The sequence below is a fragment of the Bradyrhizobium sp. KZN70725 genome, assembly GCF_055264925.1.
Map to the genome: position 1 here is coordinate 57,672 of NZ_JBUYWT010000003.1, position 57,671 is coordinate 115,342.

Annotated in this window: 40 protein-coding genes, 1 tRNA gene and 9 pseudogenes; 16 read left to right on the forward strand and 34 right to left on the reverse strand. The window is 60.9% G+C overall.

Annotation, left to right across the window (positions count from 1 at the left end; genetic code table 11):
- Positions 1–754 precede the first annotated feature (754 nt).
- Both gmd and fcl read left to right on the forward strand, forming a co-directional pair.
- The gene (gene gmd, locus ACZBJS_RS03835) at positions 755–1,840 is read left to right on the forward strand and encodes a GDP-mannose 4,6-dehydratase (protein WP_463438410.1); all 1,086 of its coding nucleotides are present in this window, start codon (positions 755–757) and stop codon (positions 1,838–1,840) included.
- Positions 1,821–2,831, forward strand: coding sequence for a GDP-L-fucose synthase (fcl, locus tag ACZBJS_RS03840; RefSeq protein ID WP_463438411.1), 1,011 nt, complete (start codon positions 1,821–1,823; stop codon positions 2,829–2,831). The genes gmd and fcl overlap by 20 nt, the downstream gene beginning before the upstream one ends.
- 276 nt (positions 2,832–3,107) lie before the next feature.
- Here fcl and ACZBJS_RS03845 read toward each other — a convergent pair whose 3' ends face one another.
- The 3 genes from ACZBJS_RS03845 to ACZBJS_RS03855 form a co-directional block, all read right to left on the reverse strand.
- Positions 3,108–4,247, reverse strand: a complete 1,140-nt coding sequence (locus ACZBJS_RS03845) for an MFS transporter (protein WP_463438457.1) — start codon at positions 4,245–4,247, stop codon at positions 3,108–3,110.
- A 779-nt stretch (positions 4,248–5,026) separates the two neighbouring features.
- Positions 5,027–5,971: a sulfite exporter TauE/SafE family protein gene (locus ACZBJS_RS03850; protein WP_463438412.1), complete on the reverse strand. Its 945-nt coding sequence runs from the start codon at positions 5,969–5,971 to the stop codon at positions 5,027–5,029.
- Positions 5,972–6,785: 814 nt separating this feature from the next.
- The gene (locus tag ACZBJS_RS03855; RefSeq protein WP_463438413.1) at positions 6,786–9,890 is read right to left on the reverse strand and encodes an efflux RND transporter permease subunit; all 3,105 of its coding nucleotides are present in this window, start codon (positions 9,888–9,890) and stop codon (positions 6,786–6,788) included.
- 796 nt (positions 9,891–10,686) lie between these two features.
- On the opposite strand from ACZBJS_RS03855, the gene ACZBJS_RS03860 reads away from it, so the two are divergent.
- Positions 10,687–10,762: transfer RNA gene (locus ACZBJS_RS03860), tRNA-Ile, on the forward strand.
- Between the two features lie 1,244 nt (positions 10,763–12,006).
- Here ACZBJS_RS03860 and ACZBJS_RS03865 read toward each other — a convergent pair.
- The 8 genes from ACZBJS_RS03865 to sfnG form a co-directional block, all read right to left on the reverse strand.
- Positions 12,007–12,792 (reverse strand): class I SAM-dependent methyltransferase, encoded by a 786-nt coding sequence (locus ACZBJS_RS03865; RefSeq protein ID WP_463438414.1) that lies wholly within the window; start codon positions 12,790–12,792, stop codon positions 12,007–12,009.
- A 2,475-nt stretch (positions 12,793–15,267) separates the two neighbouring features.
- The gene (locus ACZBJS_RS03870; protein ID WP_463438415.1) at positions 15,268–16,464 is read right to left on the reverse strand and encodes an acyl-CoA dehydrogenase family protein; all 1,197 of its coding nucleotides are present in this window, start codon (positions 16,462–16,464) and stop codon (positions 15,268–15,270) included.
- 22 nt (positions 16,465–16,486) lie between these two features.
- Positions 16,487–17,275, reverse strand: coding sequence for an ABC transporter ATP-binding protein (locus tag ACZBJS_RS03875; protein ID WP_463438416.1), 789 nt, complete (start codon positions 17,273–17,275; stop codon positions 16,487–16,489).
- A 60-nt stretch (positions 17,276–17,335) separates the two neighbouring features.
- Positions 17,336–18,667: an ABC transporter substrate-binding protein gene (locus ACZBJS_RS03880; protein ID WP_229160719.1), complete on the reverse strand. Its 1,332-nt coding sequence runs from the start codon at positions 18,665–18,667 to the stop codon at positions 17,336–17,338.
- Between the two features lie 27 nt (positions 18,668–18,694).
- Positions 18,695–19,738 (reverse strand): branched-chain amino acid ABC transporter permease, encoded by a 1,044-nt coding sequence (locus tag ACZBJS_RS03885; RefSeq protein WP_463438417.1) that lies wholly within the window; start codon positions 19,736–19,738, stop codon positions 18,695–18,697.
- 3 nt (positions 19,739–19,741) lie between these two features.
- Entirely contained in the window at positions 19,742–20,632 is an 891-nt protein-coding gene (locus ACZBJS_RS03890; protein ID WP_463438418.1) for a branched-chain amino acid ABC transporter permease, read from the reverse strand.
- Positions 20,632–21,540, reverse strand: coding sequence for an ABC transporter ATP-binding protein (locus ACZBJS_RS03895; protein WP_463438419.1), 909 nt, complete (start codon positions 21,538–21,540; stop codon positions 20,632–20,634). The genes ACZBJS_RS03890 and ACZBJS_RS03895 overlap by 1 nt, the downstream gene beginning before the upstream one ends.
- Before the next feature lie 25 nt (positions 21,541–21,565).
- Positions 21,566–22,666 carry a dimethylsulfone monooxygenase SfnG gene (gene sfnG, locus ACZBJS_RS03900; RefSeq protein ID WP_463438420.1) on the reverse strand — a complete coding sequence of 367 codons (1,101 nt, stop codon included), beginning with the start codon at positions 22,664–22,666 and terminating at the stop codon, positions 21,566–21,568.
- An 825-nt stretch (positions 22,667–23,491) separates the two neighbouring features.
- On the opposite strand from sfnG, the gene hisN reads away from it, so the two are divergent.
- The 3 genes and pseudogenes from hisN to ACZBJS_RS03915 all read left to right on the forward strand — a co-directional run.
- Positions 23,492–24,283: a histidinol-phosphatase gene (gene hisN / locus ACZBJS_RS03905; RefSeq protein ID WP_229160701.1), complete on the forward strand. Its 792-nt coding sequence runs from the start codon at positions 23,492–23,494 to the stop codon at positions 24,281–24,283.
- Between the two features lie 144 nt (positions 24,284–24,427).
- Positions 24,428–24,667, forward strand: a complete 240-nt coding sequence (locus tag ACZBJS_RS03910; RefSeq protein WP_463438421.1) for a DeoR family transcriptional regulator — start codon at positions 24,428–24,430, stop codon at positions 24,665–24,667.
- Positions 24,668–24,686: 19 nt separating this feature from the next.
- Positions 24,687–24,821: pseudogene (locus ACZBJS_RS03915) on the forward strand (DeoR/GlpR family DNA-binding transcription regulator); the annotation flags it as partial.
- A gap of 388 nt (positions 24,822–25,209) precedes the next feature.
- Here the strand turns inward: ACZBJS_RS03915 and ACZBJS_RS03920 are convergent.
- From ACZBJS_RS03920 to ACZBJS_RS03960, 9 genes and pseudogenes are all read right to left on the reverse strand, one after another.
- Positions 25,210–25,490 (reverse strand): annotated as a pseudogene (locus ACZBJS_RS03920) (IS5/IS1182 family transposase); the annotation flags it as partial.
- Positions 25,491–25,673: 183 nt separating this feature from the next.
- Positions 25,674–26,561, reverse strand: coding sequence for a terpene synthase family protein (locus ACZBJS_RS03925; RefSeq protein ID WP_229160699.1), 888 nt, complete (start codon positions 26,559–26,561; stop codon positions 25,674–25,676).
- Positions 26,558–28,108: a hypothetical protein gene (locus ACZBJS_RS03930; RefSeq protein WP_463438422.1), complete on the reverse strand. Its 1,551-nt coding sequence runs from the start codon at positions 28,106–28,108 to the stop codon at positions 26,558–26,560. The genes ACZBJS_RS03925 and ACZBJS_RS03930 overlap by 4 nt, the downstream gene beginning before the upstream one ends.
- Positions 28,109–28,376: 268 nt before the next feature.
- Entirely contained in the window at positions 28,377–29,375 is a 999-nt protein-coding gene (locus ACZBJS_RS03935) for a polyprenyl synthetase family protein (RefSeq protein WP_463438458.1), read from the reverse strand.
- A gap of 132 nt (positions 29,376–29,507) precedes the next feature.
- Positions 29,508–30,851, reverse strand: coding sequence for a cytochrome P450 (locus tag ACZBJS_RS03940; RefSeq protein WP_463438423.1), 1,344 nt, complete (start codon positions 30,849–30,851; stop codon positions 29,508–29,510).
- The gene (locus ACZBJS_RS03945) at positions 30,851–31,696 is read right to left on the reverse strand and encodes an SDR family oxidoreductase (protein ID WP_463438459.1); all 846 of its coding nucleotides are present in this window, start codon (positions 31,694–31,696) and stop codon (positions 30,851–30,853) included. Before ACZBJS_RS03945 ends, ACZBJS_RS03940 begins: the two co-directional genes overlap by 1 nt.
- A complete protein-coding gene (locus ACZBJS_RS03950) occupies positions 31,683–31,991 on the reverse strand; it encodes a ferredoxin (protein ID WP_229163076.1) in 309 nt (102 codons plus the stop codon). The genes ACZBJS_RS03945 and ACZBJS_RS03950 overlap by 14 nt, the downstream gene beginning before the upstream one ends.
- A gap of 1 nt (position 31,992) precedes the next feature.
- The gene (locus tag ACZBJS_RS03955) at positions 31,993–33,282 is read right to left on the reverse strand and encodes a cytochrome P450 (protein ID WP_463438424.1); all 1,290 of its coding nucleotides are present in this window, start codon (positions 33,280–33,282) and stop codon (positions 31,993–31,995) included.
- A gap of 94 nt (positions 33,283–33,376) precedes the next feature.
- Positions 33,377–34,579, reverse strand: a complete 1,203-nt coding sequence (locus ACZBJS_RS03960) for a cytochrome P450 (protein WP_463438425.1) — start codon at positions 34,577–34,579, stop codon at positions 33,377–33,379.
- Between the two features lie 721 nt (positions 34,580–35,300).
- Between ACZBJS_RS03960 and ACZBJS_RS03965 the strand changes: the two are divergent.
- Positions 35,301–35,414: pseudogene (locus ACZBJS_RS03965) on the forward strand (phospholipase effector Tle1 domain-containing protein); the annotation flags it as partial.
- A 340-nt stretch (positions 35,415–35,754) separates the two neighbouring features.
- A complete protein-coding gene (locus ACZBJS_RS03970) occupies positions 35,755–36,063 on the forward strand; it encodes a hypothetical protein (protein ID WP_463438426.1) in 309 nt (102 codons plus the stop codon).
- On the opposite strand, the pseudogene ACZBJS_RS03975 reads toward ACZBJS_RS03970, so the two are convergent.
- Positions 36,052–36,240, reverse strand: a pseudogene (locus ACZBJS_RS03975) (DUF3606 domain-containing protein). The gene ACZBJS_RS03970 and the pseudogene ACZBJS_RS03975 overlap by 12 nt on opposite strands.
- Positions 36,241–36,372: 132 nt before the next feature.
- On the opposite strand from ACZBJS_RS03975, the pseudogene ACZBJS_RS03980 reads away from it, so the two are divergent.
- Positions 36,373–36,536, forward strand: a pseudogene (locus ACZBJS_RS03980) (non-homologous end-joining DNA ligase); the annotation flags it as partial.
- A gap of 219 nt (positions 36,537–36,755) precedes the next feature.
- Here the strand turns inward: ACZBJS_RS03980 and ACZBJS_RS03985 are convergent.
- The 3 genes from ACZBJS_RS03985 to ACZBJS_RS03995 form a co-directional block, all read right to left on the reverse strand.
- Complete coding sequence (locus tag ACZBJS_RS03985; RefSeq protein ID WP_229162587.1) at positions 36,756–36,938, reverse strand: hypothetical protein; 183 nt, start codon at positions 36,936–36,938, stop codon at positions 36,756–36,758.
- A 153-nt stretch (positions 36,939–37,091) separates the two neighbouring features.
- The gene (locus ACZBJS_RS03990; RefSeq protein WP_463438427.1) at positions 37,092–39,011 is read right to left on the reverse strand and encodes a methyl-accepting chemotaxis protein; all 1,920 of its coding nucleotides are present in this window, start codon (positions 39,009–39,011) and stop codon (positions 37,092–37,094) included.
- 1,055 nt (positions 39,012–40,066) lie between these two features.
- The gene (locus tag ACZBJS_RS03995; protein WP_463438428.1) at positions 40,067–41,296 is read right to left on the reverse strand and encodes a Fic family protein; all 1,230 of its coding nucleotides are present in this window, start codon (positions 41,294–41,296) and stop codon (positions 40,067–40,069) included.
- A 771-nt stretch (positions 41,297–42,067) separates the two neighbouring features.
- On the opposite strand from ACZBJS_RS03995, the pseudogene ACZBJS_RS04000 reads away from it, so the two are divergent.
- The 4 genes and pseudogenes from ACZBJS_RS04000 to ACZBJS_RS04015 form a co-directional block, all read left to right on the forward strand.
- A pseudogene (locus ACZBJS_RS04000) lies at positions 42,068–42,673 on the forward strand (transposase); the annotation flags it as partial.
- Between the two features lie 840 nt (positions 42,674–43,513).
- The gene (locus ACZBJS_RS04005; RefSeq protein WP_463438429.1) at positions 43,514–43,702 is read left to right on the forward strand and encodes a hypothetical protein; all 189 of its coding nucleotides are present in this window, start codon (positions 43,514–43,516) and stop codon (positions 43,700–43,702) included.
- Entirely contained in the window at positions 43,699–44,082 is a 384-nt protein-coding gene (locus ACZBJS_RS04010; RefSeq protein WP_463438430.1) for a hypothetical protein, read from the forward strand. The genes ACZBJS_RS04005 and ACZBJS_RS04010 overlap by 4 nt, the downstream gene beginning before the upstream one ends.
- Before the next feature lie 2 nt (positions 44,083–44,084).
- The gene (locus ACZBJS_RS04015) at positions 44,085–44,987 is read left to right on the forward strand and encodes an alpha/beta fold hydrolase (RefSeq protein ID WP_463438431.1); all 903 of its coding nucleotides are present in this window, start codon (positions 44,085–44,087) and stop codon (positions 44,985–44,987) included.
- Here the strand turns inward: ACZBJS_RS04015 and ACZBJS_RS04020 are convergent.
- Positions 44,917–45,117: a hypothetical protein gene (locus ACZBJS_RS04020; protein ID WP_463438432.1), complete on the reverse strand. Its 201-nt coding sequence runs from the start codon at positions 45,115–45,117 to the stop codon at positions 44,917–44,919. The genes ACZBJS_RS04015 and ACZBJS_RS04020 overlap by 71 nt on opposite strands.
- A gap of 11 nt (positions 45,118–45,128) precedes the next feature.
- The gene (locus ACZBJS_RS04025; protein WP_463438460.1) at positions 45,129–46,100 is read right to left on the reverse strand and encodes a CobW family GTP-binding protein; all 972 of its coding nucleotides are present in this window, start codon (positions 46,098–46,100) and stop codon (positions 45,129–45,131) included.
- Positions 46,101–46,453: 353 nt separating this feature from the next.
- Between ACZBJS_RS04025 and ACZBJS_RS04030 the strand changes: the two are divergent.
- Positions 46,454–47,356 (forward strand): annotated as a pseudogene (locus ACZBJS_RS04030) (metal ABC transporter substrate-binding protein).
- Between the two features lie 121 nt (positions 47,357–47,477).
- The gene (locus ACZBJS_RS04035) at positions 47,478–48,449 is read left to right on the forward strand and encodes a hypothetical protein (RefSeq protein ID WP_463438433.1); all 972 of its coding nucleotides are present in this window, start codon (positions 47,478–47,480) and stop codon (positions 48,447–48,449) included.
- Between the two features lie 56 nt (positions 48,450–48,505).
- On the opposite strand, the pseudogene ACZBJS_RS04040 reads toward ACZBJS_RS04035, so the two are convergent.
- Positions 48,506–48,883, reverse strand: a pseudogene (locus ACZBJS_RS04040) (DUF3363 domain-containing protein); the annotation flags it as partial.
- Positions 48,884–49,535: 652 nt separating this feature from the next.
- Here ACZBJS_RS04040 and ACZBJS_RS04045 point away from each other — a divergent pair.
- Positions 49,536–49,882, forward strand: a pseudogene (locus tag ACZBJS_RS04045) (hypothetical protein); the annotation flags it as partial.
- Positions 49,883–49,898: 16 nt separating this feature from the next.
- Here the strand turns inward: ACZBJS_RS04045 and ACZBJS_RS04050 are convergent.
- From ACZBJS_RS04050 to amoC, 7 genes are all read right to left on the reverse strand, one after another.
- Positions 49,899–50,411 carry a copper chaperone PCu(A)C gene (locus ACZBJS_RS04050; RefSeq protein WP_463438434.1) on the reverse strand — a complete coding sequence of 171 codons (513 nt, stop codon included), beginning with the start codon at positions 50,409–50,411 and terminating at the stop codon, positions 49,899–49,901.
- Positions 50,412–50,843: 432 nt separating this feature from the next.
- Positions 50,844–52,778: a CopD family protein gene (locus tag ACZBJS_RS04055; RefSeq protein ID WP_463438435.1), complete on the reverse strand. Its 1,935-nt coding sequence runs from the start codon at positions 52,776–52,778 to the stop codon at positions 50,844–50,846.
- On the reverse strand, positions 52,778–53,137 hold the full coding sequence (locus ACZBJS_RS04060; RefSeq protein ID WP_229160433.1) for a copper resistance CopC family protein: 360 nt from the start codon (positions 53,135–53,137) through the stop codon (positions 52,778–52,780). Before ACZBJS_RS04060 ends, ACZBJS_RS04055 begins: the two co-directional genes overlap by 1 nt.
- Positions 53,134–53,718, reverse strand: coding sequence for a hypothetical protein (locus tag ACZBJS_RS04065; protein WP_229160434.1), 585 nt, complete (start codon positions 53,716–53,718; stop codon positions 53,134–53,136). Before ACZBJS_RS04065 ends, ACZBJS_RS04060 begins: the two co-directional genes overlap by 4 nt.
- 77 nt (positions 53,719–53,795) lie before the next feature.
- Positions 53,796–55,043 carry a bacterial ammonia monooxygenase, subunit AmoB gene (gene amoB / locus ACZBJS_RS04070; RefSeq protein WP_463438461.1) on the reverse strand — a complete coding sequence of 416 codons (1,248 nt, stop codon included), beginning with the start codon at positions 55,041–55,043 and terminating at the stop codon, positions 53,796–53,798.
- 25 nt (positions 55,044–55,068) lie between these two features.
- Positions 55,069–55,890 carry a methane monooxygenase/ammonia monooxygenase subunit A gene (locus ACZBJS_RS04075; protein ID WP_463438436.1) on the reverse strand — a complete coding sequence of 274 codons (822 nt, stop codon included), beginning with the start codon at positions 55,888–55,890 and terminating at the stop codon, positions 55,069–55,071.
- Between the two features lie 157 nt (positions 55,891–56,047).
- Positions 56,048–56,791, reverse strand: a complete 744-nt coding sequence (gene amoC, locus ACZBJS_RS04080; RefSeq protein ID WP_463438437.1) for a bacterial ammonia monooxygenase, subunit AmoC — start codon at positions 56,789–56,791, stop codon at positions 56,048–56,050.
- Positions 56,792–57,671: the final 880 nt, after the last annotated feature.

Consider the following 57,671-nt stretch of genomic DNA (forward strand, 5'->3'; position numbering starts at 1 on the left):
TCCTGCTCTCGCATTCACGCAACCGTTCTAGGGTTTGTCGCGCTGGTCTAATAGGCTCATCAGCCTCTGACGGTTTCCAGCTATGTTGGCCGGGATGAGACTAATTGATTGCCACCGAAGCTCCATTGTACGAACGTAAGCTTTCGATATCGAACTTGTTCGAAGAACTATACCAACGTTTGCTGCATTCTCACATTTCGTGCTCGCGTCGACCATCCGCTGCTTACGAGAGCGGGCCGTCAGAAGAAGAGCGATGATCATCGACGATGATCCTGCCGCCCAGACTATGGGTTCCGTTCAGAAGAAGGATCGGGGCATTTTTGTAGGGCTAATGTTGTTGATGCGCAGGCTTCGCCGTGCTCTGGCTTACGTGCCAGAGTTCAGACGAATACATCGACTACCGCGGCTTCAGCAAGTCACCTCTTGCGCCATGGCCACACCGAGCGAATGCACGCACCCAATGAAAGATGGAGAACACGGACTTTCGGCCTCTCTCATTGACGTATGCACATAACGGGGTTCGCCATCTGTGATGGTTCGTTGGTTTTCATTTTGAAGCTCGATGGGTATTCCCCCTCCAACACGATATAAATCAATGTATATAGTGTGCATTTCTGCACGATGTGTATGACTAGATCTAACGATCGGCTTCCTCTGATTGCGGGTGAAGTGCGCCGGCGGATTTCTCGAGAAGCCCGTTTCGCAAAGGACGATTCGAAGGGAAGCTTTCTTTCCAGCGCAGCTAAGAGAGACCATGGCGGCTCAGGATTCGAAGCGGCGCGTTGCGCTGATCACCGGCATCACCGGGCAGGACGGTGCGTATCTCGCCGAATACCTGCTTGGGCTCGGCTATACCGTGCACGGGATCAAGCGCCGCTCGTCCTCGTTCAACACCGCGCGCGTCGACCATCTCTACCAGGATCCGCATGCCGGCAACGTGCCATTCCTGATGCACTATGGCGACATGACGGATTCGACCAATCTGATCCGCCTGATGCAGCAGATCCGGCCGACCGAGATCTACAACCTCGCGGCCCAGAGCCACGTCCAGGTCAGCTTCGAGAGCCCGGAATACACCGCCAATGCGGACGCGATCGGCGTGCTGCGCCTCTTGGAGGGGATTCGTATCCTCGGCATGGAGAAGGAGACGCGGTTCTACCAGGCCTCGACCTCGGAGCTCTACGGGCTCGTGCAGGAGGTGCCGCAGAAGGAGACCACGCCGTTCTATCCGCGCTCGCCCTATGGCGTCGCCAAGCTCTACGGCTACTGGATCACGGTGAACTACCGTGAGGCCTATGGCATGTTCGCCAGCAACGGCATCCTGTTCAACCATGAGAGCCCGATCCGCGGCGAGACCTTCGTCACGCGCAAGATCACCCGCGCCGTTGCGCGCATCGAGGTCGGGCTGGAGAACAAGCTCTATCTCGGCAATCTCGACGCCAAACGCGACTGGGGCCACGCTAGCGACTATGTCGAGGGCATGCACAGGATCCTGCAGGTGGACGAGCCCGGCGACTTCGTGCTCGCGACCGGCGAGACGCGTTCGGTCCGCGAGTTCGTCGAGTTGGCGTTTGCCGAGGTCGGCCGCAGCATCGAATGGCGCGGCAAGGGCGTCGAGGAGGTCGGGATCGACAAGGCGTCCGGCAGCACCCTGGTGCAGATCGACCCGACCTATTTCCGGCCGACCGAGGTCGATCTTCTGATCGGTGATGCCAGCAAGGCACGCGCCAAGCTCGGCTGGGCGCCGAAGACGCCGTTCGCGCAGCTGGTGAAGGAAATGGTCGCCAGCGATCTCGTCGAGGCCAGGCAGGACGCGGCCAATGGCAAGCACGGCGTTTGAACTGAAGGACAAGACGGTTTTCGTTGCCGGCCATCGCGGCATGGTCGGCTCGGCGCTGATGCGCCGGTTGGCGCGCGAACAGGCTAATCTGCTGACGGTGTCGCGCAGCGAGGTCGACCTGCGCGACCAGGCCGCGGTCAACGCCTGGTTTGCCGCGAAGCGGCCGCAGGCCGTGTTCCTCGCCGCCGCCAAGGTCGGCGGCATCGTCGCCAACAACACGCTGCGGGCCGAGTTCCTCTACGACAATCTGGCGATCTCGACCAATGTGATCCAGGCGGCGCACGCCAATGGTTGCGAGAAGCTGATGTTCTTCGGCTCGTCCTGCATCTATCCGCGCCTGGCGCCGCAGCCGCTGCGCGAGGATTCGATGCTGACCGGCCCGCTGGAGCCGACCAACGAGCCCTATGCCATCGCCAAGATCGCCGGCATCAAGATGGCCGAGGCCTATCGCAGACAGTACGGCGCCGATTTCATCAGCGTGATGCCCACCAATCTCTACGGCCCCGGCGACAACTATCACCCCGAATACAGCCACGTCGTCGCCGCGCTGATCCGCCGCTTCCACGAGGCCAAGGTTTCGGGCGCCGGCAACGTCGCGGTGTGGGGCACCGGCACGCCGCGCCGCGAATTCCTCTATGTCGACGATCTCGCCGACGCCTGCGTCCATCTGATGAAGACCTATTCCTCGCCAGAACTGGTCAATATCGGCGCCGGCGAGGACATCACCATCGCAGACTTCGCACTCATGGTCGCGGCCGCCATCGGCTTTCGCGGCGAGATCAGCTTCGACACCTCGCGCCCGGACGGCACGCCGCGCAAGTTGCTCGACGTCAGCCGACTGGGCAGGCTCGGCTGGCGCGCCCATACCTCACTGCAGGAGGGCATTCAGTTGGCGTATCGGGCGTATCTCGCCGACAGCAGATGGACGGCCAGGGTAGCCGCGTGTCCCGACAAGCGGGCGCAGGGCCGATCCCAGAATACTCGGCGGTGAATGTCCCAACATAGCCGGGCTAACCGCTCACGCACATTATCAACTTCGCCGCGCAGTCAACCCAGTTCGTTAACAACGACGCTCGGTGGGACGCCCAACGCCGAGTGATCCGGTGTGTCAAAGCCGCGGCTCAGCCAGCCGACTTGCAGGGACAGAGGCATGATCGACGTGCTGTTCCACAGCCATCAAGTTGCGAGCTATCGACGCTCGGCACGAACGCCGCCTTGCGACCGGTCATTAGCTCGACGCGCGTCGCTATTCCCTCTGAGCCGACGCTTAGAGGGACTCTGCCATCACCATCCGCGCCGACAGCGTCGCGATGCACATGAGCACGCCTAACATCGCGAACGCCAACGGCAAGCCGACCATGTGTGCGACCAGCCCGATGCTGGCGGGACCGACCAGTATACCTGCATACCCGGCTGTGGTGATGACTGCAATCGCAACGCCTACGGGCATCACTCTCTGTTTGCCGGCGCGTCGACACAGTACGGGTACAACATTTGAAACACCCAATCCAATAAGCACGAACCCCGCCATGGCAATCAACGCAATCGGCGCGGCCACCACGGCCAAGAAGCCGGTCAAGATTGGCACGGTCCCGAGCATCAATGTGGTACGGTCGCCGAGCCGAGCTACCATGGCATCTCCGCTGAGACGGCCTGCGGCCATCGCAATTGAGAAGAGCATACAACCAAGGCCGCCGTGCGCCTCTGCGAGGAGGCCTTGCCCAACGAGAAGCAAAGCGCTCCAATCAAGCATTGCACCTTCGACGAGAAAGGTGATAGCCGCGAGTACGGCTACCAGCAACACACTGCGATTGGGCAAGACAAACAACGGCTCCTGCGGTCTCAAACCCATGGCGAGCAGCCGCGGCCAAGCTGACATAATCGCGATCATCATTAAGGCCGAACAGACCAACGTCGAGATAAGCGGGCCACGCTGCAGCGAAAGGACCGAGGTCACCGCGGCAGAGCCGGTGAATTCGCCAATGCTGTACTGGGCGTGGAAGCCGGACATCAATGGACGTCCAGTGGCGCGCTCCAATTCAATCGCATGAATATTCATGGCTACGTCGATCGAACCAAGTGAAACACCGAAAGCAAACAACATGGCACCGAGGCTGAGAGGTGTGCCGGCAACTGCAAGCCACGGCAGGATGAGCGAGATGCCAAGCCCACCCGCGATGATGATGGGCTTGCTGCCGTAGCGCGCATTCGACACACTGGTCAAAAGCATAGCGATGACGGACCCCGCTCCGAGACAGAGTAGCAGAAGACCGAGCACGCGGTTATCCACCCCGAGCCGCTCCTTCGCGAGCGGCACCAAAGGCGCCCAGGCCGCGAGGCCGAAGCCGGCCACAAAAAATGCGAGCCGCGTCCCGAGCAGGCCCGCAGACCGATTGGCAGATGGTATCACAGGCACTCCTGAGAGAACGGCTCGTGAGCGCGGCGCTCCTCATCCCGTGCGCAACGCCTGCAAGCGGCCCAAAGCTCGATGATGACGGCCTCAAGTCGACAATCTTCATCTCTGCAAATGCTATGCCGTCGCAAAACGGGCTCAAGTCCTGGCGAGCGAACGTCAAATGAGAGTAATTGTCGATCACCATCCGGCGTGTCGCGCAATCTTTCTGGGATAAACTAGCCCTACGAGTGACAATCGTCTTTGCTGGTACCCGACGGAGCGCAAAGCTCAAGGATCCTTGTCGGAAAACATACAAAGCCCAGCGCCCTTCCATGCACTGACTCACCTCGAAGACGGCTGTCAGTTTTTATGACATCACTTTTCAGCCAATCCGGAAGCTCTCATCATAAGCAATGACACTGCGTTGCAAGATCAATACAACGCGCATCATCAGAGCGCGCTTCCAGATCAACACCTAGCTTTATTCGGCACTGTCGCGGAGGCGGTCTTTCAAGGTTAGTGTGCACTGACGAAGATCACCACCATTTCGAGTCGAACGGCGAGAACATCAGCCTCCAAATGTTCTGGGCTTTCCTCTGATATTGGATATCTGGCTCGTGCGCTGGGTTGTCTTTGGAGCAATCAGCTGGATGTCCATGTCGTTCTCGTCGACACCGAAAGGGGCAGCGCGGCCCCGCGAGCACATCAATTCAATTAGCTCTGCGATCGCTTGGCCAGGTCCAGGACGGGTGTCTTCGACATCAAGGCGCCCGCTGGCATCGTTCAAGCGCTTATACACCCGCAGCTTGCCGAGATCGCCGTTCTGACCAGCTCGAACGGCGCGTGGTAAGGAACGAGTATAGCAACCAAACATCGATCAATATCGTCGCAGCCATCACGCTATAAGCCCATGCGCTCTGCACTAGATTGAGCTCGATCAGAACCCGTGACAAACCGAAGCCCACGATCCAAGCATCGAAGCTCATGCAGATGCGTCGAAATATCTCCGGATCAAGTCGGCGAATGACATAGGATCCCAGCGGGATGCCGAGCACAACGCTGGGTATTAAGACATGGAGAAGACTGCCGCTTTCGGAAATGAACAGACCGAGCTTGTAATAGACGAAAGCGGTCACGCTCGATTCCGCCACGCGCACCAGGGCAAGGCCGGCGCGAAATTCGTTTTTAACCAGGCCCTGATTGTTAAACAGCATCGCCAATGGCGGGCCGGAGATAGTCGTCACCGAATAGAGGATGCCCAGCATCGATCCGAATGGCAGACCGATCAGCCAGCTCGCTTCGATAGGGCGGCGCCAACCGGCGGCTTGCAGCAGGATCAAAGGTAGAATGATCGTGTAGGTGGCGAATTTGATCCAGCCCGGCTGCAGTGAAGCCAATGCATAGCCGCCAAGCGCAATGCCTGGTAAGAGTCCAACCAAGATGGGAAACACGCGTCTCCAAACCGCCGGTACGCCCTTCAGATTGATGAGGAGCACGTAAACGTTGACGAAGACTTCGACGATGACAATGGCGGGATTGAGAATGCGATTGGTGTAGAAAACCAGCGCGAGCGGCACAGTGAGCGACGAAAAACCGTAGCCGATGGCTCCGTTTACGAAAGCCGCAAAACACGTCGTTGCGGCCAGGAACCAGATAGAAGCATCAAACCCAGACATTTCCTTAACTTTCTCACGCCAGAGGGCGTCCAATCCCGCCAGGGAATCAGACGCAAACATTGGTCTTCAAGATTGCGAAAGATTCTGACCACTCGCTTACGAGCTCCGACCGCCTTGATAATGGCGATGGCCGTGGTCACGTGCAGAGCTTCTACATTTGCTCCCTGTTATGGGCTGCTGTTGTGCAACAAAAAGCAGCGATGTACTCCCCGCTACCTAACTAAATCATTCAGCCACGCGCCTCGGTTTGTTCAACCCATGGTCTTCGTATCGAAATCGCAACAGCGTCAGCATCCGTATAAGTGCGGACAACCAGTTTTCCAATCCCACAGAATTGCACTTGCGGTAGCCACCCTAAGGCGGATCAGACCGGAGTTCATCTCTTTCAGCTAGCAATTCAACGCGGCCAGACGAAAGAAGGTAAATCCTCTTTCAAGAGCAATTTGGCTGATGGAAAAGCTGTCTTCTGCTCGAGAACGCATTAATTCTCTCCGCGCGCGGCGCGGCGGGCCAACGTTCGGCTGCGGTGAACGTGCGGCAATTCATCGTGGCGAAGGAACAGCGGATTGTTGACGTGTTCTTCGAGCGCCCGATGCGCAGCAACCTCGGCAGCAATGGCGCGAAGATCTCGATGCAACGGAGCGTTACGCCCCTCCTGAGGGTCCGCCGTTCACGACGCCGACACCTTGAGATGATCTTCTTTCCCCTCTATGAGGCAGTCCTTTGCCGCGGGCGAACGATGGGTCGAGAGGAGCGCCGCCGCGAGAGACCGTCCTTTGGTCCCGCCACGAATCTCGGGGGGCGCATTACCACGTTTGGCAAGAAACGTCCCTACCGTAGAGCAGCAATCGGTCGATCCGGCCTGATCCTGGCGTCATTGCCCGGCCGGCTGGGCCTCGGCAGCGCTGGTGAGGTCGAACTTGGGGCCCTTCTTCGCATGATCGGCACTCGCATCGGCACGGTGATCGGAGGCGATCGCGACATAGACTGCCGGCAGGACGAAGAGCGTGAACAGCGTGCCGATAGACATGCCCGCGACGAGCACCAGCCCAATCGAGAAGCGGCTCGCGGCGCCAGCTCCGGTTGCCGCCAGCAAAGGTACCACGCCTGTGACCATCGCCGCCGTCGTCATCAAGATTGGACGAAGTCGGACGCGAGCCGCCATCTCTATCGCCGAGCGACGGTCAAGTCTCTCCTTGAGCTGCAGCTCGTTGGCGAACTCAACCATCAGGATCCCGTGCTTGGAAATTAAACCGACCAGCGTCAGCAGCCCGACCTGAGTGTAGATGTTCATCGTCGCCCAACCAAAGAATAGTGGTATCAAGGCGCCGACAATTGCCATGGGTACACTGATCATAATAATGAGGGGATCGCGCAGACTTTCGAACTGCGCCGCAAGCACCAAGAATATGACGATCAGTGCAAATGCGAAGGTGATGGCAAGTTGGTCGCCCTCGTGCACATATTGCCGCGCGTCGGCAAGGAAGTCGTGGCTGAAACCCGCCGGCAGCTTCTTTGCCTCTGCTTCCAGGAAATCCACGGCTTGACCGATCGTGACCCCAGGCATCGGCACGGCCTGAAAGGTCGCGCAGTTGAGTTGGTTGTAGTGGGTGAGCGCGTTCGGATCAGTCGCAGTCTCGACCGAGACGACGGTAGATAGCGGAAGCATCGAGCCCGTCGCAGTCTTTACATAATAGTTCCCAATCGCTTCCGGGGCCATGCGTTTCTCGCGCGGCACCTGCGGGATCACCTGGTAGGAGCGGCCCTGCAGATTGAAGCGATTGATGTAGTTTCCGCCAAGTAGGGTGGCGAGCGCGTCGCCGATATTCTGCATGGTGATGCCAAGATCGTTGGCCTTGGACCGATCGACCTTGATCCGCACCACGGGCTGGTTGAATTCGAGGTCAGAGTCGCTAACCATGAACAGACCGCTCTTGCGCGCGGCGTCCTTCAGTTTCGACATCTGCTCATAGACGGATTGGAAGCCAAGCGTCGAATTGATCACCATCTGAACGGGCAGGCCGTCCGATCCGCCCGGAAGCGCCGGTAAGCTAAAAGCAAATGCGTTGATGCCTTCGATTTTCGACAGCTCAGCTTGAACAAGGGACCTAAGCACGATCGATGATCGCTTGCGCTCGTCCCATGGCTTCAGCAACATTCCGGCCATGCCTGATTGCGAGCCGCCACTACCGTTGAGCACGAAGCTCAAATCGGTCTCGGAAAACTTTCGGAATGCCTTTTCGAGCTTGGCACCGTAATAGTCGAGATAGTCGATATTGGCATATTTCGGCGCCTTCGTTAGTGCGAATACGATACCTTGATCCTCCTCGGGTGCAAGTTCCTTAGAGGTATGCGCATAGAAAAAGCCGACAAGGCCCAGCATGGTCAGCGCAAACAGCCAGGTAATTGGGCGATAGTCGAGCGAGCGATCAAGCTTGCGGCCGTACCAGCGTGTCATGGCAGCGAACACGCGGTTCGCGAATCTTGCAAACCGCCCCTCCTCGGCGCTCTTTAGAAAGACCGAGCACATCATCGGCGACAGCGTCAAAGCGATCACGCCAGACACGATCACCGCCCCGGCCAGCGTGAACGCGAACTCGCGGAACAGCGCACCGGTGAGGCCACCGAGAAAGCCGATGGGGGCGTATACGGCCGCCAACGTAATCGTCATGGAGACAACGGGGACCACGATCTCGCGCGCTCCCCTCGTGGCGGCCTCCAGGGGCGGCGCCCCTTCCTCTAGATGACGATGGACGTTCTCCACCACGACGATCGCGTCGTCGACCACAAGACCTATCGCGAGCACCATCGCAAGGAGGGTCAGGAGGTTGAATGAGAACCCCAGCGCCAGCATCAAGCTGCAGACGCCAACGAGCGACAGCGGAATGGTGACGACGGGAATGATGACCGATCGCAGCGAGGCCAGGAACAGGAAGATCACCACCACCACGATCACGATGGCCTCGATGAGGGTCTTCTCGACTTCATCGATCGACGATTGGATGAATTTCGTTGAATCGTAGGCCACTTTCATCTTGAGCGATGGCGGCAGGTTACGCTCCATTTCTGGAAACAGCGCGCGAACACCTCGTACTATGTTCAGCGGATTGCCTTGTGGACCCGCCTGCACGCCGATGACGACCGCGTGCTCGCCGTTCATGACGGCACTGACGTCTGACGTCTGTGCGGCAAGCTCGACTGTCGCAATGTCTTCAATGCGCACAAAGCCACCATCATTGGCTTTAACTATCATTCGCTTGAAGTCATCTACACTCCGTAGGTCGGTATTTGCCGTGACGTCGGAGATAGTGAAATATCCCTTGATCTGGCCGGCCGCCGCCTGGAAGTTGTTGGCCGCGATTGCAGCCGAAACATCAGCCGGCGAGACGCCGCGCCCTGCCATTTTCGCCGTATCGAGCCATAGCCGCATCGCAAAACTTTGGCCGCCCAGAATGTCTGCCGCGGCGACGCCGTCAACGGTTGACATAACCGGTTGCACGACGCGCGAGAGATAGTCGGAAATCGCGCTGGTCGTCAGTTCCTCGCTGGAGAAAGCGATATACATGACAGCGGTGGCCTGACCCGTTGCCTTAGTGACGACTGGATCGCTTGATTCCTTCGGGATTAAATATTTGATTGAGTTGACCTTAGAAAGCACTTCGGTGAGCGCCTCGTGGGGATCGAAATTCAGCTTTATGTAGACTTGGATCGTCGACGTACCGAGTACCGATGAGGAAGTGATGTAGTCGACGCCCTCGGCGGAAGCGACGGCCTGCTCCAGTGGAGCGGTGATGAACCCCTGGATCATGTCGGCGGAGGCGCCAGGATAGGAGGTCGTGATATTGACGACCGTATTGGACAGCTTGGGATACTGCCGGATCGGCAGAACGGTGGCCGCACGAAGTCCGATCAGCAGGATCAGGAGACTGAGGACGACAGACAACACCGGGCGTTTGATGAAAAGTTCGGTAAATGCCATCTCGACTCGCATTCAAGGTAACGCAAATTCGCGAGCAGGTCGCGCTGCCCGCGGCTAATGCGCGTAAAATTTGGGAACTGGAAACGCCTGATCCAAAGGCACACGCTCCCAAGCAGGGAGTCCTGCGCTTCTTACATCGTGGTTGCTTGGATGAACATCGGCCCTACCCTTCCCATCACTGACCGCGACCTCGAATTGCGGGAGCACTTCCCAAGTTAAACATCCATGTCAGCCTAAACAGCCTGCGGGCCGCCTCGAGACGTGGAATTGGGCTCACCTGTTTCGATGTAGTTTCGTCCTCAGACCTTGATGGAACGCAACGACTTCCAGCAAGGAATCAAGCCAGCTCAAGGCTTCGCTTCGATCGCTCGTTCGAATGATCTGGCTTCGATGTCGAAAGTAGAAACGATCTGATGGATGCTCAACTCTACAAAGGTGAGTGGGTAATATAGGATGGGCTGTCAAACCTATACCAAGGTTTTGTCAAAACGGAACGCTGAAGCCTCATCGCCCGCCTCAACACCAGTGAAGAGCTCACTAGGCTGGAAAACCCTATCTTTTGTCTCCGCGCCGGCGCCGCCTGCTGATTCTACGCACGTCGCGCCCTTCATAAGGACATATGATAACTGCGCCAAAGCAGGCCTTCGGACCGAATTCACGCTTCGAGTTACAAAACGGGAAAGGAACGTATGCGGAGAAGTCCGAAGCGCGGGCGCGGAAGTGTGACTGAACCTTGCGGGAGCGGCAGACAACCTGTAACGATGCCAGCATGCCGCGCCGCCGCCTTTTAGTAGCGGGGCCTGTAGCTCAATGGTTAGAGCCAACCGCTCATAACGGTTTGGTTGCAGGTTCGAGTCCTGCCGGGCCCACCAATTTCGTTAATAATATGTGAGGACAGTTTTAGAACGGCTCGATTTGCTCTTTTAGAGCGACTCGATTTCATTTTACGAAGGACTCGTCACTGAGACGACGGCCGAATTTCCGCCCGTTTTTTTCCCCGATTTTTGAGCTTGAGAAAACCGAGGGTGGTGCCTTCAGGAAATCTGCCTCATGAAACCTGCTGGTCGACGTGGCACCACAGCCGGCGATCCGGGCTGGTCGAACTGCGTCTCCTGCGGCCCGGCGGTTGGCAAGTCTGCCGTTCGCGCGAACACATCATCCCGATGTGGCTCCTGCGCGCCACAGGATCGGCATCGCATGATCGCACCGGCCGTTTCTGTGCTGCTCCAAACCAGCGAACGCCCCGGATCAATGGCCCGCCGCCGCCTCGCCGAATGCCTTTGGCTAAAGCGGCCAAACTTGACGGCAAGCAGCGGACTTCTAGCGTGCGCCCACCGAAGCCGTGATAGCGGCTTCGTCGACATGTCGATGAGGCTCCCTAGTCCGCTGCGGTCCCCTCTCAGCCCGCTCGACATGCAGATGCTACTGCTCGGTGGCACTGGCATGTTATCCCGACATTTGGCATGATCGGCGCCGATCATGTTGCCCACCGTGCGGGCGATCGTGATCATGCCGATCGCGATCATTCCCTTCTTGGCCCATCGGCCGGTTCCGCATTAGTGCTTGAGCCACCATCGATATGATTAGCTGGCTTTGGCCTTCACGTATCTGCCAGGCGTCGGCTCGCCCGGAGGGTAGAGGTTACTCCCAAGTTGGGAGCGTGCAGCAAACGCTGCTCCGTCCAGGACTTACGCCGCCCCATCTAGTCGTTCCATCAGCTCCCCGGCTTCTCCTCCGCATGGGCGAGCCAGGTCTCCGGCTCATCGCTTCGATTGGCCGACAGCCAATAGCTTCTCCTGTTCATAGATGCAGGATTGATCACGCCGGCGATATGTCCGCTCGCGCCGAGAACAAAATGAACGTCTCCACGGAATAGCCAGTAATTTGGTAAGCACAGCGTTCCGACACGCCGCTACTTGAGGGCTTTCCCACAGACGATACATGGCCATAGACGAGTGTAAAAGCATGCCGCTGCCGCTCCCTGCACCAGCCTTACGGCGACCAGCAATATCAATAAGTGAAATTGTCGATTGCCAAATTCAATCCATACAAGATTGAAGGCTAATGTAGCGACTTGCCGCACCGACCACGCATTTCTGCGGCCCGACTGTAGGCACTACGCACCCGTCGTCAGTACACAAGCGGCCTGTTGCCCCGAATACGATATCCAATTAACACCATAGTTGGTCTCACGGATGAATTCGTCGAAAGCTAGTCTTTCATGCTTCTCGAACCCCACGTAGTTGAAGTATTCGTCAAACGCGATAACGCATCCTGGACGAATCTGAGACTTGAGCCCCGTAAAGATACTTCTTGTGCTTGAATATATGTCGCAATCGACGTGGATGAACGCAACGGGCAGCTTGCGCTGAGCAAACACCGGAATCGTCTCATCAAACAGACCAACAATAAGCTCTACGTTCTGCGGAACGTCAGGCGCCTTGCCTCCACGATCGAAGTCCACTGGAAGGTATCCATTCCAGCGCTCCGGCAGACCATTAAAGCTATCGAAGCCATAAAACTTCCGCTCCGGAAATCGCTCGGCCATGGTGCTGATGGTGTAACCGGTATAGACGCCGAACTCGAGAGCAACACCCGCATCCGCTTTTGACAAGGCATCAAACCTGAACTCATCATGATCGGCAAAAAAGACAGCATCAGGCATTTCTGTACGGATTATCTCAATGGCTCGTTCTTGTGCAATCACAGACAAAGTACGAAACAAGCTATGATTTGTTCTGGGTAGCCCGTACATCTCCGCAGCGGTTACAAGTTTGCGCAGGTGTTCATTTGCAATGTCCTGCTTGCTCAGCATTGTCGACAAAGCTTTGGCTACCTCGCTGGAAGATTTCGCTAACCGATCAATTGCTGCCAATAGGCGATCATCAACCGTTTCTTTCATCGCGTCCTTCCCCTTGACTACAAAATCAATTGCTCTCGCCGACCCCGCCGAAATTATCTCATCGATCCTCAAAAACGGTTGTTTCGAAGAAGCATTGTCATGAGACAGGTAAGAGCGACTCGATTTCGGACTATAAGAACAACTGATTTGCTGCTGCTGCGACTACCAAATTCAGCAAAGTCCAAGATTGCCGCGGCAAAGATCCCGCCGCAGGTGCAATTCGAAGAATGGGCGCCGAATTTCGCATGGCCAGCAGGCGGCTGGCGCCGGTATCAGGCGGGGGATGAGCCAACTCTTCTGCTCTTGCTGCTGCTGGTCACCGCCGACACTCGACGATGCCGATGACCGGTATGTCGATGATCATTACCAACATGGTGATGCCGTCGAACAGCACGCTCATAGTGCCGATGATCAGTTGATCATCGGGTATCTGGCACTTTGGCCTCGGCCCCGATCGGCGTTCAAATTCAGTCAGGTCTCAGCCGCACTACGTCGCGATCGGGCTGGTAGGCCGATCCGAGAGAATCCTGTCGTCGAATGAGATCGAAAGCCTCGTTTTCGATCACCAGAAGCGCGATATCTGCTTCACCGTACCATTTTGCGCTTCGGTCACTGGTAACTAACGCTCGCGGTCTGACAACGGGACGCGCCGACGTACTTTCTGAGAGTCAGATTTCTACTCAACAGACTTGTAATCCTCGTTCGCTTGAACTCGAGATTGCGCCTGACGGGCCCGTTCGTCGATCGCGCGTCTGGCCGCGGGACGCGCGTCCAATTCTGCGGCAGCGGCGCTGTTGGCGAACGCCAAGCCGTTCCCTCTTGCGGTCCGTATCAGGAAACCTCGCTTTTCGAGGAAGCGGCCCTCGTAGTCCGCCCTGATCCTGCAAACCTGCCGGATGTCGCCGACGATGCGGGAGGCCAAACCGCAAGGGATCTGCGGCGGTCATTTCCTCCAGCTCAACTAGACCAAAACGAAATGCAACCTGGCATCATAGATGACGATCGGCCAGTTCCGATAGATCCTAAGAACCTTCCGGTTGAACATAGCGCAAGGTCTTGATGCTTCTCGACCACCTCTACGATCCCACTCTTCAGCCCCGGGGAGGCATCACCTGCCTCACCAACGCCATAAGCCCTTCATCCCTAGTTCTCAAATCGGCGCCGTGTCCATGCCGCTGGCGACTCGTTCTGCCTCCAGAAGCTTAAGCTGGAACGCCGCCCGCGATCCTGACGGAATGCGCGTTCGAGTGTCTTCCTCAACGAATCCTTGGGAAATCGCCAGAGCCGAGGTCTCGAAGGCAACGGATTCTTTCCCATTAAATGAACCGGCCCCGCCCTTCGCCGGAACGTTTCAAATTGTAGCGATCGTTCGCGGCACTCGTTCACCGCCGCCGGCCAATCCTCGAAGCACACGCGAGAGCTTCTCCCGCGCACGAAGAAACTTTGCCGCAGGCGACGTGCCTGACCGGCGCCAAAAATGGAAGTGCGACGTGTCCTCGGCCCACTCAAGCATCTGCAGGCGGAAACTGCCTTATCGGGACTGCCACGTAATCGTCTCGGGACCGGAAGATCCGGCGGGCCCGGGCACCGTCACCTGTATCGACGTCGAGACCGGCACGTTCGTCGGTAACGCTCGGATCGCCGATCGGTACGATCGTCCGATCGGGGACGAGGAAGTCACGCGGATGGTTGGGGGAACGTACCGATTGGCCTCGATCGCGGTAGATTTGGAGACGGATCTCCTGTCTCGCCGCAGCAGGCGCATTTCGGATATCCTGCGGACCCGCCGACGTCTCTGGCGTCGCCGCTGCAACGCCCGACTGCACGCTCTCGGCTGATTTTTCGCGCCGCCCGCGTCTTGCAGGGCCGAACCATTAAAATCTTGAGCACGAACGTTGCGCGATCACGGCCACTTCGGACCGGCCGAGAAATCATCCGGATCAGGCTCATCCGGATCGACCTCATCTTCCTGACGGCCAGTCAGCCGAGCGCAGGCATCGTCGAGGAGCCGCTGGCCGACCTCCTGCCAGACCGACTCGGGACCGTACAGTCGTAGCGCTAGCGCCGGCGCCCGCCGGTCCTTTGTTCGAATCCTGGATGTCCCGATGGCGCCATTACATTATCTGCCCCTCTCTCGGGAGGCCCTCAATAGCGAGTTCGGGAAGGCAGGCGATGATGAATATCATTATCGACCTCAATATCGAAGCAAAATGGCGGATCCAATTATCGCCAACAGAATCGCTCTTGATCTCGGACGCGCCCTAGCCGCCATTCGACAGATAAGGCTCCGTTTAAGGCGCCCTCAGAAGACGGCGGCAGTCTTGCTGTAGACATGGACGCCGCTGGTCTGATCGAGACCGTCGACCTCCCGACAGCACACGTCCCGGTCGCTCTAGCATCGCCACCGGCAATGGAGCTATTCCACAAGAGACACATCTCATGTGCGCCAAGGTTGGCGATGTCCCCCTATTCGACTTACTCTCCCCCCTCGTAGAAGAGCTCCAGCGGCAGACCGACCACTGCCTTCCCGATCCAGTCGCGCGCGATGACATTGGACGGCCCCATCGCGATCGCTGCACGGGCGTCGCGATAGGCGCGCTCGATCGGGCCGCGATGATAACCGTAGCCGCCCGTCACCGTCAGCGCGGTCGCGGCGACCTTGTTGGCGACCTCGGCGGCGTGCACCTTGAACTCGGTCAGCGGGATCAGGATTTCGCTTTGCGGCTTGCCGGCGCGCCAGAGCGCGTCGAGCTTGCCCGCGAGCTCGTTGCGCCACGGCCGCAGCGTCTCGACCAGCACCTTGGCCGCGCCGAGCTCCTGGCGGATGGCCTGATAGTCCGACAGGCTCTTGTTCCTGTCCTTGTGCACGAAACTCGTGGTGTGCGCGATCGCCGCGTTCAACGCGCCGCGTGCGACGCCTTCCCAGACCGCGCCGAGCCCGATCAGATAGACCGGCGAGACGCCGTCATAGATGATCTCCTTGCCCTGCCCTTCGGCGCCGAGCCGGTCGCGTTGCGGCACATGCACATTGCTGTAGCGGATCGCCCCGGAATGGTTGGCCCGCACGCCGAGCGCATCCCAGGGCCGGGACTCGATGCCCTCGGCCTTGCCGTCGACGATGAAGAAGATGATATCGGCCTGATCCTTGGCGCCGGGCGTACGCGTCTGCACCACGTAGTAATCGGCCTGGCCGGAGCTCGTGGTGAACGACTTCTCGGCGTTGACGCGGTAGTCGTCACCGTCGCGCGAAGCTTCGGACAGATTGTACCACCAGTGCCCGCCGGTGGCACGCTCGCTGGTCGAATAGGTACCAAGCAGGCCGCCGTTATTCGCCTTCAGCCAGCGCTCCTTCTGATCGGTGTTGCCGAACAAATTGATGGTCTGGGCCGCGCCGACATGCATGACGTAGATGAGCCCGGTGGAGGCATCCGCCTGCCCGATCCGGTAGGCGGCTTCCGCGAAGTCCAGATGGCCGAGGCCGAGCCCGCCGAACTGCGGCTCGTTCAGCACGCCGGTCCAGCCGGCCTCCGCCAGTGCGCGAAGGGTCTCGCGCGGAAAGCGGCTCTCGCGGTCGTTGCGGTCGGCATTCACCTTCACCGTCGCGTCGATGGCGGCATCGAGCCTGGCATAAACGTCGTCGTCGATCCTGCGTGCGAGATTGTCGTTGGCCATGGTCAGTCTCTCCGGGTTGCAATTATGCGACAGCCTCACGCGGCTGCCTCTGGCGCGGATCGCCCTGCGACGATCCGCCGAGATAGTGGGTCTTGATGTCGGTGCGCTGCCGCAGTTCGGCCGCGCGGCCGGCCAGCACGCTGCGCCCGTTCTCGAGCACGACCGCATGGTCGGCAAAGCGCAGCGCCACGGTCGAGTTCTGTTCGGCGACCAGGATCGACAGCCCCTGCTCGCTGTTGAGCTGCTTGAGCGCGCGAAAGATTGCCTCGACGACCAGCGGCGCGAGACCCATCGACGGTTCGTCGAGTACCAGCAGCCGCGGACGCGACATCAGGGCCCGGCCAATCGCCGTCATCTGCTGCTCGCCGCCGGAGGTCAGTCCGGCGAGCGAGCGGCGATGCTGCTTCAGGCGCGGAAACAGCTGATAGACGCGGTCGAGGTCTGCAACGATCTCCGCACGGCGCGCATCGCGCCCCATCGCGCCGGTAATGAGGTTCTCCTCCACCGTCAGCGACGCAAAGCAATGCCGCCCCTCGAGCACCGGCACGAGTCCCTCGCGCACCAGCGTCGCCGCCGAGGTGCCCGCGAGATCTCGGCCGTCAAAGACGATCCGCCCGGCGGTGATCTGCCCGCGACGCGCCGGGAGCAGCGCCGAGACCGCCTGCAGCGTGGTCGACTTGCCGGCGCCGTTGGCGCCGAGCACCGCCACGATCTCGCCGCGCCGTACGGCAAGCGACACGTCGCTGACTGCCGCGATCGCGTGGTTGTAAGTCGCGGCCAGGCTTTCGACCGAGAGCAGCGGTTCACTCATCTGTTGATCCATAGTCTTGAGGGACGCGGGAGCCGGATAGCTCCCGCGCCGGTCGCGGCGTCAGTTGCTGACGGCCTCGTCGCCGGAGGTCCGCACCTTGATGCCGTGCTCCTTGGCATAGGCGGCGGCCGACTTCTCGATGATCGGGCGCAGGAAGGCCCAGTCCGGCGCGATCCAGCCGGAGACCACCTTCCATTTGCCGCCGTCCCACTGCTGGAAGGTGACGCGGCCGTCGCCCTCGTGATTGTCCCAGGTGACGTTGATCGAGTGGAACAGATCCTTGGCGCCGAGCGCCTCGACCCGCGTCGGATCGAGCTGCAGATGCTCGAAGCCCCAGCGCACCTCGTCGCCGGTCAAGGTGCGCTTGCCGAACTTCGCCTGCGCGATCCGGATGGCCTCGACGTTGAGGATGCCGTTCACGATGCCGAGGTTGTGGTAGACGCTGCCGATCCGCTTCTTGTCGTCGAGATTGCCCTTGCCGGCGCCATAGACCGTCTTGATCACCTCCTGCAGCACCGGATACTGCTCGCCGGAAGCCTGCGTCGTGATCGCGATATAGCCCTTGGCGGCATCGCCGGCCGGGATCACGTCTTCCTCGGAATTGGACCAGACGTTGCCGATGATGTGGTCGGCGGGGAAGCCGACCTTCTGCGCGGTCTTCAGCGCCACCGGATTCATCACGCCCCAGCCGCGCAGCACCACGTAATCGGGCTTCGCCCGGCGGATCGAAAGCCATTGCGACTGCTGCTCATTGCCGGGATGCGGCACCTCGATCTGCTCGAGGCTGAACTGGTACTTGTCGGCCAGCAACTTGTAGATCGGGATGGTTTCCTTGCCGTAGGGCGAGCCGTGATAGAGCACGACGATCTTCTTGTCCTTCAGCTTCTCCACCCCGCCCTCGCGGCTCGCGATGTAGTTCACGATTCCAGAGGTCTCGCTGTAGGGATTGAGCAGTAGCGGAAACACGTAGGGGAACACGCGGCCGTCGGTCGAATCGGTGCGGCCGTGGTTAATGGTGATGAGCGGCACCTTATCCTTGGTGATGCGGTCGATCATGGCGTAGGCGATGCCGACCGACAGCGGATTCCAGGCGGCAACGCCGGGCCGGCCCTTCAGCCGTTCATAGACCTCGACGCCGCGCTCGACCTCGTACTGGGTCTCGCCCTCGTCCCAGGTCAGCTTGACGCCGTTGACACCGCCGTCCCGGATGTTGATCAGATTGAGATAGTCGATGAAGCCGCCGAAGAAGCCGGTGCCGCCGGCTGCATAGGGACCGACCCGGTAGCTTTGCAGCGGAAAGAACTGTTCGTCGGCGTGCGCCGCCGGCGATGTGGCCAGCACGGAGGCGACCGCTGCGGCAAAGGCAAATTTTAGATATCGGGACTTAATCATCTTTGGTCTCTCCAGTGGTGCGAAATGTCAGGTGTTGCGGATGGCGGCCGGCCGCGTGACCGCTCGCCAAAGCCGGTCCCACAGCGCGATGAGGCCGCGCGGTTCGGCGATCAGAAACGCGATGATGAGCGCGCCGACGACGATGCGCTGGCTCATCTCCAGCACGCCGGAATCGAACATGCCGCCGAGCAAGGCCGCGCCGGCGCGTGACAGAAGCAGCGGAAACACCACGATGAAGGCGGCGCCGAGAAACGCGCCCCGCAGCGAAGCCAGCCCGCCGATGATGATGATGAACAGGATCTGGAACGAGCGATCGAGATTGAAGCCGGCCGGCTCGACCGTGCGCAAGTAAGCGAAGGCCCACAGCACGCCGGCAATGCCGATCAGGAACGAGGAGACGCCGAAAGCGAGCAGCTTGGTGCGCAACAGCGGCACCCCGATCACCTTGGCCGCGATCTCATGGTCACGCACCGCGATGAAGTTGCGGCCGCTCTGCGAGCGCAATAGCCGCAGCGTCAGGAAGGTCGCGACCACCACGACGCTCAACGAGAACAGGTAGCGCCCCGCCGGGCTGGTGAAGGTGAAGCCAGCCACGCTGAGCACCGGCGCATCGATCACGCCGGACGGATTGTCGTTGGAGAACCAGCCGAACTTGGTGAGCGCCCATTGCACGAAGAACTGCGCGGCGAGCGTCGAGACCGCGAGGTAGAAGCCGCGCAGCCGCAGGCTCGGCAGCCCGAACACGATGCCGATCGCGGCCGCGATCAGGCCGGCGAGCACCAGATCGACAAGCAACGGCAGCTGCGGCAGCCGGAGGTGGAGATTGTAGGTCGCATAGGCGCCGACCGCGAGGAACGCTGCGGAGCCCAGCGACACCTGCCCGGCATAGCCGGTGAGCACATTGAGCCCGACGGCGGCAAGCGCCAGCGCGAGAAACGGCGTCAGCACCGCGTCTAACAGATAGTCCGAGCCGGCGAACGGGATGACGCCAAAGGCGACGACCGCTGCGGCGATGATTGCAAGGGTCCCAATGCCGGATGAGAGTTGTCCTGCCGATGATGCGTTGCTCATCGCCTAGACCCTCTCGACCAGCTTCTGCCCGAACAGCCCCGACGGCCGCAGCAGGAGCAGCACCAGCGCCACGACATAGGCGGCCCAAGCCTCGATGCCGCCGCCGAACAGCGGCCCGACATAGACCTCGGCGAGCTTCTCGATGGCGCCGATCAGAAGGCCGCCGATGATCGCGCCGGCGATCGAATCAAAGCCGCCGAGCACCAGCACCGGCAGCGCCTTCAGCACCACCAGCGACAGCGAGAACTGCACGCCGAGCCGCGCGCCCCACAGCAGCCCCGCCACCAGCGCGACGATGCCGGAGGCGGTCCATACACTGGCCCAGACACGCGGCAGCCGCAGCCCGACAGCGAGCGCCGCGAACGGATCATCGGCGACCGCGCGGAACGACAGCCCGGTTCGGGTGTAGCGGAAGAACAGCGCGAACAGCGCCACCAGGCTGCCCGCGACCGCCGCGGCGAACAGGTCGAACCGGCTGATGAAGACGCCCGCGATGTCGAGCGGCACGTCGCTGAACCCGATGTCGAGGCCGTGGACCTGGGTGCCCCACAGCAGCTGCGCCGCGCCCTCGATCACATAGGACAGCCCGAGCGTCGCCATGAACAGCGTGATCGGCGGCTGGTTGACCAGCGGCCGCAGCACCGCGCGCTCCACGCTGACGCCGAGCACGACCATGATCGCGAGCGTGATCAGGAACGCGAGGGGAAACGAAATGCCGCGCTCGATCAGGCTGACGAAAGTCAGCGCCGCGAACAGCAGCATCGCGCCTTGCGCGAAATTCAGCACACCCGAGGTCTTGTAGATCAGCACGAAGCCGATCGCGACCAGCGAGTACATCACCCCCGACAGCAGGCCGCCGACCAACACCTCGATCAGGAACTGATAATCGAACATCAGACCGCGAGCTCCGTGACGTCCTGATGCGCGACGCCGAGATAGGCGTCGATCACCGCCTGGTCGGCCCTCACCTCGTCGGGCGTGCCGTCGGCGATCTTGCGGCCGTTGTCGAGCACCGCGATCCGATCGGAGAGGCCCATCACCACGCCGATGTCGTGCTCGATCAGCACGATGGTGGCGCCGTAGCTGTCGCGCGCATTGCGCACGTGCTCGGACAGCTCAAGCTTCTCGTTCAACGTGACGCCGGCGAACGGTTCGTCGAGCAGCAGCAACGTCGGTCGCGCCACCAGCGCCCGCGCCAGCTCGACCCGCTTCTGCAAGCCATAGGGTAAGGTTCCGGCGGCGCGCTCGCGGACGTCGCCGAGATGCAGGAAGCCGATGACGTCCTCGGCGGCGGCGCGATTCTCCGCCTCGATTTGCCGCGCCAGCGGCGAGCCGATGATCTGGCGCAAAAAGCCTGAGCGGACGCGATGCGCGAGCCCCATCAGGACGTTGTCGAACACCGACAGGCCCTTGAAGATCGCGAGGTTCTGGAACGTGCGCGCGACGCCGTGCGCCGCGAGCTCAGCGGTCGGCACCTGGGCGAAGGCGCGCTCGCCGAGCCAGACCTGGCCGCGGTCGGGCCGGTAGAGCCCGCTGATGACGTTGAGCAGCGAGCTTTTGCCGGCGCCATTGGGGCCGATGACCGCGCGGATTTCGCCCGGCGCGACCGCAAGGTCGACGTCGCGCAGCGCGGCGACGCCACCGAAGGTCAACGCGATATCGCTCAAGGCCAGCACCGGCCGTGCCGCGCGATCTGCGGCCTGCGTGAGCCGCCACTCGGGAGCATCGGCCGTCGCCGCTGCTCGCGCCCTGCCTTGCGCCGGAGCCGCCTCCAGCGCAAGGACTTCAGCGTTGGTCGCCATCGCCGTCACGTCCCGCGACTCCCCGTCACTCGGCCGCTTGGGCGTGCACGCCGGTCTTCGCCTCCAGCGCACGGACCAGCGGAATGACACGGCGGCCGAAATACTCGACCTCCTCCTGGAAGTGCAGGAAGCCGAGCAGCACGAGATCGACGCCGACCTCCTTCAGCGCGACGATGCGCTCGGCGATCTGCTCCGGCGTGCCGATCAGGTTGGTCTTGAAGCCGTCATTGTACTGGACGAGATCCTCGAAGCCGGATTGCGCCCAATTGCCCTGGCCTTCCGGCGACGCCTTGCCGGCGTTCTTCACCTCATGCCCGAACGCATTGACCGCCTCCGGATCGGCCTTGACGATGATCTCGTCGAGCACGGCGCGCGCCTCGGCCTCGCTGTCGCGCGCGATCGCAAAGGCGTTGACACCGATCTTGACCGAGTGATCGTTGGCGCGCGCCTTCGCCCTGATGTCGTCGACCTGCTTCTTGATCTCCGCGACCGAATTGCCGTTGGTGAAGTACCAGTCCGACACCCGCGCGGCCATGTCGCGTGCGGCGCGCGAGCTGCCGCCCTGAAATATCTCGGGCAACGGGTGTGCCGGTTTCGGCTTCAGCGTGTAGTCGGAGAAGCGGTAGAAATCGCCACGGAACGTGAAATTGTCCTGGGTCCAGATTCCGCGCAGCGCGCGGATGAACTCTTCGGAGCGGCGATAGCGTTCGTCGTGATCGAGCCAGGGCTCGCCGATCGCGGTGAACTCGCCGCGGAACCAGCCGCTGACGATGTTGACGGCGACGCGGCCCTCGGTGAGCTGGCTGATGGTGGCGATCTGCTTGGCCGCGACCGCCGGATTCCAGGGGCCGGGCAGCAGCGCCGCGATCACTTTCAGCTTCGTGGTCGCGGCGAGCAAGGCGTGGCTGAAGGTGACCGGCTCATGCTGGAACTCGGCGCCGTATCCGGCGGTGAAACGGATCTGGCTCAGCGCATAGTCGAACCCTGCCTGTTCCGCGATCTGCGCAAGGCGGCGGTTATAGTCAATATCCCATCCGGTTCGCTGCTCGATCTTGCTGATCACAAGGCCACCGGAAACATTTGGAACCCAGTAAGCGAATTTAACCTGATTATGGCTGGTGGTCATTTGAATTGCCTCAAACGTTGGACGTGAAGGGGTGAGGAAGGCAGCACGAAGCGTTCGCGCGCGCGCCCATCCAGCGGGTTACAGCGCGGCTCATGCGAGCTGCCGGCAGATTTGAACTAGGGGAAGGGTGGCCGATCAGTATCCGTGATACGCGCCGGCACACGCTCGCTGCGTCAACAACACACCGGTCGACACGATGTCAGCGGCGCGGCGCGACTTCGAGATCGGTCAAACGGGCCATTGCAAGTCATCCGCATTCCCCTCGCAGGCAGCATCGGCGAACGATCGATAGTCTCAGAGAAAGGGGAGACGAGCGAGTCCAAGGCAATCTCTTTTTCAGCCAGTCCGGGAAAGCGGTATTCTTTTGTTGATGCAAAATGCATCGTTTGATGCTGAGCGGTCGATTTTCTTCGGATTGAACGCGCCGCTAAACACCGAGCAACGCTTATAACGCGCTGGTATTGCGTCTAGCTCCGAGCCTTGCTGCTCCATTCGGTAAGGCGAGCATGCATGCGCGAAGAGATGAGGAGCTGACTATCGCGGACCAATGTGGGTTTTGCGCACCTCCAGGAGGTGTCGGCAAATTCTCCCAGCGATTGGTAATTGCCCGATGAAGCCAAAAGCATTTCTCTGTCGAAGCCAATATCAATTACCGCATGGTAGGCCGGAGTGGCCGTCCGGTTAGAGATTCGAGCAATATTCGGGATGGCTTTTTTTTGTTTTTGGGTTTCTGCGTGGCAACCGACGCCACGGTATCAAAAGCGATATGGCAATATGTGTTTTTGTACCTTAAGCTGGATCTGTAATGCTCAGGAGGTTGCCAGCATGGATGGTGCAGACTCGATGTCTGATTTGGTCGATTTCGCGTTCGAGATCGCTGGAAGCGCAGGTTCTCACGCCACCGAATGGTTTCGACGGCCGATAGACATCAACACGAAGGATGACGAGAGCCCCGTTACGGAGGCGGATCGGCGTGTCGAGGAAGCCATCAGAAAGGCGATTTCCGCTCGATTTCCAGAGCATTCGATTTTCGGTGAAGAATACGGGATCCAAGGTGATCTCGATTCGCCTACGTGGGTGGTCGATCCCATAGATGGCACGCGCAGCTTCATTTCCGGGTCTCCGCTTTGGGGAACGCTGGTCGCGCTCGCTATCCAAGGGCGTTCACAGATTGGCGTCGTCGAGATGCCCGCATTGCGGGAACGCTGGACGGGCGCAACCGGCCTGGGTAGCTGGTTTGTCAACTCGAGCGGCATTCGCACAAAATGCCAAGTTCGCGACTGCCGGCGCCTCGCCGATGCGAACTTCTACACCACGTCGCCCCTCTATTTTGCAGAATCAGAACGCGATCAAATCCTGGGCATCAGCCAAACTGCCCGGATGTGTCGCTTCGGCGGCGATTGCTATAATTATGGGTTGCTTGCATCGGGACACATCGACCTCGTCATCGAGACGCGGATGGAGCCTTACGACTTCATGGCGCTGGTGCCGGTGATCGAAGAAGCCGGCGGCATTGTCACCGACTGGGAGGGCAAGCCGCTCACGATCACCTCCGGCAAGCGGGTCATCGCTGCAAGCACGGCAGAACTCCACGCCGAAGTTCTGCCGTTGCTCTAGAAACGATAGAAGCGTGGCTGAATCGGTCAGTACGTGGAAGGATGGGCACCAGCATCATGTCGGTTAGACGCATCGAGCCTATTGTCGTATCGCGCTATGGCCCGAAGCCGACGATAGAAACTGCTGAGATACTGGGGAGCGTCTATGTGGCAAGGGGAACGACGGCGTTACATTCGATCGATGTTGGCAACGTTCGGCACGCTAAGCGTTGATCTGCTGACGGGAGATTTTGGAGTATCGCTCGAACCGATACGCCGCGATCTCATGGAAACGAAAAAAGCGGGGAACTCCGCCGGGTCCGCCGCGGAGTCGTTCCGGTTGCCAAGGACAAGGAGGCTCCCTGCCAATTGCGCACTGCCGTACGTAGCCGCGAGAAAAGAGTGATTGCCAAGGCACAGGGGCAGCAATGGTCGAGGCCGGTCAGACGATCTTTCTCGACGCGGGAAGCACGACAACCACCCTGGCCCAACGCATAGCTCAGATGGAAGGGCACATTGTCGTCACCAACTCTCTGAATGCCGCCAAGTGCTTGAGGTGATTGCACGCAGCGCGGAAACAGGGGTGTGATCCTGGGTGGGGACAGACGATCCGCCCGCAACGCTCTGGGCGATTACCGTCAATGAGATAGCTCGCTACCGAGAAGATTTCGCGATGGCCTCTCCTCTCGGTCTCGATGCGACCGCTGGTGCGACGAGCTACATCCCGACGAAATAGAGATAGCAAGAGCGATGTTTGCTCATACGCGCAAGCGCGTTATTCTCGCCGACTATTCCAAAGTGGGTCTGTTAGCCGGGTTTCATATTGCGCGCTGGTAGACGCAGCCTGCGTGATCGAAACGAACCCCAGTTGTGAACTGCGGCGGAGGCTCTAGCGACCGCTTGCAGCTCGCGCCATTGTGCCGCCATCGAATTCCTCAGAAGTGAGCGGAGCGGGTGTCCGTAGCGCAGCGCCGTGCTGCCTTTGCGATACACCCGCGTACCCGGATCGCTCGTGGACACGTGCGTGTGGTTGCTGCGCGATTGTCCGCGGAAGTCGCTGCCGCCCTACTCATCGCCGTCTTTCTTGAAATTCGTCTAACGGCCCAGGCCTAGATCAACGTGCCATCCACACTGAAATGTTCGCCCAACAACCAGCCCCAGTCATTGGCGATCTCCCCCACTTTGTTGAACAGCGCGATCACCGCATCGATCAATCGCTCGCAGTTCTTACGATCGTGGCCGGCGCCGTTTGACGATCCAGCACGAGGTCCAGATGGCCGTCCTTGCACCGGCTCAGGGAGGTGTCGCTCATGTTCGCTCCATCGGTCGCATCGGGCGACGGCGTTGCGCCGGATCGGACCGACGGCAGTGCGCGCACGCCATCGCCTCCCGCGCGGTCAGGCCGGCGCACGCTAGCCTCCCCCCGCGGCGTCGCTGCGGTAGCGGCTGGTCGAGGTCTGGTAGTACTGGGCGTGGATGGCCGCCATGGCCTCGATCAACGCTCCCCACGGCGCTGGAAAGCGTTCTTCCGCCATCACCCGGTGCAGCATGCGCGTATGGCCGGCCAGCTCGTCGTTAAGGAACTCAACCACAGGCATAGCCGGATAGCGCTGCAGCAGCAGGATCGCCGCGTTGCCGGCCTCGCCGGCCGACCTGTCCTTGTCCCGTCCATGCAGATCGTTCTGCAGGCGCCCTATCGCGGAGATGAGCCGCAGGACCCGACGAAACGCCGAACGTGCGCGCAAGGTCGCCATGTCCAGCCCCCACAGCAACGACAGGCAACAGAACACGTTCGCGTAGGCGATTGAATCGATGCCGTTGTGCAGGTACTCGGCGTAGGACCAGCGTTCCGCCTCTGCCGCCCGCGCCTGTCCGGCGCGCAGCGCCGCGCAGTAGCGCCGGGTATCGTCGAGAAGCTGAGCATAGTCGCGACGATCGTAGGCAAGCGCCGCCAGGGAACCGCGTAGCACAGCGCAGCCCTCGAATCCGGGGAGCGCGCACGGCTCGCCCTGCCCTAGCGCCTGCTCCACCGCGGCGAGTTGTTCCGGCGCGATCAGGCCGAGGTCGTTGCAATCGTCGAGCCAGAACAGCAGCGCCAATTCGCGATAGAACGCCACGATCAGCGTTTCGTCCTGCGGATCGCGGCCGGTGCGGGCGCTGGTGTCGCACAGGCTCGGGTGGATGCGCTGCAGGATGTACTGGCCGCCCCTGATCGCTTCCATGGCATGCTCGTCGGCGAACCCGGTCAGGGAACGCCCCCACTCCAGCACCTGCTGCAGCGCGCGTTCGGCCTGGATCATGGCGCCGCTCCTGCTCCCTCGGCCAGGACCCGCCGCTCCCAACGAAGCGCCAGCCACAACCCGGCGAGTTCGGCCACGCGCACGACCCGGGTGGGGCAATACAGTTCCTTGCCGATCCACAGCGGCGTTTGCGGCAATGCATGCGCCGCATGGCGGGCGAGCATCCACTCGAGCGCACGTGCGACCGCATGCGCGATGCGCCAGCGCCCTGTCGGCTCTTCGCTCCCGTCCATCACGCGCAACGCGAACAGCGCATAGGCGGTTTCCTCGAATGTGGACGCGCGACCGGAGCCCCAGCCGCCGTCGTCGCGCTGCGCCTGTAGCAGCGCCGCCAGCGCGCGCTCGTCGCGCCACTGGGGCTCGCCTTGCGCCAGCGCAGCGACCGCATGCGCGGTGGGATACAGCCACGAAACGTGCCATTTTTCGTTGTCCCATAGACCGTGCGGGTTGCGATTGGCCTCGACGTAGGCGCTGGTGCCGGCGGCGGGCTTTCCCGACAGTCGCAAGGCATGCAGGGCATGGATGTTGGTCGACACCGAAGCATTGCGCTCGCCGGGGAAGGTGGCGAACAGGTCGCCGATTTCGAAATGGCGCAACGCATCGACCGCCGGGTCACGGCCAGCAAGGCGCAGGACGCACAACGCAACGGCGGTGTCGTCTGCGTCGGCCGCGAAGTGCAAGGCCGGGCCCAGACCGCGCCCGCTCAGACGCGCGTCAAGCTGCGCGACGATCACGTGCACCGCCTCGGCGAGCGCGGGATGCGCGAACAGCCCGGCCAGATGCAGGGTGTACAGCGACCAGCATGGCTCAAACACATTGATCGGCCAGACGTTGGGAACGATCCCTTCGATGCCGCTGCGCGTCGCCCGCGATGCCGTCTGCAAATACACGTCGGCACGCCCGACCTGCGGCGTGCTCCCCTGTATCACGGCGTGCGCGCGCCACGCGGCGGTGGCCGCCGGACTGATGCCGATGCTGCCGTCCTCATCCGGGAGTGCGGTGGTCGGCGACGTCCCCCAGGCTTCCCAGGAGTGGAGCAACGGATGGCCGCTCGGCCAAGTCGTCACCGCCGCCAGCTTGACCAGGCACGCTTGCCGCAACGGCAACAGCGCCGGGTAGCGCGGAAACGCCACGCCGCCCAGCAAGGATGCGGCCTCGCCGCAAAACTGCGGCAGGATCAGCTCCGCGCCGATCGGCGCGTCTTCCGGGACTGCATGCGCATAGGGATCGGGCTGGCGCTGGAGGAATCGGGTTGCAGCCTGGACTGCGTCGGCAGCGCCGAAAAGAGGACAGGCGCGCTGCAATGCCAGTAATGCCGCCCACGTAGGCGCATGGCGGAACAGCGGGAAGTCCGCGCTTCCCCATCCGCCATCGGCCTGTTGCTGCGCGATGAGCCACGCGTATGCGTCCTGCCGACCGGTGACGATGCCGTTAAACCGCAGAGCTCGGGCCGTGTCGTAGACGGACGGACCGACGCTGCCGCCATCGCTCATCTCGCTCAGCAGATGACGCAATTCGGAAATGATCTGTTCGGAGAGCGCGTTCACGCGGGATGCTCCTTCTGCAGACGGATGGGCAGACGTCGAGCATGTCGCCGCGGGCCGTCGCATAGGCAGTGCCGGACGGGGGCTCTGCTCCGGCGCGGGCGCCCCGATGCTGGCGCCGGCGCGCCGCATAGGCTTGCGCTCAGCGCGCCGCGGCCGTGCGGGGCAACCGCTGCGATCGGTGCCGGAGACTTCGCACACAGTGCAGCATGCACCGCTGCCGCCAGCCGATCGGAGCGGCACACGGGCATCTCCAAGCGGACGGGCACGTTCATGCGCATGGCGCGTGCTTGAACAGATACGCGTTGGCCTGCTGCAGGATGTGCGCCAACCGTTCTGCACCCGGCCCCAGCGGCGCGATGGCCTCCCCGGCATCGCGCAACAGATCCAGCGCGAACTGGCGCGCTGCCTGCAGTCCCATGATCGACGCGCAGGTCGGCTTCTGCGCCGCCGCGTCCTTGCCGGGGGTCTTGCCCAGCGTCGCGGTATCCGCTGTCACGTCGAGAATGTCGTCGATCACCTGCAACGCCAGGCCGAAACAGGCGCCGTAGCGATCGAGCGCACAGTACAGCGCAGCGTGTGCGGCATCCTCCGCGATGGCACATAGCGCGCCCATGCGAACGGACGCGCGCACTAGCGCTCCGCTCTTCATCCGGTACATCGCCACGATCCTGTCCAGCTCCACGTGCTTTCCAACCAGCGACAGATCGATGGCCTGCCCGCCTGCGGCACCCTCGGCGGACACCGCCTGCGCCAGTTCGCGCACGAGCGCGATACGGTAGTCGCTCGGCGCATCCAGGCTCGCCAGGGTCAGAAAGGCGTGCGCCTGCAACGCATCGCCGACCAGGATCGCAGTAGCTTCACCGAACTTGACGTGCACGGTCGGAAGGCCGCGGCGAAGCACGTCGTCGTCCATCGCCGGCAGATCGTCGTGGACCAGGGTGCAAGCGTGCATCATCTCGATGGCAGCGCCGACGCCGTCGAGCATGTGCGCCGGCGTGTCGGACAGTGCGCCGGCAGCCAGGCAGAGCAAGGCACGGGTGCGCTTCCCGCCATGCAAGGTGGCGTAGCGCATCGCGGCCATCAGCTCGGTCTCGCCGTCACGTTCGACAAAGAGAAGGCGCGCCAGCACCTGTTCGACCCGCTTTGCACCGTCCTGCATCCAGATCTCGGGCAGCAGCCCGCCGGATGCGCCGCGCGCCGGCGCGCCCAATCCGCCGAGCGCGGAATCACCAGTTCTGTCGTCCTGTGGCGTGGAGCCGGTCTGCATGTTGTTCATGTCCTTGTCCCCGACAAGCGAGCCACCGAGGTGATGTCGGCGTCGCACCGTGCGCGCGCCGAGTGAAGCGTTGCCGCGCGTCGCCGGCGCCGCTACCTCGCCACATGCGCATGCGATGCCAGCTCATGAGAATCCGATGCGCATAGTCATGGACGGATGTGCGGTCGGGTAATAGCGCCGGCCTTTTTCGGCGTCGCTTAGCAACCGCGGCCGCACCCCGGCCTCGCGCATGGTCAGCGCCAAGGCGATGCAGAACTGCACCAGTTCCAGCCATGCCAGGTGGTAGCCCATGCAGACGTGTGGACCGGTACCGAACTGCAGCATGTCCATCGGCCGGATCGGCTCGGTGCGTTGCAGCCACCGCGCCAGCCGAAACTGATCAGGTGCGTCATGCAGCAGCGCCGAGGTCGAGAAATGCAGCAACGGGATGCACAGATCGGTGCCTGCGGGAATACGCCGTTGGCCGACTCGCAATTCACGCACTGCGCGACGCACCAGGAGCGGCGTTGGCGGATGCACGCGCAGCGTTTCGCGGAACAGCGCCTCGGCGACCGGACACTGCGCCAGGTCCGCGTGCCGGGTCGGCACCGCGCCCACGCATTGCGCCTCCTCGACCAGGGCGTCCCACAGCCCAGGCTGCCGCGCCAGCTCGATCACCATCCAGGCCATCGTCGAGGCGGTGGTGTCGTGCCCACCAAGCAGCAGCAAGCGGATATTGGCGACCAGGACGTCATCGGAAAGCGCATCGTCGCTTCGATCGAAGGCGCTCACCATGTCGTTGATCAACCCGGTGCGCGAGGCATGTTCGCGCGCGGCGCGGACGAACTCGCGCAACCGCGCGTCGATCCAGTCGCGGGCGGCGCGGCCGCGCCGCAAGGGCAGTCCGGGCAGGTCGACCGGGGGCGCGACGATCAAGTGCAACAGTTGCCGGTACTTGCTATGCCATCCCGGCAGGTCCTGCGCGGGGATTCCCATGAGACTGAAGATGAGCTTGAGCATCAGATCGCCGGTTTCGCGCAGGATGGTTACGTCGCCGCGGTCGCGCCACCTCTGCACGCGCGCCCGGATGACGGGCGCGAACAGCTCGCCGATGCCGGCCTGGGTCAGTCCCTTGGGCAGAAGCGCCACCTGGATCGCATCGCGCGCCTGCCGGTGCGCGATGCCGTCCTGGGCAACCAACGTTCCGCCAAACAATTCGGGCGCGATGTCTTCGATCAGCGCCGAGGACACGTCCTTGTGCCGGAGCAGTGCGAGAGCGTCCGGATCCAGACTGGTCATCAGATGTCCGGCAGGGCCGAAATCCAGCCAGAAGTGGCTGCCCAGCGTCCGTTCCGCGCGCCGAAGCAGGCGCGGCAGGTCGCAGACGACGGCGGGAAGATGTCCGACCAAGGGGAAAGCGCCCGGCACGACCGGGATGTCGTGCCGCAGCCGATGCCGACGGTTCAGCGGGTTGAGCAACATGTCCATCAGCAGCCCCGCGACGCGTCCGCTTCGGCGGTCTTGCCGGAAGGCCGCGCGGCGCGGCTGTTGCCACCATCGGCGTACGTCGGCACATGCGCCAGCATGCCGCCGTCGATGCACACGACCTGGCCGGTGATGAACGCAGCATCGTCGGAGAGCAGGAACGCCACCAGCGCGGCCACGTCGTCGGGGCGGCCGACGCGCGGCAGGAGCTGGTGCCGGCGCAGATGCCATTGCGTGCACTCGTCCAGCTTGGCGAGGAGACGATCGGTCATGATGAGACCCGGCGCAACCGCGTTGCAGCGGACCTGCGCATGACCGTACTGGGTAGCGAGCGAGGCGGACAGCATGTTCATCGCCGCCTTCGACGCGGCGTAGGACGTCTGCGCGGTGTCACCGCTGAGCCCCTGGCACGACGACATGTTGACGATCGCGCCACCACCGCGGGCGATCATCCGTGGGATGGCCTGCCGGCAGCAGAGCAACGTGCCGCGCAGATTGGTCGCCATTGTCTGATCCCAGACCGCCAGGTCCAGGTCGAGGATCGCGCGGTCGCGCGGAGTCAGATGCATGGCGCTCGCGTTGTTCACCAGCAGGTCGACCCCACCGAAGTGCCGCTCCGCCGTTTCGAACAGCGCAGCCACCGCCTGCGCATCGGCGATGTCTGTGGCCGAGGCCAGCGCGCGGTCCGCCTCGGATGCAATTTGCGCGGTGCAGGCGATGGCCGCCGAGCCATCAATGTCGGCGACCACTACCCTGCCTCCCTCGCGCGCGATAGCGAGGGCGCATGCCTTGCCGATGCCGGCGCCGGCACCGGTCACCACGGCCACCTTGTCTTCAAATCGTCCCATCGTGCCCTCCTGGGTGGCGTTGGTCTCTTGCGGCATGCCGCTCGGCCTCCGGTGGAGAAGGCGGAGGGTCGGCGCTGCCGCGCTCGTCATCGCCAGCGTCGCTTTCGATGACCCGAATGGCGGCGACTGGGCACTGGCTCGCCGCCAGCCTGACGGCGGCGTGCAGCGCCTGCGGGACCGTCGCCACGCATACTTCGGCCACGCCGTCCGATTCGCGCTGGCGAAAGGTGCCCGGCAGCGTCAGCACGCACTGCCCGCTGGTTCCGCACAGATCCTGGTCGACCACGACGCGCATCTCAGCTCCGCTGCGCATGCAGCCGCACCGGCAGCGCGCGGAACGTCCGAAGGAACGCGGAGGGCTCCCGGGTCGGCTGCCCGGCCAATGCCAGCGTGGGGAAACGGGCCTGGATCCGCGGCAGGCTCTCGGCCAATTGCACCCGGGCCAGTTGCGCACCGAGGCAGAAGTGAATGCCGTGGCCGAAGCTCAGCATGATCTGCCCGTCGGTCGACATACCTGGACTGGTGCCGTAGAACCGCGCCGGATCGAAGCGATCGGGATCGGCGAAGGCGTCTGGGTCGCGATTGCCGGACGCAATCAGCACGCGCACGTCCGCGTTCTTCGGGATCACCACGCCGCCCAGTTCGATGTCGCGCTGGGCGATACGCGGAATGGAGCTGAACATCGCGGGCGCGTCGCAGCGCAGGACTTCTTCGACGAACGCCTTCACCCCCACGGCGTCTCCCTGCAGCCAGTGCCTCTGTTGGGGATACGCCAACATCGCCAGGACCGCATGGTCGATGGTGGCAGCAGTGGTGGCGAAGCCGCCGAGCAGCATGCCCCACAACATGCTGATCAGCTCCGCATCCGACAGTGTATCGGCATCATCGTCGTGTGCGCCGACGAGCATCGACACGATGTCGTGGCGGGGATCGGTGCGCTTGCACTGTATGAGGCCGCCGAAATAGGCCTTCACTCTGGCACTGGCCGCGTCCGCCGCGGCGAGCTGGGAATCGCTGGCGTGCGGGCTCAGGCCTTCCAGAATGGCGCCGATGCCGGCGGCGAGCCCGAACATGTCGTCCTGGGGCATGCCAAACAGTTCGGCGAAGACCAGCATGGGCAAGGCCAGCGCGAATTCCCGATGCAGGTCCACGGCCTCCCCGCGCTCCAGTGCGGGCGCCATGCCGTCCAGGCGCGCGGCGACGATGCGCGCGATGCTCGGCCGCAGGTCGTCGATCTGGCGCATGGTGAAATCGCGCGAGATCAGCCGGCGCAGACGCGTATGCGCCGGTGGGTTCTTCATCGCTAGCGTGGACGCCAGCAGATTGAGCGACAGGCTTGTCGCCGCATGCGGGAAATAGCGCGCCAGTTCGCCTGGCGCCGGTCCCAGAAACGCATCGCCCGTGGCCTTGAGCGCCCAGTAAATGTCGGCGTGGCGGCTCAACAGAAAGAGGCCCGACGCCGCGCGATGCACCGGATCGTGCTCGCGCAACCACCGCATGAACGGATACGGGTAGTGGATGCACGCCGGCGACGCCAGTTCGGCGAAGGCGTCCCGGTATGCTGCCCTGGTTTCTTGCACGTCCATCCTGATTAACTGTCGGCGGCTTGATCTGACCGGCGCGCCCCAGGCGCGCCGGCAAATTGCGGAGAGGATCGCGATCAGCGTTGGCGTCCGTGCATCACCAGAGCACCGGGAATTCCTCGAAGCCGCCAGTAATGATCTCCTTGCGCAACTTCAGTTCTTCAGGCGCCACGGCCAGACGCAGCGCGGGAAAGCGCTGGAAGATCGAACCGAACACCGCCTTGAGTTCCAGCCTGGCCAGCGCCCCGCCGATGCAGGAGTGCGGCCCGTAGGAGAACGCCAGGTGTGGCTCTTCCTGGCGTTCGATATCGAAGATTTCCGGGTCATCGAAATGGCCCGGATCGAACGACGTCGCCGGCAGGCCGACCAGCACTTTGCTCTCCGCGGGAATATCCACGCCCGCGATGGTCACGTCGGTCCTCGGATATCGCATGATGCCGTCCCAGCCCGCGCCCGGCGGGTACATGCGCAGAATTTCCTCCACCGCCTTGTCCACCAGGGATGGATCGCCGACCAGGCGTTCGCGCTGTTGCGGATGGCGGAACATGGCCAGCAAGCCGAATTCGATCTGCGCGACGGTGCTCTCGTGCCCCGCCACCAGCATGCCCGCCGCAAGGCCGACCGCCTCTTCCTCGGTCGCCTTGCCCTGGTCGACCGCCGCGAGCAGATCCGTCAGCAGGTTGTCGCCCGGAGCCTGGCGCTTGTCGCGCATCTTGCCGCGCATGTAGGCGCGCAGTTCTTCCCAGGCCCGGCGCGACGCACTGCGCGGGCCGCTTTCATGCTGGTGCGTCATCACCTCGTCGGACAGCCGGGCGAAAAAGGCGTGATCCTCGTAGAGCACGCCCATCAGCGCGCTGATGACCATGGCCGGAAGCGGAAAGGAGAGGTGGCGCCTCAGGTCGGCGGGCTGAGGCTGGGCCGCTAGTTTCTCAAACAACTGCGCGGCGGTCGCTTCGACCTGCTGCGCGAGCAGCTTCACCCGGCGGTTGCTGAAGGCCGGCGCCACGATCGTGCGTAACCGGGCATGCTCGCCCCCCTCGTGCGAGACCAGCCAGCCCGGCGAACCGAGAATCACCGAATCCGGGGTGAATGCCGCCGGCGGCATTCCCGCGGGCCGGAATGCCGCGTCGGACAGCACCGCCTTGGCCTCGTCATAGCCTGTCACCCACCAGCCTTCGTGTCCGGACGGGAAGCGCACGCGGTGGATCGGACCGTTGGCGCGTAGCGCCAACATCTCCGGCGAAGGCTCGATGTGATCGACGCGCCACATCGGCAGCGTCGGCAAGGATTGTTCGGACATGGTGGCACATCACTCTCTAAGCGATGAAGGGCGGAGGTGACCGATAGGAGCCGCAGGTAGCGAAGACGGCAGGTAGACGACAGCCTCCGCGACGTTGGTCCGCACCAGATCCCCCATCCGCACGAGTGGCGCGAAGAAGGCTCATCGCAATTCCAGGCGTCCCAGCGCACGCTCAGGCGGAAGGGCGGCCCCTAGCCGAACGGCAGGTGCGGGTTGTGCCGCCGCATGACATCGAACCTGTCGGCATCGCCAAAGATCGACTCACTGTAGGGATTGGTGAAGGAGCCTCGAGGTACCCGCCACCAACTTGCCCGCCAATATAGCCTGCGGACCAGTCGCACACTTCCGGCGGCAGTTTCACTGTGGCTCCCAAAAGAAGAACTCTAGATCGCATCCAACCCTTCCCTGCATTTTCTCGGTCCACTACCGAGCGCCAAGTCATGCCACAGCAAACCGTCGGAACGGACCAAACGCGAACGGCGACGCGCGCCGTGTCCGTCCCGAAGATCATCGCACCGCGATTGGTGATGATGCCGTGAACAGAGCAAATCGCGTGCCGAGGTGAGTTCGCAGGCTCAGCAGGCACTTCGTAGCGGGCGTATGTCAGGTTTCTGGCATTGAGTCTCAATGCCGACAAGCAAGTGCCCGACAAAGGCCTGCTCTCGCGCTGAATGTGCCGGGCGGCCTTGCACGGATTTCAAGCAACCGGATTGGCTGTGGAATGTGGTTCGCAGGAAACCACTTCGATGTCGGCGGTAGTTATCCCGAAAATGAAACCCGCCTCTCCGACATCTCGCTGAGTTGGATGGCGCATGCGGCCGAGACCTTTCCCGACCGCAAGGGACCCGACGGATTCGGCATCAAGGTACACGATAGATTTCTGAAGCTGAATGCGGATCGCTTGGTCCCTGGCACGACGAGCGCGAACTCGGTCACTTTTGACTGCAAGTCAGGTGCCGTCCATCCCAACACGAGAGCGCGGTGCGGCTCTGCCTGCACGCGCAAAGACCTAAGCGAACGTGATGCAGGCCATCCTACAAGAACCGCCCGGCATTTTTCACAGGGATCTCAGAATTGGGGAAACCTTGTCCTCTGCTTACTGGGAATCCAGCCTTGTGCGAGGAGCCGGAACAGATGGCGGACCACAGGATTCGCCGTATTCGGAGCCTACTTCAATGCTGATGACTACTGAACGAAGGCCGACAATACGGACGCTGTGCGGATGGGAGATCCACATGCTCCGGGAAGCGGGCGCCAAGTGCGAGGAGCACGGTTGGATGCAGGACCGCGCCGATCCGCGTGCACGAGAGCGGGCCTTCAATATCGCCCGTCGAGACCCGCCAATAGGCGTCTCCGCTGGTGCAGCGGAAGCCGTGGTTCGCGACGTGCTGGACTCGATTGGAGACACCTGTCCAGAATGCCCCCCAACGAGGATGACCGGCACTAAGCATCTACGCCAATTCGTCTCTGACTCAGCGGCCTAACTGTTTCTCCATCCGCTTGCGCGCGTCGCCGACCCTTTTTGACGGCCTTCTTCACCGCGGGTGCCGACTTTCCGGTCTTCTTCGCCTCGTACTGCACTTCGTAGTCCTGCCCGCCTGCCACCCGCGGCCGGTCCTGCTTCGTTCGCGCGCCGTGTTGCTCTTCTTCGCTGCCGCCATCGGTGCCTCCTGTTGTGACATTGAAAGCACCGCGACAGTGATTCGCAGGTTCCGGAACGATTCGAACTGTGCCAATTTGAATCGGCTGCAACGTTGAGTTCTTCCTGTGCCGTTTCAGCGTAAAACCAACAGCTACCGGCGGCCGACGGCACGACCGACTTCTCGGTCCTGCAGAACGAGCTCAAGAGCAAATCGAAGAGCATCGTCCTCGTAGCGTTCGATCTGCTCTATCTGAACAGCCCCGCGACATCCGACTCCCGCTCTTTCAGCGCAAAGCCGAACTTAAGAAGATCCTAATAGCGGTACCCGGGAACGGGCAGTGATAGCCACGCCGGCATACGCCATGACGGCGGGCCCCTTTCCCAAGTGCCCCCGGCGAGGAGTTTCATGAGTCCTTGCGCGAGGGATCGAACCCGCATGACCGAGACGCTGCGCGGCTCGGTTCAGGAGAGCCCGTTGCGGCATCGGCGGCACGCGCCAAGCGGAAGAAGTGACCCGGGCTTGAATCTGAGGGTCTAGATTTCCTCACGCGCATGCGTCTGCGCGTCATAGATCCTGACCCGAAGCTTGGGAAAGCGTCTCTTCAGTTCTTCTCCGCCGGCCCTGGCGCCCTCTTTCGTTGCAAACTCAGTTTTTAACAGCCCATCGACTTCGATCGCGAAGCCTGAAGTCGGCATCTTGCGGACGGTAGCAACCATCTTGTTTCGTCTCATATTGGATTTTGCGCACAAACTGCTTAGCCTGAGTCGGCGAGAAGCCGCCAGTCACAACGGCCATTGTTGACCACCAAGTGGCGCCTGTCTGCAATTCGCATGCTGGTCTGGATGCTTTTCGATCAACGCCTCCCCAACCTAGGCCGCCCGGATTCTAGCGAGGAAGTCGTCCAGCTCGCGCTTCAGCCGAGTACCTTCCTCAGAAAGCAGTTCGGCAGACCTTAGCACTCCCGCCGAAGCCTCCTCGGTCAGCTTTGCGCCCTTCGTGACCTCACCGGCGCTTGTCGCCACCAGCGTCGTCCTGGCTGCCGCTTCCTGCACATTGAGTGCGATGCTTTGGCTGGTCGTCTCCTGCTTTCCGATGGCCTCCACCACGGTCCCCGCAATCTCCGAGATGCGTCCGATGAGGCCGCCAATTTCGGCAATAGTCCCGACCGAATCACGTGTCGCAGCCTGTATTCCGCCGATGTGTTCGCTGATCTCAGCGGTGGCATGGGCGGTCTGCGTCGCGAGAGATTTCACTTCCTGCGCGACGATCGCGAATCCCCTGCCGAAGCCTCCGGCGCGTGCAGCCTCGATGGTGGCGTTCAGCGCGAGCAGATTTGTCTGCCGCGCGATCGCGGCGATCAGCTGAACGACGCCGCCTATCCGCTCCGCCGCGACCGCCAAACCGGATATTCGCTGGTCGCTCAGTTGCGCCATACGGACCGCTTCGTGCGACATACTGGCCACCTGGTCAACCTGCCGGCCGATGGTGGCGATGGTTCCCGCCATTTCGCCGGTAGCGTCAGCGAGGCGCTGAACGTTGGCGGAGGTCTCCCCCGATGAAGATGCGACCTCGACGGAGAGTTGCCTGCCGCGATCGGCCGCGCCGGTAAGGCTGCGCGCGGACGCTTCGAGCTCTGATGATGCGGATGAGACGGCGCCGATAAACTGACCCACGGCGCTTTCGAACTCACCAGCGAGCCGCGCGATATCGGCCTTACGCTGTTCGGCAGCGACACGATCCAGTTCGGCGCTCGCATCGAGCTCGGCCCGCGCCCTCTGGCGGGCTTTCAGCTTGAACATTTCGACCGATTCGGCCATCTCGCCGAGCTCGTCCTTTCGGCCAAGTCCTGGCAAAATCACGTCGAACCGCCCCTCGCCGAGCTGGCGCATGGCCGCCGTCATCGAAGCCACTGTTTCGGCGATACGCTGGCCGAACAGCACCGCGGCGAGCCCCACAAGAACCGTTGAAAGTCCAATCACCCAGATGAGCGTCTGCCGGATCTCTTCAGCATGGACTTCAGCAACCTGCGAACGCGCGCCGGCCGAAGCCATGATCTTCACGAGCGCCGGACGGACACGGTCGTAGATATGTCCAAGATCGTCCACCTGGTCATTCAGCGCTTGCTGCGTGACCATGAACGCAACGAAACTCGACTTGTATGCGCGGATCAGGTCGAGGATCTGGGATTTCGCCTCCTCTGGCAGGTTGGCTTGAGCAAGCGCGGTCTCGAATATCGCCTCCTGATCGACCAGTTGATCGCCATATTTGTCCTCGCCGCGCAGGATGAAATCCTTCTCGTGCCGGCGCATCATCAACATCAAGGTCGTGAGGCGCGGCTGGTTCAGCTCTTTCAGCCGTTGCTCGACGTCGTGAACGGCATTGCGCAGCTTGCCTTGAAATCCCTCATTCTCATTAAAGCCGAGATTGCGTTGGGCGGAGACAACGTTATGAAAACGCGTTGCGTAGAGACCGATCACCGAGCGCAGGGACGTCACCTGCTTGAGCGGGTCGTTATCGGGCAACATCGTCGCAAATGTTTCAACGTAACCGAGGTCTGAAAGCTGCCGTTCATAATTCTCGGCATGGTTCTTGATCAAGACATCACTTGGTTTGCGGAGGAAGTCGTTTGCGATTTGTCGCGACTCCAGGAAGCTCTGTGACAAGGATGCGATATGATCCTTCAATTTGTTGCTGTCGTTTGATTCGCTCTGAGCAAGACGCGCGTAAGTCAGAGCGCCGGCGCAGATCACGCCGGTGACAAGGACCCCGGATATCCCGAGCAGCGCCATTTGGCTGCGCAACCCGATGCGGAAACGCCTCGATGGCCTGCCGTTCCTTGTCACAACTTCTCTCATGTTACCCCTTGAATGAGTTCGTGCCCCGGTGGCCGTGTTGGTTAACACGGCGCCGACAGGCGTTGGCCAGTATTGGCTGAACGGGAGTTGTTGACCTGGTTCGTTCGGTCGATGTTGAGCGGCTCAATAGGTCAGATTGATTTCGAAAATCTGAACTCGCACTGTGCGTTCTGATCGACGTGAACTACGAGCACCCTCTGGCGACGGCAACATCATGCCCGCGATAGGCCAATCATAGCCGACCTTTGCAGAAAAGATGCGCGCGTGACGCGAAGTTCGCCGGTAAGCGGCACAACACATCGGGTAGCGCTACGATTCGGACCCGCACTATTCTGACAACAATAAAAAAGATCGCCCGCTGGCTCGATGCTTCCGCAGCCAATCACCGCGGAAAATCACCTTCCGCAAGTACCCGCCCGTCATTGGCATCCGGCGACAATGCACTCTATTCATTGCTCGGAGACTTCCGTGACGCACTGCACTTCCCGGGACACAAATAGTACTGAACGAAGGTGGGGAGTAGTTCGCTGCCCCGTTGTGAGCAACTCCGCGGACGCCTATCGATAGACGGATATTCTGGCTCATTTGGAAGACGCGCTTGCATAGTCCCCGGGCCAACCAAAGCGAAAAATCAGTCCGCGATGCATGGAAGAGAGAAGCGGGAGACCTGTCCCGGCAGCGGGCGTCGATCACGACGGCGAGTAGCGATCGCCCCACAGCCGCCCTTGTCGGTTTCGATGCGCCATTTCGCGACGCTCCCGGAAGTGTAGGGATTCCCTGCTGGACGCTTACGGAAAGGCCGACTGTAGCGAGGCAAGAGATCTTCACCGGCCCCAATTGCGAGGGGCGCATCTTGTGGCCACTCTGCGCGAGGCGGCCAATCCGGCTGCAGGTCATGCCCGTACGATAGATCAAGCTGGATGTCGCTTGCTCATTGCGGCTGTTCGCGTTCGCCGGAAGCGTTCACCGGGTCCACGACATAGCACCGGTCACGGTTCCCTGAGAGCCGCCGATATCTCGCCTAGATCGGCTTGCTCGGGAAGCAAGGGCTCCTCGCCGAAGGGGCGGTTGATGATGCTGAGCGCTTCGTAGGCGGCATACACGCGGTTGCGCGCGTAGCCGGTCCGCTCTTGTAAGATGCCTGCCTCTTCCAATTGGGCGATAGCCTGATGCACCTGTGGAGGGCTGATCTCAAGAAGATCGCCTAGCCGCTTGGCAGTCACAACCGGATAATTGTGAAGTTCGTCAAGCGCGCGGACCGCCGCAGAACGCTTGCGGAATTTCCGGCGCCGCCGCCAGAGTTCGGACAAGTCCGACAGCGCCTTGCGGGTTCGGATGAGTTCATCGACGGTGCCGGTGACGGCGTCGGCCATGAAGGCAATGATCGGCTGCCAGTCGAGTCGCTGCTGGGCGTCCTTGAGGGAGGCGTAGTACGTCTCTTTTTTGCTCTCGATGTAGGGCGAAAGGTACAGAGGGACGTGCTTCTCGGCAGCCATCATAAGAGGAAGAAGGAGACGGCCGACACGCCCGTTGCCATCGCGGAAGGGATGGACCGCCTCGAAGTGAGCGTGCGCAATCGCCATCCTGGTGATGAAGCCTTGTGTCATCTGCTGCATCCCCTCATTGCGGAGATAATCGACGGTCTGGGCGAGACAGTGCGGAACGTCGGCAGGAGGCGGAGGGTTCAGACTGGAATACGCGATGTCGCCTTTTCCGCCGATCCACACGACACGGTTGCGGAGCTCGCCGGGAGCATCCTGATAATCCGGATCATCCTTCATCACCGCACGATGGAGATCTCTAATCAAATCCATCGTGAAGACGCGGTATCCGTCTTTGGCCGCAAGCGGAATGAATCCGTCAAGCGCGACGGCATAGTTGCGCACCTGGCGCGCTTCGTCCCTGGCGTCGTCGCCCCCCGCTTCCTCTACGGAAAGCAGTTCATCGAGCGTGCTTTGGGTGCCTTCGATCGATGAGGAACTGACGGCTTCGCGTCTGGTCAGGATCCGGCTGACGATGTAGGGGTCCTTCAACTGAGCGCCGATGGCGTCGACCCGCCCGAAGGCGAATTGAGCGACATCGAGGGCCTTCGTCGCCCCTGCGACCAAAACTCCGTCTTCGGGAGGAGCCGGCGGGACGATTCCGTAGTGGGAATCGTACGGCGGCGGCAACGGTTTGAGGGTCTCCCTGATTGTGTGGCTGAGATCGCTGCGCTTCATGAAAAACCAAAACTGGAGGTCGGCGACCCTATTTATAATTAGGGTTTCTATATTAAACCATAATAATGCGCGGTCTCGGCCTGCTTGAATAGGGATCCGTAAGCCCTTCGAGTTCCAGCTCAGACCAAATTGTTCCTTTTATGTTCTACCGCGGCGATTGAATTCGTGGATTTCAAACCAATGGCTCGCCGGACGATCTCGACTCAAGCAGCGTGTTTAATCCGAGCCTGACACCCATGCGGGTGGTTCTCGGTTTGCCGCCATCGGCACCTTTTCTGTGATCCGGCCTCTAAGGCGGCTGGAGGTTAACAAGCGCGCTCCCGCGTCAAAGGGGGTGAGCCTGCGGCTGTACGTCCACGCAACAGGAAAGGAGAGCGTCATGCGTAGTAGCAGCAGTCGAAAGCCAGTTTTTGTAAACGAGTATGACCGGTTCCGGTTCGGTAAGTGGGAGCATGTGTGCTCGCATTGCCGATCCATGCCGGGTCAACTGGACTTCGGCTTCTGACGCAAGGAAGCACCGGCTTCCGTAGCGTCCGCCTATGGCGGCATTTCTTTACGTGGCGATTTAGCCAAGTTCTCCAGCGCCGCGTTGAATGGTCCCCAAATTCGTCCGTCCCGGCTTCGCGAACTTATCGATTTGAGTCTTCTTCATCATGCAAGACACCGGAATATTGTTGCAAGTCGGCAAGCTAGACGCGGCTCACACCCAATTGAGGACCGCAATCAGGATGTGGTTCTACAACGAAGATTGCGTTTCAGCTCATACCTTGCCTCCGGCGTCTGATCGCGGAACACGAACGCGTGACGAAGCAACTGTCGGAGATCGACAAAGTCGTGGCCCAGCAGGCTCTGGACGATCCACGGGCTCTCAAGCTGATGACGATCCCCGGCGTGAGTTCGGTTGTCGCATCGAGTGTACTGGCCTCCATCGGCGACATCGCACGCTTCCCGTCGCCGGATAAGCTCAGCAGCTATTTCGGGTTGACTCCGCGGGTTCGGCAGTCAGGCGAGCACCCGGCACGGCATGGCCGGATCTCGAAGCAGGGCAACCGTGACGCCCGCAAGATGCTGGTTGAGGCGGCGTGGTCAGCCAAGACGGCGCCGGGTCCGTTGCGAGCATTCTTCAACCGCACGCAGAAAAAGCACGGGGCCGGGGTCGCAGCCGTCGCGACGGCGCGCAAGCTCGCAGTCATGATCTGGCACGTCCTGACGACCGGGAAGGACTACGCTTACGCGCGGCCAGCGTTCACGGCGATGAAAGCCCGGAAGGTGGCTCTGAAGGCTGGGGCTCCCCGTGCCTACGGCAAGGCTGGCCCGGGCCGGGACTATTGGATCAAGGAAATCCGCGAACGGGAAGCTGGTTACGTCGCACGCGCATGGTGGCTGCCTGGAAGGAAAAACCAAAAAAAGTTGCCACGAACTGAAGGTAAGGACTTCTCAACACCATCCGTGGCCACTCACAGAGGAGTGCCGAATGACAATGCGAACCTCGTTGTTGGCGCTTTTACTTCTGCTTTGCAGTGTGGTGACCGCTGGTTCCATGGGCAGCGCCGTCACTAAGAATGATCCTTGGGATCGTCATCATATCGACGATCTGCCCGCCGAGATCCGACAATATATCGCGGCTATCTGCAGGGGACCTCCCAGCGCGCAGAATGATTTTGCAACTTACTCTCCGCATGAGAAGCGCTGGCGGATCAATCTCGAATACCTTCGATGCGACGGTTTGGCCGAATACCGTCGAGGAAATCAATGTCTGGATGTGGACTTCATTGCTGTCGGCTCGCATTTCCGGCGTGCCAGAAGGGGCTACAGAGACTGTGGGTTCTAAATCAGCAACATTCAAAGACTCGCACGTCGGTCGCAAAGGTCTCCAAGGAATTAAAGCGCACTGTCGCCGCCGTGCGCGTCAAGGCCTCACAACTCGGCATTGGCTTCGGTCATCAGCGCTGAGCGTTCTACTTTCGGATAGCGCTGCGCGCACGCGATGTCGTTGGGTGAGGCACAAACACGGCGCTCTCAACAGGCCGGCGCGAGGCTAACATTCGCGCGTAGAAGGCGTTGAAAGATGGGCCGAGAGACCAACTCGATTCCGGCGCCCGCCCCTGCGGCCCAAGTCGTATGATTGCGCCGTTCGCGGCGAGCTTGGGCAGCGTATGCGCTGCAAGGCGGCGTACACCGGTACGGGTAACGAGTCCCGCCAGGACCGTCGTGGATATGCTGCGTTATCGGGGCAAGTTTGGCGACGAGCCGGCAATGAAGGCGATGAAGGATTTCAGCGCCGCGGGCGGAGATCCTCACCAAATGATGGAGATTGCGCGCGAGATCGGCTGTTACCGTCAGGTCGAGCCGTTCACTCGACTGGCCGAAGAAATGCAATCAGCAATTCCCATGAGATCTCCGTGAGACAGAACAACGCATCGGCCGAGAGCGTCCGTACCTGCATCCTCAATGAATCGCGCAAGCTCGGCATTTCGCACGAGCTCCTGATGCGCCGCTACGTTTTCGAGCGCTTCCTGGTCAGGCTCAGTCAATCGGATTGGCGCGACAGGCTGGAGCGCAAGACAGGCTCCGCGGCGCCGCCCGAAGAGCCGTGCCGGCATGAACCTCGTCAACGCGTTATTACCTCTTCTGACCCGACTATGGACCAAAGGAATATAGTGATCCATCGGCTATATTCGTGCTTGCCATTGACGAAGCAGCGTCATGGCGCGCTGCCGCCCGAGCGCAGGAGCGCCATCAAAGCAAAGCGCCGCGGCACGACGTCGATACGCAAGGGCGGTTGAACATGATTATTGAGCGCACAATCGAGTATCTGTGGGAAGGCCGGGCGCTCTCGATCGGAATGGCCCGCGCGGGAAATGGTCCGGACGTGATCCTGCTGCCTGCGCTCAGTTCGATTTCGACGCGAGCCGAGATGTATCCGCTGCTCGAGCGACTGGGATCCGACTGTCGTGCGACGACCGTCGACTGGCTTGGATTCGGCGACCTGCCGCGCCCGCGCGCCGACTGGTCGCCCGAGATGCTGTCGACATTCCTGGACTGGTTCTTGAGCCAGATGTCGCCGACGGCACGCATGATTGTCGCCGCCGGACATGCGGCGACCTATGCGCTTCATCATGCGGCGCGCCACCGCGACGCGGTCGACCGCCTCGTGCTGCTCGCGCCGACCTGGCGAGGGCCCCTCCCCACGATGATGGGCTATCGCCCCTGGTTCGCCCGCGTGCGAGCGGCGATCGATTGGCCGCTGATCGGCCAGTTGCTCTACCGGATCAATGTCAGTTGTTTTGTGGTGACGAGCATGGCGCGCGAGCACGTCTATAGCGAGGCGGACTGGCTCTCTGGCGACCGCCTCGCCGCCAAGCTTGCGGTAACACAGGCAAAAGGAGCGCGCCACGCTTCGGTGCGGTTTGTGACCGGATACCTCGATCGGGTCGCAAGCCGCGAGGACTTTCTCGACCTGATGCGGAAGACGGACAAACCGACGCTGGTGGTCTATGGGCACGACACCCCAGCGCGTTCGCGCGGCGAAATCGAAGCGCTGGCGGCTTTGCCGAACGTTCGGCTGGAGCGGCTGGAGAAGGGCAAGCTGTCTCTCCACGAGGAATTCCCGGATGCGGTCATGTCTGTCGTCCGGCCGTTTCTTTTCGATGGAGCGGGCCCTTTCCGCCCTTTTGCGTCCCTTCCATAACGCAAGCGTCCCGCCGCACGCTGGCCACGTCGGCTGGCGGGAATATGCTGTCGTAGATCGCGCGGGCCTCCCGGATGAGACGCGCCCGTTCAAGTTCAGATTTGGAAACAAATCCTATGATCTCGCCCATCTGCACTCCCTTTAGGCGCAGCAAGCCTCAAAGCCCTGCCTTAGTAGGTCCTTCGGCAGGTCGCGCCCGATGAAAACAAGCCGTGTCTGGCGCGGCTCCATGTCCTTCCAAGGACGCCGACTTCCGCCTTCAATGAGCATGTGGACGCTCTGAACGACGAACTGCCGATCGTCATCCTCTATTGATGCGATGCCCTTCATGCGTAGGATATCCGTCCCATAACGTTGGGTGACATCCTGAATCCATGGCATGAACCTGTTGGGCTTCATCGGTCGATCCGCGACCAGGGACAGGCTGCCGATCCTGTCGTCGTGTTGGTGCTCGTGTTCTTCGGTGAGGAATCCCGGCTCGACTTCGAGGATGCGCTCGAGATTGAAGGCGTCTCGTCCCAATACTTGGGCGAAACCGATACCGCAGCGCTCGGTCCGATGGATCACCGCGTAAGGATTGATCTTGCGGATGCGACGCTCGACCGTCGCGAGACCCTGCTCGTCGACAAGATCGACTTTGTTGACGAGAACGACGTCGGCGAACGCCAATTGCTCCTGCGCTTCAGGGGTCTGATCGATCTGGTCAAGCAGGTGCTTGGCGTCCGCGACGGTGACGATAGCGTCAAGCTTGGTCTTGCGGCGGACGTCCTCGTCGACAAAAAACGTCTGCGCCACCGGCGCGGGATCTGCGAGCCCCGTCGTCTCGACGATGATGCCGTCGAAGCCGCGGCTGCGCCGCATCAGCCCCGCGATAATGCGAATGAGGTCGCCGCGCACCGTGCAGCAGATGCAGCCGTTGTTCATCTCGAAAATCTCCTCGTCCGCGTCGACGATGAGATCGTTGTCGATGCCGACCTCTCCGAATTCGTTCACGATCACGGCAAAGCGCTTGCCATGGGTCTCGGAGAGAATGCGGTTCAGCAGCGTGGTCTTCCCGGAGCCGAGATAGCCGGTCAGAACCGTGACCGGAATCTGGGGTGCAGCATCGGCCATGGTGTTGTGTCCTCCTCGCGCTTCGTGGGCGGCAGCGCAGCTTTTCGCCATATCGTGCGGAATTGCTGATCTACGCATGGTGGGCTTCGGGGCCGGCATTGAGCAGAAAGACACGTGCGAAATGCAACCTCAGCTCATTGCGACCCGTAGCGTAATGTTATAACGTTACATGCGATTGGGAGAAGACGCAAGGGACCATCAATCAAGCAATTCGGAGAGGCCCTCTTGTTCCGGCTGTGTCGCGACACCCGGTAGATGCCGACGCTCGACGGCAGTTTGACTTGGATTTGGCCCGTCGGTCCGCACACGACATTTCCGTGTGGCAGAAGACCTGTTTTCGACGGTGTCGGCTTCTGATCTTGCTTAGCCTTGCGGTCGCCTCGGCGATCTTGCCGGCTTCTGCGCAACAAGACGCCAGGAAGCTACCGGTCGTGGCGACATTTTCGATTCTTGCTGATTTCGCCAGGAACATTGGCGGCGATCGGGTTGACGTCACGACGCTGGTCGGTCCCAACGGTGACGTCCACGTCTACACGCCGACGGCCGCAGATGCGGAGGCGATCAGGAATGTCAGCCTTGTCATCATCAACGGCCTCGGCCTGGAGGGCTGGCTACCGCGGCTCGTCAAATCATCCGGCAGCAACGCGACCACCGTCGTCGCAACCCGTGGCATCGCGCCGCGCAAAGTCGCTGCCGGCGAAATACTGAGCCGTGATCGTGGCGTGGGGTCAGTGGACCCGCATGCCTGGCAATCAGTCGCAAACGCCGAGATCTATGTCGCCAATATCCGCAACGCGATGGTAGCCGCCGATCCCGCCAACGCTGCGACATACAGAGCCAATACATCGGCCTATCTGGCCAAGCTGGAAACGCTCGATCGCGACGTTCGCGAGGCGCTCGCGCCGATCCCTGTCGAGCGGCGCAAGGTGATCTCAACTCACGACGCCTTTGGCTACTTCGCCGCCGCCTACCATGTCGCGTTCGTGGCACCGGAAGGCGTTTCAACCGAAACCGAGCCGAGCGCGCGGGATATCGCAGCCATTATCACGCAGATTAAGAAAGAGAAGATCCCGGCGGTCTTTCTGGAAAACGTGAGCGACCCAAGACTGATGCGCCAAATTGCCTCCGAGACCGGTGCAGCAATCGGCGGAACGCTCTAGTCGGATAGCCTGACCAACGAGAATGGCGAGGCTCCGAGCTACATCGAGATGATCAGGCACAATGTCAAGACGATTGCGAGTGCTCTCACGAACTGACACGCTTGTCCGGCCGCGTCATTCAGCCCTAACGCTTGACACGCCGCGACGCTTGAACTCGCATGCAAAACGCATCGACGGGAGAATTGATCTCGTGCGGTCAAGATCCGTCCTTCTGATCATGAATATCTTCAGCCTCTCCGTCGTCGCCTTATTGGCGTCGCCATGGTCATTTGCCGCTCAGCAAGCAACGGACATTCCGACTTGGTTGAGGGCCCATGTTGGCGAAGGCGAAGGTCAAATAGCCCAGGTGGTCTTGCACAGGGCCCGCGCGCTTTACCTCCAAAAGGTGAACGAAGGAGCGATCAAGAATCCTTGCTATTTCGCGATGGACGCGACGCTTCCCAACGATTTGAGCGACGGCAAATTGGGGGGCCGGTTCCACGTTATCTGCGAATCCGACCGATCGTTCAGTGCGATTTCGGCCGGTCACGGCGGCGGCCGCGATTTAAAGGGGATCGTGGATTTCGCCAACGGAAGACGGTGCGCGAAGAACTTCGGCAATGCGATGAATTCAGAACTGACGACCGGCGGGGCCTATGTGACCGGTGAGACGAAGACGTCCTTCAAAGGCTACTACTGTATCTCGGCGAAACAAGACGCGGTTCTGATACGCTCGTTCGTTCAGTTCGACGGCGAAGGCGAGACCGCAAATGCGCGACAGCGCGAGATCGGCGGGCACCCGGCCGAGTTGTTGAGGAACGTCTGCCTCCGAAAATATCCACGCAGTCCGTACGCAAACCACGACGGTTACGTTCCGTTCGGAACGCTGGTTGATTACGCCGGCGGCCGCAGCAACGGCTGCACCAGTTGGTCGCCATTGGACGCAGCGCAAATCATCGCGATGGTGAAGGACAATCCGACGACGCTGTACGTCTATCCTGACGCCGCCGACGTCGACGCCGTCGCACGAGTGGTGGCGGCCCGCCGATCGCCGCCGGTCGCGAGATTCTACTGGAACGCTGCCTGTTTGAAAGAAATTCGCGCCCCGAAATTTTGGCCAAAGCAGACCCTCGAGCCGATCCTCGCTCAATACGAGAAGGATCATCCCGCGTCGCCACAACGGCCGACGCCGATTTGCGAGGGGCCGTAGACTTTGTTTATCGCGCTACTCGGGTTCAAGATCCACGCCCCTCAGGAGATAGCGACGGCGCGGTGCATGGTCTTGATGATGTCGCCGCGCATGCCGAGATCACGCAAGCTGCGCTCGGCCTCGAACCCTACCATCCATTCCCCCGGTGCGGCGAATGCCGCAAAATCCATCTTCTCCAGGTGTTGAAGGCGACCGACCATCAGGCGCCGAATCTCGGGATCGGACTTCCCGGGATTCTCTGGGCGAAGATCGATATAGCCGGTCTCATCTGCTGCCAGCCGGATCTCCCGATCGAGCCGCGTCCATCGTTCCACGGAGACTTCCCTCTCCAGCGAATTGCGGATCTCGTACTCCGGCTTTAGACCCAGTTCGATGGCGGCGACCAGTTCCTCGGCGCGTGAGCGCAGTCCCCTGCTGATGAAGTCGCGGGAGATCGCGTAGTAGAGGTGCTTAGGGGGATGCTGAAGATGAGGGGGGGTGATTTTCGATATCCCCATCGAAGGCGCTCGGGCCGCAGAAACTTCCAATAGCCGCCGATCCAGCAAAGGGAGGCTTCGCTCCCGTCGGATCGTTCTTGCGCGGGACCGTGCCCTCCAAGCGCGGTCGGGATGCGTTTGTTGCCGAGCAGCGCTCCGGCGAGATGCGATAGCTGCCACCCGGCAGTATGCGCCGCGAGCGCCGCGGACAACGGCACTGAGGGCGATCGCGCCTGCTATTTGGATAATCGATGAACGCTGGCCTTGGCGCGTCCGGTCATCACGCGTCGGAGTCGCCGCCTACATTTGCTCGGGCGTCGACATCGTCATCAACCGCCAATTGTGCTGCGGGAGCGTTCGGACCGAGGCCATGCCCTCGCACCGAGTTGCCGATCGATCGAATCCTGACGGAGACAGATGACCATTTCACTCAGATTGACGGGCGCCCAGCGAGGCTGCCGATGTGAAAGCCAGCATAACCGCGATTGCGAACGTCCAAATTGTCCAAATCAACGCCGTCGCGGCGGCAGTAAAATAAAACCTTCGATCATCGTTGAGACTACGCTTCGGCCGTCTAGGAAAATTGTAATCTTCCTGCTACATAGCAGATTTGTCGTGCGAAGGTGCCAAAGCGCCTACTCCACAGAATCCTCCCGCTGCGGTACGACGCGCGCTACGCAAGCTTGGGGCGGACATCCATGACGCCCGTCGACCCCGATGGCTGCCGATGGCGATCGTGGCCGAGCTCGCGCCTTCACGTCCCGGTCGACGCTGCAAAGGGTCGAAGCCGGTGACACCAGCGTCAGCATCGGCATCTACGCCGGCGTGCTGCAGGCGCTCGGCCTGCTCGACGGCCTGTCTCAGGTCGCCGACATCAGCAACGACAGCGTCGGCCAGGCCCTCGCCAGCGCGCACCTTCCCAAGCATGTCCACCTCAAGCGGCCAACCGGACCTTCGCCCTTCCCCTGGCACCCTAGTGGTGAGTGTGATGATGGATTGGCGTATCATCCTCTTCAGCCAAGCCCGCCGGCTCGATCGCGAATTCGATTTCTATGGTGCCGGCCTTTTCGAATTCCAACGTCCCTTTGACCATCTCTCCTTCCTTTAATGCGCCGTGAAGTCCTTCGAACAGGATCCGCGCGCTACCGGGTTGAAGACTAACGAAACCACCAGGTTCTATTTGGAAGCCATGCTCATGGGTGGCGAACTTGGCTGGCCGCGCGCCTGCATCCGCTTCCTGCAAGATCCCCTTCTCGCCCGAAAGCGACGCCCCGAGCAACCGATCTGGCCCTGTGCCCCTGTTCTGAATTTCGATCACATAAGCCGTCGTCGTGGTATTGGTCGTATCCTTTGCAGCCACCCAGGGATGCTGGATCAGTAGTGTTCCGACCTCCAACTCATGGCTGACGGCGGTACTGTTAAAAAAAGCCAGGACGGCAACACCGGCAATCGGCGAAAGCAATGCCCTTGCGCTCGTCATCAACATCGTGGGTTTCCAAGGCATCATGGCCTCCTCTGTAATCCGCGTTCTAGCGCTTACCACTTTATGTTCGCGGGAAAGGTGTCAGCGAACGTTTCCCGCAATTGCCGCTTTTGGAGGTGGGCTCATCTGAATGCCGGCAGCGCCAGCGACGATCACTCGGGGGTTGATACGGGACGGCGAGATGAGATGCTCTTCTTCTGCCACCGATCCCCCATACGAGCGCCCCAAAAGAGCTACCGCCTGCTTGTCGACGCAGAATCTGCTCGCTACTATGATCATGGCTCGTTCCGGCCTGCGATCTTGCTGGCACCAGACCTGTCGCCGCGACAAATGATCGATTGAAACTCGCGGGGGGCACGGCGCTCAGCGAGAGCATTGATCGCGAGTGCGATCAGCGGGAGCCAGACAGCAATGAGGGCAAGAGCGGCCCGGACGCTAATGGTCATGAACGCCTCTCTTGTTGATCTCCGGTTCGGCTTGGAGCTGCGTAATTGCGTCGACCAGTTGCGAAGGCGATGCCAGTCCCTCCGTCTCGTCCGAACGCCAGCGTGCGCGCACGAATCCGAATCGGTCGATAAGAAACTCGATTATCGCTGGAGGCGAATCGTTGTCATCGAAGCCGGGGTTCGCCATTGTGCGCCGATAGAGATTCCACGCAGCGGCAATGCGATGTTCCATGTCGAACACGATGCAGGGATTTCCTGACTCACCTGGAGATGGGAACTCCTCGGAGTGAAACGGCATCACCGCGACGATCATTCCGCCTGCTTGCTCGATGGCGCGCGCGTGTTGCGTCAACTGATCTAGGCGCTGCGTTCGGATGCCATCTCGGAAGACCAGCACAAGTTTTGAGCGCCCGTCGCTCGTATCTTTCAACTTCTCTCTCGGGCCAAGGCCGCGGCACGTCGGAAAGTCGATCGCGTGAAGCCACGGCTGCCCTGCCGATATTTCGGGACCAAGAACTCTTGCTTCATATCCAAGCGATAGAGCCATCACGTACTCGGCCACTCGCCACCTGTCCAAGTCCGACAGAATTTCGGCAAAGCCCGGCATCGCCGAGCGTGGGAAGCCATGGCTCACCCACCAGTACATGTCTCCCATCGTATGGTCTCTCGTGTGCGGAGCAGTGAGATCGGCGGGCGGCGGCTTCAGATCTTTTGCCAACGGGCCGTCTCCTCTACCCCTCAGGCCGTGGCAAGCTACGCAATGAGCAGCGAATACGTCCTGCCCCCGGGCAATCGCTTCGGCGTCATACGGTACCGGAACCTTTGAGTAGGTCGAAGGATACGCGGGCACTGATAACCCGGGCAGCGCGACAGCCCCTGCGACGCCAAGTCCAGCAACAGCCGCGATCGTCGCCCGCCACCATCTTCCCATACGGCCGAGCTCAAATGCGGCAATACTCCCAATCAACAGAGCAATGCAGCCGCCAATGGCCAGAACGTTACTTCCCGGTACCGTCCCCCAAGCGACGGCTGGATCCAGACGGAACGAAAGCGGCCAGACTATCTCGACGTGTCTCGACGGAATGGCCTGAGACAGGCAGCCCGCAAATAGCGTGACCAGAAATGCGAAGGCTAGCTCGATCTTCAAGACCATCGCGAGTGGCTGAGTTGCCCCTTCGGTTTTTAGCAACGGCAATAGCCTTTGTCTGATGAACGCCGCGCAGATCAGGACCGGGCCGATGCCGGCACACTTTCCCGTCAGGAGCCAGCCATATTCGGTCGCCACCAAACCCGGCCAGGTCCCCACGTTTTCGATTGCTAGAGCTACTCCGGTTGCGACCACGAGCAACATGAGCGGTAGCGCGGCCGTCGAAAAGCCGCTCAGGAGCCTGGATTTACTTTCGGGCCTCTCCGCTGCCTGGCGAGCCATCGCGACAACGAGGGTTGACAGTCCTCCGAACCAGAGCGCCGCCGCAGCAACATGGATCATATTGATCGCGAGGTCTGCTATAGTGCCGCCAGCCGCCGAGTGGCTCGAGGACAATCCCACCAGCAGCGATAGTCCGCTGAAACTCGCGGCAAGACCCGGCTTGTGAAGAAGTCGCAAGCTCGCAACTCCGACTAGCACAAACCCAAGCGCCGCGACCTGAGCTCTCCCGAACCGCGTGCCCAAAATGATGAAGAGCACATCGCTGGAGCTGACCGCCAAGACCGGCTTGCCAAGGACGGCGCCGATCCGAACCGTCAAATACAAGAGACCGAGGACCAGTCCTGCGGACGCAGCAATAGACGCTATCGTCGTGAAGCGCGATCGAGTGCCGCTTTCAAGACCCTCGCGCCACAGTGCCAACCCCCAGCAGAATCCGCCGAAAGCTGCCGTGGAGGCGAACGCAGTCCCTCGCGCAAGTGAGAGGACCGTTTCCATCAAGGTCCTCGGTAGAGAAATTTAAACTTGCCTTCCGTGCGATGCCCGTCAATCGAGACAACGCTCCAACTGACGGTATAGAGCCCGGCAGATAGATGAGGCAACGAAACATTCACGATTCGCCCATTGCCGCTTAGCACGGGCTGCGAAAGCCCTGATACGGCTTTATCATCGCGAGAAAGGGCGACATTGATAAGCCGCTGTTCGAGCGCTTCAGTGAAGTACAGGACCATCGGCTCGATCGGAGCTGAAATTTCGCTGCCATCTTGCGGCGTCGATCGAATGAGATGCGCATGAGCGAGTACCGCCACGGGCATTCCGATCAGCACGGCCGTCATGAAGAGCAGGGACCTTCTCATCGAAACAACTCTCCTTTACCTGTGGTTCGCGAGGATAGCTCCCGCCCGATCGAGTATCGTCGCCGTACCCACAGAAACGTTCCCACGGCACCTGACACGATGACCAGGCACCACGCCAGAAGACGTATCAGACTCCAGCCTCGCCCCACGTCGAATGGAAAGTTCGCCACGCTTTGCCCGCGATCCTCGATCGCCACCATGCCGACGTATCTGCCGGCTTTCTCGAAATTGACGTCGATCTTGATCGTTCCGTTCGGATACTTCCTTGGTGGAATGTAGAGGATGCTGGATGGTGTGTTGGTCATTTCCATCCTTTGTATGCCGTCATCTCTAGCCAGGTTCACGCTTACCGGGATGTCTCGAAGGGACTCGTCGACGAAATCGAGAACAATGATCGTTCGTCCGACCTCCGGTATGTCCTCACAAAATTCGGCTCTCGAGCTCTGCGGCTGATAGCCAGTGAAATGCATGAAGTAGCTGTCCACTTTCAGCTTGCATTGGTCAGCCTCCATGGACACAGCTCCGTGCGCATGACCTTCGCGGACGGCGGCAATAACAAAGAGAGCGCCGAGCGCCATCACGAGGACGGCCGGGAACGCCCCTCTTCCGCTTGCGGTCGTCCACCACTGACCTCGTCGCAACATTCGCGCACCCAAGCTTACTTAAGTTCGGTGAATACGGGCACGATTGGTCCGCCCATCTCCGCTATGACGCGTTTCCCATTCGGAGTGTAGAGGAGCAACAACCCGCCGAACTTGGAGTCGACGTCGGTCAGGAAGCTGACAAGGCGCTCCAATTCCCACACGGCGTCCGTTGCCTCGACGAGCACCTCTCTCGTCTCACCGGGATTTATCGGCGTATCACTACTGAGCTCAAGCCCTGTGCGTGCGACGAGATCCCTTGGGTAGGTCGGATCTACATTGGCTAACGCTGCCGGGAGCCCCTGATTGAGGAAGCGGATGTTTGCGGTCGTAAGCTCGCCGATTGAAAGAGGTTCTGACCCTTTGTTCGTTATCCTGGTCGCTAGCCTCATCGAACGGCCCGGCACGTCATAGGTAGCCGATATGACCTTGACCTCTGCGTCAGCAGGGGTTGCCGGGCGCGGCGCGACCTTATTCAACCCGCTCTGGAGGGGCACATTATATGGATATTCCTGATTGGCTCGGACGTAGCCGCCGAAGACCATGACGAGAACGATCGCCGCCACAATGATCCCGCCCCCGGTGTCCCTCAACGAAACCAACAAATCCTCCCTGCCCTTCTGCAGAACGAGCCATCGAGGCAAAAACAGTGGACGAACCAACCAGAACAACAACCAAGCCGCGGCCACGGCTAGCCAGGCCCCATGCCATCCGATCGCGTTAGTCAGCCCGAACGTCTGCAAGTCGTCGATCTGCAGACCAGTCATAGTCTTGATCGGAAACGCGAACGAATGCGCATCACCCGAGATGTTTATCCACTGACCCGGTCCCACTAGAGGGCCAGATCCCTTGATCGAGATCGAGGGATGGATGTGGCTGCTGCCCGGTGTGCGCCCCTCAAGAACCATTCGAAAATCGTAGTCGCGGCCAAGTTCCAGCTTTGCGAAAGACTGCCTCGCTGGCTCACCGTTGAGGTATGTTTCCACCCTGGCAATTGTCGGCCCCGGCGATACGCTCGATATGAAAACAATATCCGGCGGAGCAACTGCGTCCGGCCAGTCCTCCATCAGCCTGAATTTTCCCGTTAGCTCGAACCGCTCGTTCACCTTCACGTCAGTTTTGGAAAAGTGGACATCGTAGAATTGCACCGTCCTCGTCCTCAAGTATGGCTCCTGAGCACGTTCGCCATGAGCGGCTGCGCCGGACACTCCGGCAGTGAAGGCGACAACCCAACCGGCAGCGAGTTTTACAAGTTTCGCCAACATACCCGTGTTCACTGTGCTTATTCGCTTAGGAGGCAGGCCTGCTTTTCATACCCATAAAGGATTTGACGACATCGCCGTTCTTGAGGAACGTCGCCTGGGACGCAAAACGCCCAAGCTGCCACCAAAGTTGGTGCATGAATATGCAGATGAAGCCCGCGAACGCCGCCGACACCCAACTAACCGAGCTACCGAAAGTCCGGAGCGTACCGCGCTCAATGATACGCAGATACTCAGGCATGTTCGAACGCGGAAATGTGTAACCGATCATGTCGGCCAACGATGCGACCATTCCCTGGTGCTCGACTGGGAGATAGAACGGAGCCAAAGCGGAATAATTCGATGGCCAGAATACGAATCCGAACGCAAAGCCCGCGAAGATGGATGTGAACAGGCTATTGCGAAGGACGATTAGCGCCATATCCATCAACAATGCGCCCGCGATCGCCTGTGACGGCACGCCTTCCGTAAACGGGAAGCCTGTCCATATCCACCAATTCGCGTAACGTCCGAGCCACGTGGTGGTCAGCAACACCGTTGCGCCCACCGTCGCGCCGATGGGTAAACGGAAGTTGACCCAGAAGATCGCCTGCAGAGCAGCAGGAAACATGATCATGGAGATGGGCGTGACAAGGGGCCAGTATTGCCGGTCTTTCCAGTCGACGTACATATCCCAATCACCGACTGTGAGCATCACGTGCAGATGGAATGCTCCTGCAAAGAGGGGCACCACCGCCGCCACGACCAGGAAGTCGAATACGCGGGAGTATCTTGCTGCCCTGGGGGTTAGACCGGAGACAGAAATGACCGTCTCACCCTTGGGGCCAGCTTTCCTTTTCGGAATCGCCACTGCATCGATGTCGGTAATCTGAGGTGACTCCTCTGTCCCTAGGGTTTACCTGCTCTTGCCGGACTGCGATCGCTATCCGGGAATGGCTGTCGGCTTGTATTATTGTCGCACGGCTCCCGCACCGCGATTCTTCCAACGCGTCGCAGACGTGCGTTCGTCACGCGCTCGCTGCATCCTGCTTGAATACAATTGGAACGAGTTCTCTAAATCGTCCGACGATCTGCATCAGGACGCCTGCCAGCGCGAGTGCGCACCATCCAAGAACCACGAAACCCCAATGCAGCGGATGGGAGAAGATTTCCTCAGTGAGCCAGTAAGCGTGCCCCCATTCGTTGAAACCGAGATTCGGCAAAATGAGGAAAGGCCCCACTACGGCGAAGACATGCATGAGCGAGATCCCCCTACAGAAGGCCGGAATGCGGGTCATCGCGTAAACAAAGCTGCCTACGCCAAAGAAGAGATAGATTGGAATGGTCGCATAGAACAGAATTATGTGACTAGGAGTAAACGGCGTGTCTCTGAGGGTCGTCTGATGCCAGACTCCATCTCCGTCGGCGAAGAAGCTGCCTGTCCAGAAGATGCAGAAGCTGTACACGACGAGCCACATGGTCAGATAAAAGTAACTGCGCAACTCGACCTCGGGCGTGATGGCCTCAATGTTCTTGTCACGCGTCAGGAAGAGATAGGTCCAGCAGAGCGCGCCCGCGCCATACAAGACCGGTAATTCGATCTTGAAGAGCGTCATCCAGTATTCGCCAAATTCTGGTGAACTCGCATCGAGCCCCATGGAGAAACCAAAAGCCTGCTGATACAGCCGCGCGCAGATGTAGAGGATCGTCAGCGCAACGATCGCGAACGCGAACAATCCGTAGCTTATGTTAAAGCTCTTGGTGCCGGTCACATTCGGTGTGCGATCTAACGCAGCGTGAGACATTATTCCCCCTCAGTTTTGTCCAAATACCTCGACATTGAGGTTTTGATTGATTGGAGTTTTGGGTTCCAAGACGGATAGCTCGGGAGGGACCAGCACTTAGATGCTGCGCGGCGATCCGGGCCCGCGCCTGATGAAGCCCACGCGTTCGGGCGGCAACACCATCTTAGTGGACGAAGTTGCCAAGCCATCGCACCAATGCACCGACGTTGAAGCATTTTTCTGGTTACGCTGGCCGACAATGAGTGCATATCCCAGTCGGGCATCAGTGCGCTCTCCAAGAATATTCATCCTACCGTGCGGATGTGCCGAGGATGTTCGCCTTAACGATTCGGAGTTGCCTTCCGCCTGTCGTGGAACGTCCCTCGACCGTGAGGCCGGCCGCGTGAGCTGCATCGAAATAGGGGTTAAGCGGTGTTCCGAAAATGGCCGGCCGATCGATCACCATTCGGGAGCGGGCTCCGCTGTTGCATATCCATTTCCATCTGCCAAGCTGCCCCGACCGCCTTAGAGAGCGTGAAGGACAAGCGGACGACCGCGGACCGAACTGGAGGCTCTGCACAGCATCCACGGAGTTCGATCGGCCCCCTCGCTCAAGCTTGCTTAACACCGGCTACGTGGCCCGGGCAGCTACCAAGTCAGGTAGTTCCAGAGCACGCCAGAGTGTATTCCAACCGCTTAGATGGTAGCGTTGGACCCATCCTCAGTAGCTCCCTTGGCGGTCGGTAGCGTTCGGCCTTCCCTAGATGCTCATCTGCGCTCATGACGAGATAATGCGCGGGAAGGAGTAGGTGTTCATGAGCTAGGGCCAACTCCAATCAAAGTGGCTCACTGGGATGCGCCGACCAGT

Coding starts and splice junctions, on each gene's coding strand:
- ACZBJS_RS03875 (WP_463438416.1), bottom strand. CDS start 17,275: ATGAGTGAACCGCTGCTCTCGGTCGAAAGCCTGGCCGCGACTTACAAC.
- ACZBJS_RS03880 (WP_229160719.1), bottom strand. CDS start 18,667: ATGATTAAGTCCCGATATCTAAAATTTGCCTTTGCCGCAGCGGTCGCC.
- ACZBJS_RS03950 (WP_229163076.1), bottom strand. CDS start 31,991: ATGCGCGTCGTGGTCGACCAGGATCTGTGCGGAACCAGCGGGCAGTGC.
- ACZBJS_RS03945 (WP_463438459.1), bottom strand. CDS start 31,696: ATGGGACGATTTGAAGACAAGGTGGCCGTGGTGACCGGTGCCGGCGCC.
- ACZBJS_RS03935 (WP_463438458.1), bottom strand. CDS start 29,375: ATGCAGACCGGCTCCACGCCACAGGACGACAGAACTGGTGATTCCGCG.
- ACZBJS_RS04050 (WP_463438434.1), bottom strand. CDS start 50,411: ATGTTGATGACGAGCGCAAGGGCATTGCTTTCGCCGATTGCCGGTGTT.
- sfnG (WP_463438420.1), bottom strand. CDS start 22,666: ATGACCACCAGCCATAATCAGGTTAAATTCGCTTACTGGGTTCCAAAT.
- hisN (WP_229160701.1), top strand. CDS start 23,492: ATGGATGGTGCAGACTCGATGTCTGATTTGGTCGATTTCGCGTTCGAG.
- ACZBJS_RS03940 (WP_463438423.1), bottom strand. CDS start 30,851: ATGGACATGTTGCTCAACCCGCTGAACCGTCGGCATCGGCTGCGGCAC.
- amoB (WP_463438461.1), bottom strand. CDS start 55,043: ATGTTGGCGAAACTTGTAAAACTCGCTGCCGGTTGGGTTGTCGCCTTC.
- ACZBJS_RS03895 (WP_463438419.1), bottom strand. CDS start 21,540: ATGGCGACCAACGCTGAAGTCCTTGCGCTGGAGGCGGCTCCGGCGCAA.
- ACZBJS_RS03865 (WP_463438414.1), bottom strand. CDS start 12,792: ATGAAAGAAACGGTTGATGATCGCCTATTGGCAGCAATTGATCGGTTA.
- gmd (WP_463438410.1), top strand. CDS start 755: ATGGCGGCTCAGGATTCGAAGCGGCGCGTTGCGCTGATCACCGGCATC.
- ACZBJS_RS03990 (WP_463438427.1), bottom strand. CDS start 39,011: ATGGCGCTGCTCGGGATATCCGGGGTCCTTGTCACCGGCGTGATCTGC.
- fcl (WP_463438411.1), top strand. CDS start 1,821: ATGGCAAGCACGGCGTTTGAACTGAAGGACAAGACGGTTTTCGTTGCC.
- ACZBJS_RS03960 (WP_463438425.1), bottom strand. CDS start 34,579: ATGTCCGAACAATCCTTGCCGACGCTGCCGATGTGGCGCGTCGATCAC.
- ACZBJS_RS03995 (WP_463438428.1), bottom strand. CDS start 41,296: ATGAAGCGCAGCGATCTCAGCCACACAATCAGGGAGACCCTCAAACCG.
- ACZBJS_RS03925 (WP_229160699.1), bottom strand. CDS start 26,561: ATGATCCAGGCCGAACGCGCGCTGCAGCAGGTGCTGGAGTGGGGGCGT.
- ACZBJS_RS04060 (WP_229160433.1), bottom strand. CDS start 53,137: ATGAGAAGGTCCCTGCTCTTCATGACGGCCGTGCTGATCGGAATGCCC.
- ACZBJS_RS03955 (WP_463438424.1), bottom strand. CDS start 33,282: ATGGACGTGCAAGAAACCAGGGCAGCATACCGGGACGCCTTCGCCGAA.
- ACZBJS_RS04005 (WP_463438429.1), top strand. CDS start 43,514: ATGCTGCGTTATCGGGGCAAGTTTGGCGACGAGCCGGCAATGAAGGCG.
- ACZBJS_RS03890 (WP_463438418.1), bottom strand. CDS start 20,632: ATGTTCGATTATCAGTTCCTGATCGAGGTGTTGGTCGGCGGCCTGCTG.
- ACZBJS_RS03855 (WP_463438413.1), bottom strand. CDS start 9,890: ATGGCATTTACCGAACTTTTCATCAAACGCCCGGTGTTGTCTGTCGTC.
- ACZBJS_RS03970 (WP_463438426.1), top strand. CDS start 35,755: ATGCTGATGACTACTGAACGAAGGCCGACAATACGGACGCTGTGCGGA.
- ACZBJS_RS03910 (WP_463438421.1), top strand. CDS start 24,428: ATGTGGCAAGGGGAACGACGGCGTTACATTCGATCGATGTTGGCAACG.
- ACZBJS_RS03985 (WP_229162587.1), bottom strand. CDS start 36,938: ATGGTTGCTACCGTCCGCAAGATGCCGACTTCAGGCTTCGCGATCGAA.
- ACZBJS_RS04015 (WP_463438431.1), top strand. CDS start 44,085: ATGATTATTGAGCGCACAATCGAGTATCTGTGGGAAGGCCGGGCGCTC.
- ACZBJS_RS03850 (WP_463438412.1), bottom strand. CDS start 5,971: ATGTTTGCGTCTGATTCCCTGGCGGGATTGGACGCCCTCTGGCGTGAG.
- ACZBJS_RS03870 (WP_463438415.1), bottom strand. CDS start 16,464: ATGGCCAACGACAATCTCGCACGCAGGATCGACGACGACGTTTATGCC.
- ACZBJS_RS04055 (WP_463438435.1), bottom strand. CDS start 52,778: ATGGAAACGGTCCTCTCACTTGCGCGAGGGACTGCGTTCGCCTCCACG.
- ACZBJS_RS04035 (WP_463438433.1), top strand. CDS start 47,478: ATGAATATCTTCAGCCTCTCCGTCGTCGCCTTATTGGCGTCGCCATGG.
- ACZBJS_RS04020 (WP_463438432.1), bottom strand. CDS start 45,117: ATGGGCGAGATCATAGGATTTGTTTCCAAATCTGAACTTGAACGGGCG.
- ACZBJS_RS04025 (WP_463438460.1), bottom strand. CDS start 46,100: ATGGCCGATGCTGCACCCCAGATTCCGGTCACGGTTCTGACCGGCTAT.
- ACZBJS_RS03885 (WP_463438417.1), bottom strand. CDS start 19,738: ATGAGCAACGCATCATCGGCAGGACAACTCTCATCCGGCATTGGGACC.